The sequence below is a fragment of the Pedobacter antarcticus genome (assembly GCF_900112985.1).
GTDB classification, from domain to species: domain Bacteria; phylum Bacteroidota; class Bacteroidia; order Sphingobacteriales; family Sphingobacteriaceae; genus Pedobacter; species Pedobacter antarcticus.
Window position 1 is genome coordinate 115,343 of the sequence record NZ_FONS01000003.1, and the last position, 57,671, is coordinate 173,013.

Genomic DNA, 57,671 nt, shown 5'->3' on the forward strand with positions numbered 1-57,671 from the left:
CCGGGCAAAATAGTCATCTGTACCATCTTTAAATACAATAGTAATGACAGAAAGTCCAAACGTACTTTTACTTCTCATGACATGCAGCCCGGGCATGCCGTTTAATGTTCTTTCCAGGGGAATTGTGATTTGCTGTTCGATTTCTTCAGCTGCAAGTCCGGGTACCTGGGTCACAACTTGTGAAGTTACATCTGCAATATCCGGATAGGCTTCAATAGCCAGCCTTGTCCAGGAATAATAACCGAATATGCCCAGCATTAAAAACAAAGCGAGCATGAGCCAGCGTTTCTGCAGGGCCGTTAGTATAATATTTTTCATCTTCTGCTTATTTTTACGTTTCTATTTCGCTTCCTGAAGGTAAAATCCACCTGCCGTGATAATCGTTTCTCCGGGCTCAAGACCAGTACGTACTACGATCTTCCCCTTAACCTCAGACCCAGTTTCTATAGTTCTTCTGATGAACTTAAAAGGAGTGATCTGTACAAACACAAACTGTCTTTGCCCGTCCTGCAAGACAGCTTTCAGCGGAATGACAGTAACCGGACGGGGACTTTCTTTAAAAGTTGCCGTAGCATACATGCCGGGTTTTAAAGCCCGGTCTGTATTTTCACAGCTCATTAACACGTTAATGCTTTGAGTCTGGTCGTCGACCAGCTCATCGATATGATAAACTTTGCCTGATATTTTCCTTCCCGGATAGGATGCTACCGATATTAATATTTCATCACCTGTATGCACCTGACTGATATCTTTTTCTTTAACTGAAGCCGATACCCATACCCGGCTGAGGTCTGCAATAACAGCACGTGGAGGTTCATCACTTTTCAGGAAATGACCGCTGATTACCTCATTTGAAATGACATCTCCTGTAATGGGCGAATAGATGACCAGTGACTGTCCCAGCACCATTTTTTCCGGATCTACCTGATAGATCTTTAAAGCAGCACTTTGATTCTGATATTCCTTCTGATTGATTTCGAATAAACTTCGTGCTTCTTCCAGGTCTTTAGAAGATCCAACCCCGTTATTCTTTAAATCCGTCTGCCTTTTGAGATTAAGTTCTGCTGCGATAGAAGCAGACCTTGCCGCATAGAAATTTTTCTGTTGATCAATAAAATCCGGGGAAGCTATTTCGAATAATGGGGTGCCAGCCTTTACCTGCATACCCAGTTTTAGAAACACCCGGGTTATTCTTCCGGAAAAGGGCGGCGCGACAGCAGCATATAAATTTGGAATAGCTTTAATAGTCGCTGCTGCTTGCAGGCTGGACTGAAAATTATCCCTTGCAACAGTATCTGTTTGTAATACTTTTCTGATTCCGGAAGCTTCGGGAATATTAATCGTATCACCTAGTAAAGTATAATTTTCTAATTTCTCTTCAGCTCTTTTTTGGGCACAAGAGGCCATGAGCAGTATGAATACACTGCTTATTAAAATTAATTTCATATTGTAATTAGTTGTTCCTTCTCAGGAATAACTAATTGTTATGCCCAAAAAGGAGAGTGAATTTTAGACCAGGTATAACACGGAGGCTTATCCATATATCTTTTTTATTGTGGCACAAAAGTAGCAACGGCCCCTTAGAGGGGCCGTTAGAAAGCTATTAGAATGTAATTAGAAACCCGTTATAATTGGCTTAAAAGTGGAGATTTCCTAACACTGGCAGGTGTGGCAGCTCAATAAGGAAGGTTGTTCCTTCGCCGGTTCTGGAGAAAACGGATATTTCTCCATTATGAATAGTAATAATCTTCTGGGTCAGTGCAAGTCCAATTCCATTGCCGTCTGCGAAGGTCTCATTTGAACCCCGGAAAAAAGGCTGGAAAATATTAGGCAAGTCTGCTTCAGGAATGCCAATTCCGGTATCAGAAAAGCGCAGCACACTTTTATGCAGGTCATAGGATATAGATATGACCGATTCCTGGTTCGCAGAAAATTTACACCCATTTTCAATCAGATTTATAAAAGCTGTCTTTAACAAGTATTCATTTCCTAAAACGGTAATAAGATCATCATCTTCTGCATCGTGATCAAAAATCAAACTGACTTTATAACCGGGTTGTTTGCCCGTAAGTTCCTGCCGCGCATCCAGTAGCAGTTCGTCGAGCCTTAACTCTTTAAAACTAATTTGAGTGGGGTCATAATTGGCATTAGCCAGATCCAGCAAGCTGGTCGAAAGTCGTGTAAGTCTGCGTGCATCATTTAAAGCTTGTACAATGGATTCGCGGTACTGATCTGCAGTTCTTTCTTTATTCAGCGCAATTTCAAGTTCGGCAATTACTGTCGCCAATGGCGTCCTGAGTTCATGAGAAAGATGGGAGACAAACTCTTTTTGTGAGGAAAATGAGTGTTCCAACCGATCCAGCATCTGATTAAAAGTAATAGCTAGTTCAGCGATCTCATCTTTACCATTATTAGGTATGGTTAACCGGAGATCGAGATTACTGGCACTAAGTTCTTCCACATCATCAATCATATCGGCCACCGGTTTAAGTGCCTGTTTAGCGAAAAAATATCCTGCAAAAACGGTTAACGTAATACTCCCCAGAGTAGCCAGGATAAGAATAAATCTTAAATTAGCCATTTTGGCCAGCCCATACTCATCTTTGGCTGCCGCAGTGATTACGTACTGATCTCCTTTATACATATAAAGAAATCCGACGGCCTGCAGTTGCCCCTGTTTGAACTCAATTTCACCATTTGTGACTATAGTGTTAATCATCGCCCTGGTTTCTTTGATCTTATCGATATCTACGGCATCATGATATAACAAATTAAAAAATGTATCATAAATAGCAACCTCTTCCTGAAATAGATTATTGGGCGTATTTTTATAGATCAGCTGCAGCACACCAGGTGCGACCTTCGCATCCAACAACAAGTTGGTTTTGGTAACGGCCAGCTGACGCAGTCGTTTATAATATTCATCTTCCCGGTTAGCAGCGGAAGAATAATAGGTAAAAAATGCGAAGCCAATAAAGATTACCGCAAAAAGAAGTGTAAAAACCATTGTAAGCCTGGAGCGGATCTTCATAACTTAAGGTTTTTAATGCTCTTTAAAAATGAATCCCATACCCAATTTCGTATGAATTAGCTTTGGCTCAAAATCTTTGTCAATTTTCTTACGCAGGTAATTAATGTAAACATCAATAAAATTAGTCCCCGTATCAAAGTTTGTATCCCAGACATTTTCCGAAATCTCCACGCGCGTAATGACACGTTCCCTGTTACGAATCATATATTCCAGTAACCTGAATTCTTTAGGGGTGAGTCCGATCTCCTTATTCTGCCTGGTTACGGTTTTAGTCTTCAGATCCATCTCCAGGTCTGCATAACTGAGGTTTGACGAATCTTCTTTAGGTTCATTTCCAAACCTTTGTAAAAGTGCTTTGATTCGTACATGAAGTTCTCTGAAGTCAAAGGGCTTGACGAGGTAATCATTTGCACCTGCGTTAAACCCGTCAACTTTGTCATCAGTTGTACCTAAAGCGGTGAGCATGATAATTGGAATTTCAGGCCATACTTTCCTGATCTCCTGACAGAGTGTTATCCCGTTAATATGTGGCAAAACCAGATCTGTAATAATCAGGTCGTAAGGGTTTGCCAGCATCATCTTCTTACCCATTAAACCGTCAAAAGCTACTTCTACCTGAAAACCTTGTTCTTCCAGCCCTCTTTTGACCAGTTCGGATACGCGAAGATCATCTTCTACCAGTAATAATTTCATGCTGCGATTCGTTATTGCCTGCAAATATGAATAATAATTTCTGACTAAATTCCCTTCAGGACACTGATAAGTCTGTCGATTTCTGCCTCTGTATTATAATAATGCGGGGATACGCGGGCAACCCAGTCAATCCCTTTTTCCCGGAAATCTATTATTGCTGCGGCCCTTGGTGTAGTAGAGATATTGATTCCATTTCCATATAAATATTTTTTCAGCTCTACTTCATTAGTATTTTCAATGCTAAAGGTAACTATACTGCACTGTCTGGACCCGCGGTCCTGCAGCTGAATACCAGGCAACTTAATCAGTTCTTTTTTCAGGTAACTGATCAGTTCCTGATTTCTTGCTTCAATATTTGCAATACCTACTTCAAGCGCATACCGGATAGCTTCGGTTGCGCCCATCATCAAGGCATAAGCCGTTTCCCAGTCTTCAAATCTTTTGGCATCCGGACGTGCAACATAAGCGTAATCATCGATCCATTCGGCTCCACGCATATCGATAAATAAGGGTTCCAAACCAGACTCAAGGGCTTTATCTGACACATATAATATGCCCGCCCCCCTTGGGCCCCTTAAAAACTTCCTGAAGGTTCCGCTCACAAAATGTGCATGACTTTTTACCGCATCTAATTCAATTTGCCCCATTGACTGACAAGCATCCAATAAAAAGATCGTCTCCTGGTTTTTGATTAGTTCTGCTATCTCGGCCAGCGGCTGTATCAGCCCGGAACTTGTAGGAATATGGCTTACCGAAAGCAGTCTGGGCTGATATTGTTTTAGTTTGGCTTCCAGGTCTTCCAGATCAATTTCCCCTCCAGGGCTATTTTTGACTTGGATAAGTTCAATGTCAAAGCGTTTCTTCAAAGAAATAAATGCAAGGAAATTAGATGGATAGTCATTTTCGGTCAATAATACCACATCCCCTTTCTGAAACGGTATCGCAGACAAAGCACGGTTATAGCTATCAGTGGCACTATTAGTAAAAGCAATATTGCGGCTGTTGCAATGTAGCAGTCGTGCAGCATACTCATAAAAATCATCTATTTTTTCCCTGTTGGCATTTGCAGCTTCGTAACCGCCCATATGTTCTTCAATAGTGATATATCCACGAATCGCATTGGCGACAGATACCGGCATCAACGCTGCTCCCGCATTATTTAAATGAATGATATCTTCGCATCCTGCTGTGTCTTTTCTGATCTGAACGTTATCCATTGTTTATAAGTTAAAGGTTTAGGATCTAATTTTCCCGAATTTATAAATACAATTCGTAATGATTGTTTTGATCCGGTAAATAGGTTAAATAACGTTAAAAAAAATGCTGCTCTTAGCCTGATAACTATATTAGTAAAAAAACAATAATGCGAGTTTCTAAATATCCGATGATCATCTCGTTCTCTTTGTTTTTTCTAAACACCAGTGCTCAGAATTCAGATCTGCTTTCAGGGAAAATTGTAGACGAAGAAAATAAAAGTATGCCTTATGTGAATCTGAAAATCGGTAGCAGCATTGCGTCTATGACAAATGCTGATGGAGATTTCAGTTTAAGGATTCCGGCCGGGACGACAGGTCAGTTAATAATCTCCTATATTGGTTATCAAACACTATATACACCTATACAACAACTCACTAACCCAATTACGATTAAAATGAAAAGTGTGGTTAGTCAGTTGCAGGAAGTGAAAATCTCTGCACTTAATGGCGAAGCGATAATCCGTAAAGCTATGCGTAATATCACACAAAACTATCCGGTTACAGCCTTTGAATCCACCGGATTCTACCGGGAAATTGCCAGAATAGATGATAACTATCTTTCATTTGCGGAAGCGAGCCTGCAGATCCTGAATCCCGGTTACCAGCGCGTGAAAGAAAAAAATCGAATTATCATCAATAAAGAGCGAAACCTTAAAAAAGTTGGTGACCGAATTGTTGAAAACTCATTTCATGCAGCGGTTGAAGGTGTACCGTATATCGTGCTGGCAAATGACCTGCTTAAAAACCCCGGATCTATTTTCGGAGAGCGATATATATCGAGGTATAATTATACAATTGCGGGATATACTGCAGTGGACGGCGAAGAAGCATATATTATCAAATTTGATCAGAAAACAGGGGTCAAAGAGGCATTGTATCAGGGGTCTGTTATTGTTATCAAAAAAAGCTTCGCTGTTGCTTCGATTGAAATCTCCTACAGTGATAAAGGCAGGCGTTTTGCAAAATCTGACATTTCATTCGTGCAAAGACCACTGCTTATGCTCCTTGGTTACCATTTTCAGAAAACTAATGAATTGCTTTCTCTCAGGTACACTATGAACGGAGATAAATGGTATCCTTATTTCTATAAGATCGCTACTACGCATCAGGTCGAAGCTAAAAAACAGAAAATAGCAGGTGAACTTCTGGTGAGTGCAGAATTATTCGTCCGGCCGGAATCAGCCGTTAAATCCAACTTCTCTAAAAAAAATATAATGCCCGAAAATTATTCTTTCCAGCACGGAGTAGAGCGCTATGCAGACCAGTACTGGAAGGATTTTGATTATATTAAACCAGACCATAACTTTAAGGGTCTGATCGACAAACAAGCACCAGGAAAAGATAAATAACAGATGAACCCCGAGATAACCATAGCTTTAAAAACTGAAGCATCCGACAGTCTAACCGGAGAAAAATTCGACTTTAATGTCTTTCTTGAACAACAACAAATAACAACCTTCCTGAATGACATGATATTGGAATATCATAAGAATCACGCGGGCTCACCAAGAGTTTATGAAATAGACGTTATACACCCGCGGACCACTTTCCAGACAGACCGCTTAACCGGCACTTTTACGACCAGTTATCGCATTGAGTTTTATTTCCCCTGCGATGCGATGTCTGAGCACATACAAGCTGAATTATCCTGGACAGTATCCCTGAACAAAATGAAAAACACCTTAAAAATACAAGGCCCCATTATCTGGGACATAGACAATTAGCACCGTCATACCCGGCAAACTGTTCATCTTAAAACTGAATCAATTTAGAATTAATAAAAATAAAGCATGTCAATTAAATCTATATATTTGTTAGTTTTCAGAAGCAGAACCGGAAACAGTATTCTTATTAAAATCAATTTCCCGTTCAAACATTTAACACTAAAAACACATGCCTTTTCTTGATTATGTATTACAAAGACCTGCCTACGGCTGGCAGGATGAGAGTGGAAATCTGATTAAACCAGGGCCAGGCGCAATTTTTAAAGAATTCTTTTCCAGACTGAATATTTTTAAAGACCGTAAAAACTGGTTGCCGTTTTTCAGCTGGTTGAAAGTTTTGTGCCTGATACCATTCTTTTTTATTTTCGTTATTTACTTTTTGAGCTGGTGGACCTTATTAGCTGCTTTTGTATACAGCATGATAGTAATGGGAACACATGGTACAATCTGGCACCATCGTTATTGTACACACGGGGCTTATACATTCAGAAATCCGGTTTGGCGTTTTATTACGCAGAATTTGACTATCAACGTAATTCCTGAAGAAATATATGTGATCTCACACCACGTCCATCATGCAAAATCTGATCAACCGGGTGACCCTTATAATGCTTACGGAGGTTTCCTTTACTGCTTTCTTGCCGATGTAAATCACCAGCCCATTGCTAAAGATCTGAATGAATCAGATTTTAAACGAGTTGTAGCCCTAATGAAACACACGGGTGTAACAGCAAATACTTACCAGCAGTACCTGCGTTGGGGATCTTATGTAAATCCTGTAGCTGCCACAACGTCCTGGTTACTGAACTGGGCATTTTGGTATGGTGTATTCTTTCTGATTGGTGGGCATGCACTCGCCTGCAGTCTATTCGGCGCAGCGGGTTTTTGGGCTGTCGGCGTAAGAACTTTTAATTACGAAGGTCATGCTAAAGGTGAAAGCAAGCAAAAAGCAGGTACTGATTTTTCCGAAAATGACAATTCTATCAATCAGTTATGGCCAGGTATTGTAGCTGGCGAATGGCACAACAATCATCATCTGTTCCCTAAAAGTGCAAGAAGTGGTTTTAAACCACATCAGATAGACCTGGCCTGGTATTATATTAAATTCCTTCATAAAATCGGGGCAGTCAGTTCTTACAAAGATTTCAAGAAGCAGTTTTATCTGCAATACTATACGCCCTATCAGCAATCTAAGGTATCTTTAAAACCTGAGTTGATTTCCAAATAATATTAACCTGTTTCCCGCTATAGTATTTCCATACTATAACGGGAAACAGGTATATAATATCTACACATTTTCTTTTCACAGTTTGCCGTCAATGGCAATGACCTGGCGTATAAATTCAACGCAGATTAAATCTAATTTTCTGTTTTTCGACAAAAACCATACATTTGTCGAGTGGAAAACGAAAAAGAAGATATCAGAAGAGATATTGTTGAAGCGTCTAAAAGCATTTTCAAAAAGGATGGTTACAATAAAGTAACTATGGATGATATCGCCAAAGCCGCATTGAAAGGGAGGAGTTCTCTATATCACTATTTCAAGAATAAACAAGAAATCTTCGAGGCTATGGCGATTGACGAATTTTTAATCATTCATCATCAAGCCAAGTCAAAAATTTCTGCGCAGCTTAGTTTTGAAGAAAACCTCAAGAAATATAGTGAAACGAAAATTGACGGCTTAAAATTATTAACTAAAAAATACACTTCTATTCTCCGGGATTTAAAGGGAAATCATATCTTGTTATATAAACTTCAAAGCCAGATGGCTTCCCTTGAAATTAACGTATTTAAACATTTGTTGAGATCGGGTGTAAGAAATGGGGAAATTAAGAAAATGGATGACAACGACATCGACTATTTGGCTTTGGCTATAGTTACTGCTATAGGAAGTCTGGAGAAAGAACTTATTCTTTTCGAAAAGATAGAAGATGCAACAAACCGTTCTTTCTGGCTGATTAATATTTTAGTGAAAGGTCTGCAATAATATTTTTTTATCTAATCATCGACATAAAGGTCAATTTTGTCAACAATTAAATTTCAATGTGCATGAAAACAAGCCAACGAAAACACAAAGTCAGTTTACTGCTCCTGCTTGCAGTCTTTTTTTATGCTTGTCAAGGCGACAAAAAAGAAAAACCGCTAAATGAGATCCCGGTGAAAGTAAAAGTTATTAACCTGGGTGAGGGATCGGACAGCACAAAAGCTATTGGCTACAGTGGCTCAGTCACAGCTAATAAAACTATTAACCTGAGTTTTCAGGTATCGGGCACCATCACAAAAATACCGGTAGAGGTTGGCCAGTATGTCCGTAAAGGTCAGCTTATTGCTCAGATTGACGAAACGATTTACAGAAATCAATATCAGGGCCAGCAGGCACAAGCCACATTAGCAAAAGAAAATTATGAAAGGATAAATCAGGTATTCCAGAAAGGCAGTATTGCTGAAATCAAAATGCTGGAAGCACGCTCGCAGTATGAGCAGGCCCAGGCGGCTGTAAGGGCCGCCAGAGAAAGTCTTTCTTACACCAGCATTTATGCTCCGGAAAGCGGATACATTGGCGCAAAATTAATGGAGGCTGGTAATACTACAGGTCCAGGCGCACCGGTAGTTCAGCTACTGGATATTTCTACAGTTAAAGTAAACGTACCTGTGCCCGATGTAGAAATTGATCGCATCAAAAAAGGTGACAGGGTTAACATAACTGTACCCTCACTTGGATCAGAAAATTACGCCGGCACAATAGATGAAATCGGTATCAGTTCTGCACAGGGTTCACCCGCCTATTCGGCCAAAGTTGCTTTAAAAAACTCCCAGAACCGGTTGAAGCCTGGAATGGTCGCCAATATCGCCTTTAATAAAAAATCGGAACCTGGAAAAGGAGCAGATAGCTCTGCCAGAATTTTGACCGCCGTCCCGCTGCAATCTTTACAAGTTGACGAGCACGGGCAACACTTTGTTTTTGTGATATCTGCCGATGGAAAAAGAGCCCTTAGAAAAATAGTAGAAACCGGACCTTTGTACGATAATGGAATTGGTATCAAAAGCGGCCTGAAGCCTCAGGAAAAGCTTATTGTCAGCGGCTATCATAAATTGCTGGACAGCATGCTTATTGAAATTGTGAAATAATAATAGATGAACCCAGCTTACCGCCGGGCTTTATGCTCAAAATTTAACAGAACAGAATGAAGCAAAAGAAGAATTTAATAGAATGGGCAATGGATCACAAAGCTGTGCCTCTATCTATTGCCTTTGTATTGGTAGTTTTTGGTTTCTACGCTCTTTTCAATATGCCGAGAAATGAGTTTCCTGAATTTACAGTTCGTCAGGGACTGGTGATAGGCGTTTATCCAGGGGCATCCTCTAAACAGGTAGAAGAACAACTCACGACAAAAGTCGAAGAATATCTCTTCGGCTTTAATGAGGTAGATAAAACTAAAACTTATTCCTACTCAAAAGATGGAATGATGTACATTTTCGTGGAAATTAGCTCCCGGGTTAAAGACAGTGATACTAAATCATTTTGGAATAAACTCAAAAATGGTGTACTGATTCTCCAGGCAACCTCCTTGCCAAAGGAAGTAAAGGGTATTCTGGTGAATAGTGATTTCGGCAGTACTTCTGCTATCCTGCTCTCCGTGGAATCTGCGACCAGACCCTACAAGGATCTTCAGAAGCATGTAGAAGAAATCGAAGACGACCTGAGAAGGATTGAAAACGTGGCCAAAATAAACCATAGCGGAAACCTGTCTGAACAAATAGGCGTTTATGTAGACAACAACAAGCTGGCACATTACGGATTGTCTTCAGGAAGTATCATGCAGGTATTACAGAACACAGGCGCTATCAGCCCGGCCGGCACCCTGGACGGGCAGATTACAGACCGCCCGATTCATCTCTCGACTTTCTTTAATTCCGAAAGCGACCTGGCAAGACAGATTATCAAAAATGATAATCAGGGAAACGTAGTGAGACTGCGTGATGTGGCAACTATTAAAAAAGAATATGACGACCCGGATTCTTACGTAACTACCAATGGTACTAAAAGTATTATTATTTCGCTGGAAATGGCCAGTGGCAAAAACATAGTACATTTTGGACATGATGTCGATGAACGTCTCGATAAAATAATCAGCGCCCTGCCTTCAGATATTAAAGTTACTAAACTGGCCAATCAGCCTGATGTGGTCAACGAATCCATCAGTCATTTTATGAAGGAATTTGGATTCGCTCTCATCGGCGTAATTGTAATCACTATCCTGTTATTACCTTTCCGGATAGCTTCGGTTGCAGCTGCAACTATCCCCATTACCATCGCATCTACATTGGCTATTATGTACCTGGCTGGTATAGAACTAAATACAGTAACCCTCGCAGCACTGGTTATCGTGCTTGGAATTGTAGTGGACGATCCCATTGTCGTAATTGATAATCACGTCGAAAAACTGGATCATGGGCTGAGCGTCTGGGATGCTGCCCGGAATAGTGCTAAAGAGCTCTTCCCTTCTGTTTTTACAGCCACACTGGCGATATCGGCAACCTTTGCTCCGCTGATCTTCTTTATGAATGGTATTGCCGCAGATTTCGTCGGTGATTTTCCGATTACCATTATCATTGCGCTGACAATTTCATTATTGATATCTATGTTGTTGGTTCCTTACTTCAATACCATCTTCATCAAGAAGGGTTTACATGAACTGGAAAACAAAAGTGAATCTAAGGGTCCTTCCATGCTGGACCGTTTACAGAAATTCTTTAATAATCACATCGGAAATGCAATTACCAACTGGAAACTTACTGTTCTTTTTGGCGTACTGGCTGTTGGCGCCGGTATCTTCCTGATGGCCCTGCTTCCGCAGCAACTTTTCCCTAAGGTGGAACGTAATCAGTTCGCAATGGAAATTTACCTGCCACAAGGGTATCGTTTAGAACAGACCGACAGTGTAGTAAGAGCCATGGAGAAAATCATGGCAAAGGACAAAAGGGTAGTCAACTATACCAGCTTTATTGGTTCTGGTTCTCCGAGATTCCATAGTTTGTATGCACCTAATCTGCCAGAAAAAAATTACGCGCAGATTCTGATTAATACGACTACAGAAAAGACTACCGAGGAAATACTTAAAGAGTACCAGCAGAAATACAGTGATTTGTTTCCTTCTGCCTATGTACGGATGAAACAGCTGGTCATGACCGACTCCCAAGCTCCTATCGAAGTCAGGATTTCAGGAAATAATATCGCACAGCTGAAAGAAGTTGGCAACCAGGTTGCCGGAATTGCCCGCAAAACAGATGAAGTTATCTGGACAAGGACCGATTATCAGCAGCCATTGGAGGGAATTCATGTAGAGATTAAACAAGATGAAGCGGCGCGCCTGGGTCTGAGCAAATCAGATATTGCCAATACTATTGCTATGAATATGGAAGGTCTGCAGGCGACCCAGGTCTGGGAAGGTAAATATGGTCTTAACGTTAAAATTAAAGAACAAAACAGCCATAAACTTTCCTATGCAGATCTAAGAGATCTATCGGTAATTTCACGTGTAACCGGCGCCGCTATTCCGCTCAGACAAGTGGCAGACATTACACCTGAATGGAATGAAGGACAGCTGGTTAGAAGGAATGGAGTACGTACCCTCACTGTCAAGGTCGATATTGATAAGGATGCTGTTGCTGCAAATGTACTGGCAAAAATTAGTCCTTCGGTAGATAAGTTACCTCTTCCTGAGGGCCTGTATATTGAGTATGGCGGAGATAAACAAATGACCGACGAAAATATGGGTCCGATGGGATTATCATTACTCCTGAGTATAATCCTGCTTACCTTAATTCTGATCTGGCATTTTAAAAGTATCAAACATGCTTTATTGAGTATCATCACCATGCCACTCAGTATTTTCGGCGCTGCATTAGGATTGCATCTGCTGCAGTATCCTTTTGGTTTTACTTCTTTCATCGGCCTGCTTGCTTTATGCGGCATCGTGGTGAGAAATGGTATTATCCTGATAGACTTTGCTGACGAACTCAGGCAGCAAGAAAAAATATCAGTACGTCAGGCAGCAATTACTGCTGCAGAAAGGAGAATGCGTCCTATTTTCCTAACTTCTTCCGCAGCAGCAGTCGGCGTTATCCCTATGATTGTAAGCCGGTCTTCTTTATGGGGCCCGCTTGGAACTGTAATTTGCTTTGGACTAATGGTTTCCATGCTCCTTACGCTATTTGTACTTCCCGTTCTTTATTGGCTCATGTTCAAAAAGGAAGACGAATATCCAGAAGGAAGCGAACCTACAACAGCACAGCAAAGAATTGACGGAGTAGAATTGTAAAAATTAAATAAATATCATGGAAATACGTTTCATATATATTGGCTTCTTTTTCTTATTATCTGCACATGCAATGGCACAGCAAAACCATAGCATCAGCCTGGACGAAAGTAAAAAAGCCGCATTGGAATATAGCCGGGTTATCCAAAACAGTGAACTCGGAATCCAGTCCGCAGAAGCTGGTAAAAAAGGAGCTGCTGCAAATTACCTCCCTTCTGTAAGCGCTACCGGAATTGGTTTGTATAACTTTAAGGATTTTATAAGTGCTATGCCTCCATTATTAACTGAAGGCGTAAATAATGCCTATTTTGCTGGCGTCACTGCTACCGAGGTTCTATATGCAGGAGGAAAAATACGTACAGCTAATGAGCTGGCTGCAATGCAGATTGAGGTTAATAAAATCCGGGCGAAACAGTCGCGGGATTCTGTGCTGTTACAGACAGAGAACAAATACTGGACCTTGAATAAATTACAGGAGCAGCATAAGACGCTGACTGCCAATGAAACTTATCTGAATGGAATACTGAAACAGCAGGAAGACTTACTGGCATCGGGTTTAATCGCCAGAAATGATCTGTTAAAGGTGAAAGTGCAACGTAGTAAATTACTGCTGGAGAAAAGCAAACTGAATAATGGCCGAAAAGTCGCTATCCTTGATTTCTGCTTCTTTATAGGTATTCCATTTGATTCTTTATTAGTCATGCGGGACGGCCTGGACACAGCCAGAATACCATCAATTGACGCGCAGGCCCCTGATCTGGACCTCAGTGCAAATAACGACTACCAGTTATTGCAAAAATCATTGGAAAGTGAGCAGCTGCAAACAAAAATGACCCGGGCTAACTATCTTCCAAGTGTTTCTCTGGGCTTCAGTGCCGGCCGTGTGGGAAGTATCAGTAATTCTTTGGGGAGTACCTTTATGCCGATAGCTTTTGGTGTAGTAAACGTCCCGATATCTGACTGGTGGGGTACGGGTAAACAAAAACTGAGACAAAGAACGATCTCAGAAAAAATTGCCGGCAACAGGTTCAAAGATGGAGAAGATCAGTTGAAAGTGGGCATACTGAAGTCTTGGTATGATCTGGAAGATGCGCAAAAACAAATTCGTTTTGCTAAAGAAAACTACGTCCAGGCTGCAGAGAACCTTGTTGTCACCAGAGATAATTACTCCAGCGGCCTAAGCAGTATTTCCGACTTACTGGATGCACAGGCACAGTTACAACAGGCCGAGAGTGAGCAGATCACCGCATATGGAGATTTTTTCAATAAAATGGCCAGCTACCGCTCCATTACCGGCAAACTTCTGCATTAAATTTGTGATTAATTATACCTTTAGAAATGGAAGAAAAACCAGCCGGCCTTTTTGCTAATAAACGATTCCGTAATAAACTGATTATTATAATTGTTGGAATATTATTATTCTATCTGGCTATTTTTATCAGCTCAAAAAATGGTTGGATAGACTCGATGATTGAAAAGAAGGTCGAAATCGGGAAAAACTAAAAAAACAACCGTTTAAACAACTTTATTTACCGTTTAAATGGTTGTTTTTCTGATGAAATCGAATTATAAAGAGAGTAAATCATTAAATGATTCGGCGTAAGATTTTTTATTCAGTTTAAAATAATAAGCTCCTTTTTTAGAATTGGATTTATCTTTTTCTTCAAGCCTGATCAATAGTCCTGTGGAAGTTACCTTTCTGCTAAAATTACCGGTATCCATTTTTGTATCATTCACCTGCTCAAACAGCGTCTGTAGCTGAGGAATCGTAAATTTCTTCGGCAGCATCTCAAAAAGTATAGGATGAAGAGATGCTTTGAATTTCAATTTCTTTCTCGCCTCAGCAACCATCCTGTTATGATCAAATATAAGCTTAGGTATTTCGTTTATCGGAAACCATTCTGCATGGTAATTATCGATCAGCTGGGTTTCGTACTTATGAATATCTATCAATGCAAAGTAGCCGACCGACAAAGTTCTTTCGATCGGGTCCCTGTCCGGCTCTCCATAAATATTTAAGAGCTCCAGATAAACGCCTTCCAAACCTGTCAATTTCTTCAGTACACGGTTCGCTGCTTCATCGGGCGTCTCTTCAGCACCTACGAACCCACCCATCAGACTCCACTTGTTAATTTCGGGTTCCAGACCTCTTTTTACCAATAAGATCTTAAGCTGCCCGTCGTCAAATCCAAAAACAATACAATCTACTGCTACTAAATAATGGGGCTGGTTAACGTATTCTTTCATATAGTCACAAATGGTAGGGAATACAAATATCGGCAAAATAATAATTTATTAATTGTCACTATTACAATTAATAAATTATTGCTAATTTTCCTGCCTTCAAAAGGGAAACATTTTGACCCCGATTTCTAACCATTTAATAACCCATAGTCATGAACCAAAATTTTGATCTTAACTCAAACCCGCATACCCGTCTGAATATTCTTACCGGGGAGCATATCCTGGTGTCTCCTCACCGAACCAAAAGACCATGGCAAGGTAAAATAGAAGATATAAGCCCCGATAACCGCCCGGAGTATGACCCCAAGTGTTATCTGTGCCCGGGAAATGTCAGGGCTGACGGAGAAATAAACCCCGATTACAAAGCGAGTTTTGTTTTCAAAAATGATTTTGCTGCATTGATTGAAGATACAGAGATTGACAATCTTAATGAAGATGACCTGCTGGTCGCAAAAGGTGAAAGGGGATTATGTAAAGTTATAAGCTTTAGTCCTAAACATGATCTTACCCTGCCGGAATTGACACGAGATGAAATTATTTCGGTTGTGGAAGTCTGAACATTTTAAAATAAAGAAAGCATAACATGACATTATCCAACGCCATCCAGACAACAATAAAAGTAGATGTTGAGGACCTGAAAAAATCATTCCAGGCACTATATCACGCTACTCCTCTTCTGGTTAAATCGCCGGGACGAATAAATATTATCGGAGAACATACCGATTATAACAACGGATTTGTCATGCCTGCCGCAATTGATAAGGCCATTTACATTGGTGTGTCCAAAAGAGAAGACGAAGAAGTTCATCTCTTTGCAAAAGATTACGGACAATCACATCAAGTAAATTTACACGAACTGAAAGTTACAGAAAAAGGCTGGCCAAACTATATTCTTGGAGTGACGGATCAGCTCCTGAAAAGAGGTTACCAAATCAGTGGATTCAACTTGTACATAGATGGTGACGTTCCTTTGGGCGCGGGACTGTCCTCTTCTGCAGCGGTCGAATGTGCCACAGCGTATGCACTCGACCAACTTTTTTCTTTATCCATCAGCAAACTGGACACAGCACTGATTGCACAAAAAGCAGAACATGTTTTTGCCGGCGTAAGTTGTGGAATTATGGATCAGTTTGCTTCAGTTTTCGGAAAAAAAGATCATGCTATATTACTGGACTGCAGGTCGCTGGAGTATCATTATGTTCCATTGAAATTAGACGGATACAAGCTCGTCTTACTGAACACGAATGTAAAGCACTCATTGGCCGACAGCGCTTATAATGAAAGAAGGGCACAGTGCGAGCAGGGTGTGGCATGGATTAAGGAGCAGCATCCGCAAGTAAATAGTTTAAGAGATGCCGATCTGGAAATGCTGGATCAATGTATAAGAGAAAAGGACGCAGATGTATATGAGAAGTGCAAATTTGTTGTCAGTGAAAATATTCGTTTGATTCAGGCAGCTGAATATCTTAAAGACGGAAACCTGGCCGCATTGGGAAAATTGATGTTTGAGACGCATGATGGCTTAAGCAATAAGTATAAAGTGAGCTGTAAGGAACTGGATTTTCTGGTAGAAAAAGTAAAACAGACGGATACGGTACTTGGTGCCAGAATGATGGGCGGAGGTTTTGGAGGCTGCACAATTAACATTGTAAAAAATGAAGCTGTGGATGATCTGATTACCAGTATAACAGCGAGTTATTCAAAGGAATTTGAGCTAAACCTGGATGCTTATATCGTTACTACAGCATCGGGAACTAGTCAGGTTGTCTGATAGAAAACCAAAATAAACCTGTAAACAAATGAAAATACCGTTATGCCGCAGTTCCTCCATCAGCGGTATAACGGTATCGGATCCGGGGTACTCAAATATGGCGTCAATGTTGTATCTTAAGGAACGAAAATCGTCAGATGTGATTTTTAACTACCTGGTTAATCCATTTTTTTTATTATTCCAATGAAATCAAATTACCATAAGTACATCAGAATTGCAGCAATTACCGCTATCGTCTTTACTGCCGGCAATGTAAATGCAAAAGTCACATTACCGTCGGTTTTCAGTGATAATATGGTTATTCAGCAAAAGACAAATGCAGCCTTCTGGGGTCAAGCAAGTCCGGGAAAAACTGTTAATATTCATGTCGCCTGGAACCCGAAAAACTTTACTGTAAAAGCGGATGAAAATGGAAATTGGAAAATAAAGATACCTACTCCGAAATATGGCGGACCTTATAATATTACAATATCGGATGGCACTGCAGTTAAGCTGTCCAATATTATGTTAGGTGATGTTTGGGTGTGTTCCGGTCAATCCAATATGGAAATGCCGCTTGCCGGTTGGGGAAAAATCGCAAATTATAAAGAAGAAATCAGTAAAGCTGATTTTAAAAACATCCGCCTGCTGCAGGCTGATCATATTGCAAGCAACACCCCTTTAACCGACGCTAAAGTAGCAAATGGAGGCTGGACAGTATGTACTCCTGAAAATATCGGGGAGTTCTCTTCAGTAGCCTATTTTTTTGCAAGAGAAGTTTATCAGAAGACAGGTATCCCGATCGGACTGATCCATACATCCTGGGGTGGAACAATTGCCGAAGCATGGATGAGTTCTTCGACGCTTAAAACACGTCCGGATTTTGCAGCCGCCGTAGAAAAGATAGCTAAAACAGGAAGTCAGGCCGAATTCGAGCAGGAGTTAAACAGCTGGAACAAAATCGTTATAGAAAATGACAATGGTTATCAGCAGGGAAAACTGCGATGGGTTAATGCTGATACAGATGATTCGGACTGGAAAAGCATGAACCTGCCGGTTTTATGGGATCAATCTATACTGCCTGATCTTGACGGTATAGTCTACTTCCGTAAAAAAATTACTATTCCGGAATCCTGGAAGGGTAAAACCATCACTTTGAATCTAGGAACGATAGATGACAATGATGTCACCTTTTTTAACGGGACGAAAATAGGTGAAACCAAAGGATATGACCAGAAAAGGGTATATACAATTCCCGCAGATCTGGTGAAACCTGGTGAAAACACTATTGCTGTCCGGGTTTTTGACAGTGCAGGCGGCGGCGGTATTTATGGTGACCGCAATATCATCTCTGTTGTATCTGCAAACGGAGAAAAGATATCCCTGGACGGCGACTGGTTATATAATATAGGCCTGGACTTAAAAAAAATTCTGCCTATGCCCTCACCTATCGACGGTCCAAACCGACCTACAGTACTGTTTAATGCGATGATAAATCCATTTTTGAATTTCACCATTAAGGGAGCGCTCTGGTATCAGGGAGAAAGTAATGCGGACCGTGCGAACCAATATCGCACACTCTTTCCGCAGTTAATACAGGACTGGAGAAAAGCCTGGGATATCGGTGATTTCCCATTTTACTTTGTCCAGCTTGCCGGCTACATGCAACATGAAGATTTGCCTAAAGCATCGGCATGGGCTGAACTGCGGGATGCTCAGCTAGGTGCGTTAAAAATTAGTAACACTGGTATGGCAGTCGCGATTGACATCGGCGATGCAGCTGATATACACCCTAAAAACAAACAGGAAGTTGGCCGCAGACTTGCCTTAATTGCATTAGCTAAAACTTATGGCAGGCAGATCGCATACGCTGGTCCTGTTTTCAAATCTTATAAGATTGAGGAAGATAAAGTTACCCTGGATTTTGATCATATTGAAGGCGGTTTAAAAGCAAATGATGGTAAACCATTAAATGGCTTCGCAGTGGCAGGCGCCGATAAGGTGTTCCACTGGGCACAGGCAACCATTACCGGCAATCAGATTGTTGTGAGCAGTACTGAAGTACCTAAACCGCTCGCAGTTCGGTATGGCTGGGCAAATAATCCTGAGTGCAACTTGTATAATCAGGCAAACTTGCCTGCATCACCTTTTAAAACTGATACCTGGGAAGACAGCACGAAAAATATCCATTAAGAATAAAAACTACGAATCCGGGAGATTATCGCCCTGACTACGTTTATGGTGGAGATAAATCTCCTGCTTTGGAACCGATATTTCAATACTGTTCATTTTAAAAGCTGCGATAATTTTGATGATCATGTCGCTTTTTGTGGCAGAATTATCGCCGATATGCTTAGTCCAGAAAAAGATCTTCATATCAATTGAACTGTTATTAAATTGTTCATATTGCACCACTGATCCTGGATTTTTGGTGATGCGGGGCTCATTATCCAGAATCTCAGTTAATATCTTCCGGCATTTTTCTAAGTCTGAATCATATGCAATTCCTATAAGGATAGATACCCTTTTACGATTTCCACCCAGTGACCAATTAACCAGATGTGCATTAAGCAAATCGCCATTGGGCATAATAACATCAGCACCATCCCAGGTAGAAATTACACTGCTTCGAAATCCAATAGATTTCATTTGCCCTCCCTGACCATCAACATCGACAATATCTCCTACGTTAACTGGTTTTTCAAATGCAATAATAAGCCCGCTGACTAAATTATTAACCAGCGTTTGTAATCCAAATCCGATACCGACTCCCAGAGCCCCCAGCACGATAGTAATTCTATCCACAGGGATACCTGAGGCCGCTACCGCTAAAAAAAGACCAGTACTCAGAATAGAAATACGAACTAGTAACAGCCAGCTGCCAATGCCAGGTTTTTCATACTTACCATCTTTACCTGTCCTGATATGTTTATCTGTGGCAAAAAAAGAAACTACTCTGGATATGATAACGGCGGTACCCATTATCACAATAAACAAAAGCATATTGTTAATGGTAAATGTATAGCTGCCAAGAGTTCTTTCGTCGGTAAAGAAGAGCAGAAGAGGTTTAGACAAATAGTCAAACACGGGGAAATTACGTCCAAATAATACTATCCAACCTACAATAAGCAAGATATAGAATGGTGCTGGTGCCTTCTTCCCTACTTTTTCAAAATTGAGATAAAAGAGCTTCCGGTCAGTACCTGAATACACATTAAAAGCCAAAAATAATCCCTCATTAATCAGACGAACCGTCCATAGGAAAAGAATAGCAATCACAACATTCAGAAAACCACTTATAACAAGCATCTTACCAAAATTATACCGGCCAAATATATTTGCTATTGTAGAAGCTAATTCAAGAAATACCATGAACACGATTGACCAGATAATCCATTTTTCCCTCAATTCGTCCCGATGCCCCTTCAGTAAGATCAATACACCGCCGATTACACCTGAAATTGAAAGCACAAGCATTAGCCATCTTTCCATTCTGGATGCCTGTAAGACCAGATTACCCAGACAAGCCAATACAAAAAAGGTTACCATAAGTAACCACACACGCATCCAGTATTGACTTACATAGCCCGCAAAAATAACGCTCAAACAAACTACAGATACCGACCAGAGAATTACGTTTAAAATAAAGGGTGGCGATAGAAAAACGAATTGAAATAAGCTGAAGACCAGCAATATTGCAGATAATAATGGATACCGGATCACCAACTGTCCTTCAAAATCACTTTTCAGAAGTTTACCCTCCACATAAATGCTCTTAAGTGAGCGCAAATAGACAAATGAGGTTATCGTCAGTAAAACAAGTACCACGAGTCTGCCAGCATTATTTTCTGCATAAAAACTGAGGGTTAGTAATCCTTTAGTAATAGAGAAATCCAGTATCTCCCCAAAAGGGCGGTAGAAAATTTCCGGGTCCCATATATTAGTAAATTCTCTCTTGAAAGTATTTTCAGCCATATCTTTCTGATACAGCTCAATTTCTTCCAGACTACTTTGTAACTTAAAAGCAGCCAGGTTAACTTTATTGAGTAGAGTCTGAATATTATTTCCAGCCTGCCTCAGGGCGCTATCGACCGGACTAGTTTCATAAGCAATAACCTGTATTTTTTGCAGGTATTTCATTAAAGTAGTGGAATCGGTGGGAAACTTAAATAATGCCGGAACACTTAACAATGAATCAAGCTGATAGCGGAAATTATTTATTTCCTGCTGTCTGAGCTCCAAACCGGCCTTCCTAGTATTTGCTTTTGCCAACAATTGAGATAGTATTTTCGATGTCGCAGTTAGATTTCGAAAAGTCTGCGCTGTACCTTTGTTCGTAAAAACACCATCGCCGGCAACAATTAAATACTTATCAATCTCATTAAGAACGGTTTTAGTTCCGGTTGTATCGAGCTTACTTTTAAGGTAAATATTAGCCTTCTGCATGGTGCGGCTTAATTCGTCGAAAGTTTTGATCTGCAAAACAGACGCTTTATCGGCCTCAAAATCATCGGAACTTTTCTTGGAAGACTGTTTGGCAAAGGCCTGCATCTTTTCAACAAAATTCATCCGCAGGCTATCTTTCGCCTCCACTTTTTTTAATCCATCATTATTCTGTGCATAACCCGGAATACAGTACAGGAAGTATATAAAAAATAACAAAGGGGAATTCATTTTTATCATGCTCATATCAGCGGCATTTATCGGGTTTTAGTGAGGTAAATTTATAACAAATGGTTATATTAGATTACCTAATAAATCTACTATGAAAACAATATACTTGTTCATTTTCACAACATTATTATCCTTCAGCGTTTTCGCACAAAATCGACTGGCATCTAATCAGGATGTTATTCAAAAAACCAGCGGTGAAGAATTAAAAGGAAAGGTTACCAAAATAACCGATTCCGATGTTACCTTTATTTATTCCGGCGAAACGCTTGAGTATACTATCAAGAAATCCGACATCTTAAAGATAACGCATTCAAGCGGAAGAATTGAAGTGTTCGGCCAGGCAAATCCACCTGCAGAGAGCCGCAAATCAGACCAGGTAGCCATGTCTGCAACCCCGGCAGATCACCATAATAAAATTGCCATTTTGCCATTCACCTATTTAATAGATAATCAGCCAGGTGCAGATCAGGTCGGTTACAAAGCGCAGGAAGATACTTTTGCTTTTTTGGCAAAACATTCTGCGGGTTATACTATATTGGATCCAAGGACCACCAATGCGAAGTTAACTCAGGCAGGAGTAACTAAAGACAAATTAATGGGTTTTACCATGAAAGAGATCTGTGATATCCTCGGCGTAGAATATATAATTGATGGTGCAGTCTTACAAACAAAAGGTGCCCAGACGAGTTATTCGAGCGGTAGTTCTGACGCCAAAGTAAAAAGAGATGGTGATAGTAAAGTGAAGGGAGTATCAGGTTCAAATTCCAGTTACTCGAGTGCAGAACAGCGATACGAAGTAAGTGTAAGTCTGCATATCTATATGGATAATAATGCCAGTATTTACAATCAAAGTCACAAAGCTTTCTTTACAAACACAGATGGTTCTTACAGCAGTCCGCTTGAATACTTAATCAAAAGGTCTCCATTATACCGGAAGTAACAGGTTTATTGTCAAGCGAAAAGCCGTTTCTTCTCAATCGTTTTGATACCTATGGAATTGTATCTTGTCAGATATGAATAAACTGTTCAATCTCAGCCCTATATTATCCGCTTACAGATTAAGCTTTACTGTTATCCTTGTTGCTTGTCTGATCATATCGTGCTCAACACAGAAATCATTGGTTTATGATCAGGAACTAAAGCGAATGAAGACCACCTCGGAGAACAGGCTTTCAGCACAAGTGGATGAATTCAACACTTATCCCAATCGCCCGGAATCTGACGGACCTTTCAATAAAACTAATAATAAGAGCTTTCTCTTGTCAAACATTCCTTTGTTCAGCAGTTCTGACAGCACAATAAACAAAGTGTATAATTACCGCTGGTGGATGATTAGTAAGCACCTGAAAACATATCACGACCCACAGGACAACAAAGACTATTGGGTGGTTACAGAGTTTTTTGGCGTAAAACCATGGGCCTCTTTAAGCGGAGCAATAACCTGTCCGGCCGGGCATCAGTTTTATGATGTAAGATGGTTACGGGATGAGAAGTTTTTAAAATCATATGCAGATTACTTCATGCGTGGATCGGCTTCCCATTTAGATCAAAGGGAAAACGGCAATTTTCTAACCTATATGAGCAGACCGGAGAGTCATCATTTTTCGAGCTGGATGGTTGATGGGATAGATGCCTTTTTAAAAATCCACCCCGATAAGAAATGGCTTCATGAGATGCTGCCTTACCTAGAAAAACATCAACAGGTATGGGACAGCCTGTTTACGGTTAAAACATCTGATTCAAAAACAGCCGGTATGTACAAAATATTAGACCTTTACGATGGGATGGAATTCAGCCTCTCGGCTGTGCTCGGGCTGATCAACAGTGACGGTCCGTATAGCTTGTACACTAAGGACAACTGGCGCAATTATTATTTGGGCTGGGAAACTACAGGTAATGCCGAAAAATCAATTCAGGCCAAAAATTACCCAAAGGCTTTTCGCAAAGGGTATCCTGATTTCTATCTGGTACGGCCATCGGTCAATAGTTATGCTTACGGGAATTTACGGGCACTGTCCGATTTATATCGGTTAAATGATTCATCCGGCATCAATAAAAATGGGCAGAGTAAAGCAGATTATTATGCTTCCAGGGCAACCAAAGTTCAACAGCAAGTAATAAATGTACTTTGGAATAAGGACGACCAGTTTTTTAACACCTACAGCGCAGGAGATAATATATTTGGTGCCCGTGACTTTGAGGCCAGAGTCCGGGAATCAGTAGGTTATACTCCCTGGTATTTTAATATGATACCGGTTAATGATTATAAGAATTATAGTAAGGCATGGGAAATGCTCGCTTCACGCAAAGGATTTTTTAATACTTCGGGCATGACAACTGCAGAGCAGCAACATCCTTATTATAATGAACAGGCATATGCATGGAATGGTCGCGGATGGCCTTTCGAGAATTCCATAGTTTATAAGGGATATGCAAATTATCTTCGCAACTATAAAAAATCTAGTACGCTACCTGAGAAAGAACTATTGTATGAATACGTCTATAAACTGGCTAAGATGCACGGTGATAAGCCAAATATAGGTGAATGGTATATTCCTAGCACCGGAAAAGAATTTGGCGGTGAAGCGGATTATTTCCATTCTACATTCCCGGATATTATTATTGAAGATCTTTTAGGCTTCAAAGGGGTACACGAAAATAGTTTCTCTGTAAAACCGCTACTGCCTAAAAATAAATGGGATTATTTTTATCTAGGTAACCTGCGTTATCACAATCATGATATTGATATCATCTGGAAAAAGGACTGGGATGCCAATAAACCCGGTGAACAAGGTAAACTCTGTGTCTGGGTAGATAATAAACTCGTAGCAACGAGTTCTTCTTTAAATGAACAGCTTAATGTAGATCTGAATCCGTAAAAAAAAATAGTTGTAAATTATACTTCTGCAATTCGTGGAGAAACCAGAAAAAAAACAAAGATGATGCAGAGTAGCAAAGCAATGAAAAACCAATAGTAAGTTGCACCATGCAGAGAAGCAAAAAAGCCACCTTGTGCAATGCTGCGGTTAACCAATGCAGTAAATACATTGCCTGCTGCAACCGTCAGCAACCAAACTGCCCCCATTGTACTTTTCATCGAGGCCGGGGCTTGTGTGTAGGCATATTCCAGACAGGTAATGGAAACCATTACTTCCGCAGCTGCTAAAATAAAATAAGCAAATACCTGCCACCAGATCGAAGGTCTGCCACCGCCGTCAATTGTGGTTTGGATTAAAGCTATGACCGTGAAACACAATGCCATTAACACCAAACCGCAGCCAATCCGACGTAAGGGTGTAGTCTTAATCCCTCTTTTTTCGAAAAATGGATAGACCAGATAATTAAAAACAGGAATAAGCAACAACAGAAAAAAGGGGTTAACGGTTTGAATTTGTTGTGGTAACAACTCGTAACCGAAAAAGTACCGATCCATTTTTGCAGCCTGTAAGACCCATTCTGAAAGGTTCTGATCCCACATGGCCCAAAAAATTGGGATAAAGCTAAAAACACCAATCACGCGCCAGGCACCTTTAATATCCTCTACTTTCTCCGGTTGAAACTTTTCTTTGGCTACATCGAGCAGCGACTGTTTTGGTTGCTTCTTATAAAAATTGAACAGTGCATAAATTGATATGAACAAGAAATTATCCCTCTTCATCCCAGTAGGGGGTATTCGTACGTAAGTATGGCGGCCTAAGTAGAATATGGTGGTGGAAATGGCCATTAGTATCCCAGGAATTCCAAAGGCCCAATTGGGGCCCCAATTGGTATAAACCAAGGGAATCATCAAGGTAGATAAGGCAGAACCGGAATTAATACTGAAATAAAACCAGCCATAAACTTTTGACAGCAGGTGTTGGTTTTTTGCGGTAAACTGATCTCCTAAATTTGCCGATACACAAGACTTGATACCTCCTGCACCGATTGCAATTAAAAGTAGCCCAAACCTAAACCAATCCAGATCGGTTTCGAATATAGACAAGATCAGGTGTCCTATACAACACAGGATGGATACCCATAAAATGACCTTATGTTTTCCAAAAAACCAATCAGCAGCGAGGGCCCCGATAAATGGCACTGCATAAGCCAGGGACACAAAAAAATGGGTCGCTTCATTTGCTTTCGCTTCGGCAACTGGCTGCAGAGCAGCCTGAAGTGTTGGGTTAAAAAACTGAATAACCAAAAACGTGGCTAAAATTGAACGCATCCCGTAAAAGCTAAACCGTTCGGCAGCTTCATTGGCAATTATGTACGGTAAACTTTTTGGATAGGACTGCAAAATAATCAGCTTATTTGATAACTACGTTTTCAAGATTTCTTTTAGGAGGCTCCGTTTTCAGCAAAGTCTTCACGAAGAAATCGCGTTTTTTTCGCCTTCCGTAAATTCCACCGTCACTATGTCCCATTCCAGGTACACATAAAAATTCAAAGTCTTTATTGGCCTTAATTAAGGCATCGGCTAAGCGGAAGGTAGACTCTGGTGGCACATTCTCATCGGCCTCCCCAACGATTAACAATAGATCTCCCTGCAGCTTTGCGGCATTCGTGATATTGGACTGTTCTCCATAATGCGGCCCCACTGGATATCCCATCCACTGCTCATTCCACCATTGTTTGTCGATCCGGTTATCGTGACAACCACAAGCAGAAACAGCAGCTTTATAAAATTCGGGATGAAACAATAGTGCACCGGTAGAATTTTGTCCGCCTGCGGAGGTTCCATAAATACCAACTCTGCTGATATCTGCCTGAGGATACTTTTTAGCAAGTTCTTTCATCCACAAAATCCGGTCTGGAAAACCAGCATCAGCAAGATTTTGCCAGCATATATCGTGAAAAGCCTTCGAACGGTTTGCCGTGCCCATACCGTCTATTTGTACGACAATAAACCCCAGCTCAGCCATACTTTGCATTTCGCTGTAAGGCAGGAAGTTTTTAGGCACAAAACTGTCGTGCGGGCCTGCATAAATATATTCGATAACTGGGTATATTTTATTAGGATCCATTTTGGAGGGCTGCCATACTACACCCCAGATATCGGTTTGTCCATCTCTGGCCTTGGACACAAATACTTCAGGCAATTTGACTCCGGTTTTAAGGAAATCTGCAGTGGTACCTTCTTCTAATGTTAACACCGGTTTACTGTTGGCTACCTCTTTCAATACAGACACAGGGCCAACGTTAACCTGTGAATATGTATCAAGGTAATATTTGCGGTCGGGAGAAAAAGTTACCTGATGATTTCCTTTTTCGGGTGTTAAATCCACTCGTCTCTTTCCGTCAAAAGCAATACGGTAGTGGTGAATGAAGTAAGGATCTTCACCACTGGTGATGCCACTTGCCCTAAACCACACCTCACGTTTAACAATATCTACACTGTCGACCGCACGCACAACCCAATTGCCTTTGGTAACGGGCTGCTGTTTCCCGGTGATGGTATTTATCAGATAGAGATGATTATAGCCGTCTTTTTCGCTACTCCAGATCATCTCATTAGTTTCCGGCAGATATCGGGTATAAATACGATTTTCATAAATGAACGTTTTTGTTTGATCGTCAAGAATATTCCGGGTTTTACCAGTCTGCACATCAACCTCTATTATACGGAAACGCTGATGTCCACGGTCTACTTTTTCATACGTGTAAAAACGGTTATCTCCCTTCCGCCAATGTAATTCAGGAGGGCCAAAAAAGTCAATAGGCTCTGCATTAACCTTAACCTGCTTGTTATAAATAACGTCAAATACAGTGGGTGTATAACTAGTAAAATCATCGCCGGGTTGTGCGTATTCACGTGATTTCAATTCTCCACGTGTGGTGCCTTCTACAGAACTGAGTACATAATGTACTTCCTTTATTTTTTTAGGGTCAATTCGGTAACCTACCAGCGTCTTACTATCCGGCGACCAGGTAAATTCTCCATAGGGCTTTTCTTTATTCCCATCGAAGGATAATTGCACTTCTTTACCAGTCTCCAGGTCTTTTACATAAACATTGCCGCCCTTTAACAGCAATTGTTTCTTTCCATCTGGTGATTTCGACACTTCTGGAATAGCCTCCCAACGAGAACGATTACGTTGTAATGGTTTACCGGCATTGTAAATCTCGGTTAAAGTATCTGTGGTAGATGTATATTGATAATCTGCTAAATTTACTTTTAACCACTGATTATCCGTTTTCAAAATTACCTGGTCCGCTTTTTCATTGAAGAAAAGCTTCGTGATTTTGAGCCGGCCTGGATCTACCAATTTCGCTGTCGCTTTTTGCAGCACCAGTGCCATACGTTCGGAGTCAAAAGCTTTTTTGCGACTACCGGTACCAGCGTTTACATAAATATATTCCCAGTTTTTATCGGATAGATTTCTCTTATACCAAAATGACCGTTTGTCTGCCTGCCAGACCGGCAATATTTGGTTATTGAGTTCTACTTTTCGTAATAATGTGTCCAGCTGATCTGCTTCCTGGTAATTTAATGCCATTTGGATCGCATCAGGTTTATAGATGTTAAGGCTCTGCTGTGCATGTAGGGAGAGGCCGGATAAAGTGCAGCCGATTACGATAGTCGCTAAAAAAGACAAGTGCTTCATAAATTTTTTCTTTTGAACTTTTCGATAAGGTAATAAACTGGAATGCCCAATAGAGTAATGATGAGACCAGGCCAGGTATAATTGGGCTTATAAATCATGAGTAAGATACAAAAGGACATGCCCATCAGAATATAAATCAGTGGAAGGAACGGATATCCAAAAGCTTTATAGGGGCGATCTGCCTCAGGCCGTTTCTTGCGAAGAATGAAGATGCCAGCAATAGTTAACATATAGAACATGACTACCACAAAAGATATCATATCCAGAAGGTCGCCATAACGTCCGCTTAAACACCATAAACTGGCAAATAAACATTGAATCCAAAGACCAAAAGCCGGTACAGCATTTTTATTCAATGTACCGACCTTTTTAAAGAATAAACCATCTTTAGCCATAGAATAATAAACGCGCGCGCCAGCCATAATAAGCCCATTGTTACAGCCGAAAGTGGAAACCATAATCATTAGGGCAATGATAACTGTGCCCCAGCTTCCGAAGATTACCTTAGACGCGGTAACTGCGACCCGGTCTTTGTCTGCATAAGCCATGTCATGCAGCGATAAAACCCCGGTATACATCATATTAGTTAATAAATATAAGATAGTGACGATGACGGTACCCAAAGCCAAACTAAGTCCGATGTTTCGCTTAGGATTCTGTATCTCTCCGGCAATAAAAGTGACATTATGCCAGGAATCGCTACTGAAAATCGAGCCAACCATAGCCGCAGCAATTGCCCCAAAGGCTGCCATGGTGGTATAAGTACCCAAATCGCCATCAACCGAAAGTGGTTGAAGTACCCATGCATTTTTCCAGTTAGTCGCCCAAATATCTTTGTCGAGAAAGATTAGACCAAACACAATTAATCCAAAAAGGCTCAACAGTTTAGTCAGTGTAAATGTGGTCTGTATAATTTTACCACTGTTCACTCCCCTGCTATTGATATAAGTGAGTAAAACAATTACGCCAATGGCAAGCAATTGAGCGGGTGATACCTGTAGAAAACCGAAGTCGATAGCTATCAGATCTTCATTAAACACCGGGAGAAGATAAGCTGTAAATTTCGCAAAGGCGACACCTACCGCAGCAATCGTTGCGGTTTGGATGACGGTAAAAAAGCTCCATCCGTATAAAAAACTAATTACTGGATTATAGGCTTCTTTTAAATAAATGTATTGACCACCAGCTTTGGGAAACATCGCGCTGAGTTCTCCATAACTCAAAGCGGCAGTAAGGGTCATAAAACCAGTAAGCAGCCAGACGATCATCAGCCAACCTGAACTCCCCACATTCCTGGTGATGTCGGCGCTAACAATAAAGATCCCAGAACCGATCATACTGCCAGCAACCAGCATAGTTGCGTCCATTAATTTTAAAGTAGGTTTAAATCGCGTGGTTTCGGACTCCATTTCTATTTAGGATTAGACAGGTTATAAAACTTCCATTGCGTAGTAAAATCTCTGGTAAGTACTTGGTTAGTGAGCGTAGCACGAATGAGTTCTACCGGAATCAGGTTCTCTTTCATCACAGCTTCATGGAATGCTGGGAAAGTCATTTTACCACTATCTACCAGTTCATGCCGCAAGGCTGTAATTTGTAAACCGCCTAACATATAGGCTACCTGATATAAGGGACTGTAATCGCCCTGAAAGGAACGTCGTACCTCTCCCTCAGCATTTGCGCGTTCATGGCCAACCCGATCGACCAGAAAATCTACACACTGTTTTGGGGTCCATTTATCCAGGTGGTAATTAAGGGAAAACAAGATGCGTGCACAACGGTGCATGCGCCAGAACAGCATTCCAATTCTTTCTTCAGGCGTTTTGGCAAAGCCTTTTTCATAGAGCAAAAGTTCCCAGTATAGTGGCCAGCCTTCGACACTGAAAGGTGTAGTAAACATACTACGATAATTTTTAAACCGACTATTCATATAGTATTGGAGGTGATGACCTGGCAATAGCTCATGCTGTACAGTACCCCTGGAAAAGTAAGGATTATTGCCACGCATGCTCATTAGTTTATCTTCTTGAGTCATGGTATTGGTCGGGTAAGAAATACTGATCTCTTTACCACCGGTAAAAAAAGGATTGACCAGCTGGCGCTCTGGTGACATCATCACCATCCCCCAGGTTTCATTTGCCAGCGCTGGAATTTCCATTAGATTATTAGCCTTTATAAAACTTAAAGCTTCTTCTTGAAGTTTAACAATCAGGGCTGGTTGTTCGCCTAGTGGTACATAAGAATTTTTCACCTTCTCCTGTGCCTGTTTCCAGTCTGCTCCAAAACCCATCTCTTTGGAAGCTTTCAACAACTCTGCATCACAGAAAGCAAACTCCTTTTCAGCAATTTTAATAAGGTCTTCTGGGCTATAAGGAATAAATTCTGTCTGAAGCTGTCGTTCCAATTCAGCTTTTCCTACAGGAAGCCCCTTAATCCCATAATTGTTAGCTTCAGTGATCGACTGAAGCTCATCTTCTTTACCCGACAAAAGTCTTTCATAGTCTGTTAAAGCCTTATCTAATGACTCGTATGGTTTAGGTACCCACCAGGTGAAATTGGGATCAAAGCCATTGTAAAAAACATAGAAACTGTTTAATCGGGTTTTCAATCCCGAAAGCACTTTTTGAAGGTCTCTCTTATCGCCTTCGGTAATTCCCTGTAGTTTAAAATTCTTAATGGCTAGATAAACATCAGCAGTTAACCGGTTCATTTGCCCCGCAACTTCGATACCTTGTAACCGATCGCCCCTTCGTCGTTGTTTTTCTAACAAATAGATCTCCTGCGCAAATGGAAGAAATTTACTAATGACCTTCTCTTTCGATGATTCTATCGTTAAGAGATGAACGTTAGCACTAATCTCCTTTTTAAGCAGCAAATAATCGATTTTACCGTAAATGCTGAAAACATCAAAATTGAGTGTTTTAAGTTGTTCTGAATAATTCCGGTTAACTTCCAGTAAACGTTTTCTTTGTTCTGGTGACTTATAAACATGGGCAATGCGTTGGTAGAGACTGCCAGGATAGGTTATAAAAGGGGAGTAAAAATCTTCAATAGCAGCGATGTCGCTTTGGTAGGTGGCCATCGTGGTACCCATTTCACTAGTCTGTTCGTATAAGCTAGCCGGTATTTGTTGTTGAGCAAACACAAAAAAAGGCAATACAAGGAGATATGAAAAGCAAAGCAAGCCCCTGAAGAACCTGCTGCCTTTCAGCACATTTTTTATATACATTTTACAAGAATTTAGACAGTAGCACTGTCTCATTAAAAATGAAGATTGTTAAGCAGACAAGCGATTAACCTTACTTACATTATTGTAGGCATCCACGTATGCTCTCGGCGATTGACCAATGATGTTTTTGAATACCCTGTTAAAATTGGTAATGCTATTGAAACCTGATTTATAGGCAACTCCAGAAATGCAATCTGTTTTACTGCTGGCGATCAGACTTTTGCAGGCGTCATTAATTCGAACCTCATTGAGAAAGGACACAAAGGTATGGCCGGTGTGTTTTTTAAAATACCTGCAGAAAGCCTGAGGTGTCATATAAGCAGCATTCGCGATATCTTCCAGCGCAATTTGATTGTTGTAATTACGCATGATATAGTTAAGGATGTTACTGAGCCTGACACCTTCCGTTTCCGAAATATCAGATGAATACAATTGTGAACACAACGGTACCACCTGCTCTTTAATACTATGCAGGCTATTTAACAAATCGACGAGGTTAAACAGGACATCTGTACCTGAAGCTTCATGCACCTGGGATACCTTTGTCGTGATCTGGGCAGCATAATCTGAAGGGATAATGAACCCGTGTTTATTATTTCTCAGAAAAGTACTGATTATATTCATCTCCGGCAGGTTAAACAATCCACCCAAAACGCCCGAAGGGTTAAAGTACAGGGAACAGGCCTCTATATTTTTATCTTCATCAGTAAAGTATTCCGGGTTAGATTTAAATAGATGTGGAAGATTAGCTCCAATTAAAAACAGATCGCCCGAACGAAAAGAGTGCATATTATTGCCTGCAATAAGGGTCCCCTCCCCTTTTTTCACCCAGGTAAGCTGCCATTCGTCATGGCGATGAAGATACTGATAAAAAAAAGGCAGGTTGATGTGTTCGGATATCACGCTCTTATCATCCGGTACAAGCATTGTAAATGGAAGTACTTTCATGGTTGGTTGGTTTGGTTTGGTTGATTTAGGTTGTTAAACGTTAATATACAAATATTAACATTCAACAACCTAAGACTGCATTAAACCGGTTAATATCCGGTTATACTTAGCTAAAATACGTCATTTTAACGTTTAATAAAAACATAATTATAATATCAAATAATTCCTGATTAATATCCCGGATTCTGCTTTAAATTAGGGTTTTTAGAAATTTCATCTTGCGGGATTGGGAACAAACTACGGCTTGGCGCCTGCGGTGAGTGATTGAACCATTTCTTGGTAGAAAACACACCAAAACGAATCAGATCCTGTCTGCGGTGTGCTTCGGCGGCAAACTCCCAACCTAACTCATCAAGAAAACGACCGAACTGTATGTCTGCACCACCGTTTACCGCATCAACTGTACCATCAGGTCTTTGTAATCCATATTGATAAACACTACCCTTTAACAAGTCAGCACCGGTAACGCTTGCTTTTGAAACATTTCCCTTAAATGCACGTTGTCTCACTTGAGTTACCAACGCAGCTGCTCCATTAGCATCTCCTGTTCTCAATAGGGCTTCTGCCTTCATCATAAGCACATCTCCATAACGTAAAAATGGAAAGTCATTATCCATATTGCCGGTTGCATTGGGTTTAATAACGAACTTCCCGATACGGTAACCTTGATTTCCAGCTGCTACAATTCCATCCAGACCACCCATTCCTGGAACAAAATTAACATACGTAATGAGCACCTGCCCTGTTAAAGGGCTAACTTGAGGCCCCTGAATCCAAGTGTCTTTTAAACGGCTATCTTCTTTGTCATAGGTATTGATAAACTGGGGTACAGCACAGTTTCCACCCCAAGGTTGGGCAGTCATCTGAAATACTGCCTGGCTCAACGGATCCAGCGTTTTCAAATGGATTTGGTTGCCTTTACCATAAATTTCATCATAAGGTATTGCAAATATGATCTCTGAAGAATTCTGGTTGGTATAATTAAACGTGTCTGAATAATTATTATCTAAACGATACTTCGCACTAGCGATAATATCGTCTGCTTCCCGGATACATTTAGCATATTCGGGGGTACCCACATAAACACCTGAATTAAGGTAGATTTTGGCCAATAAGGCCTTTGCCCCCCATTTATTCATCCTACCGTAAGTAGTAGCGGCATCTTCACTGAGCATGGGTAAAACTTCGTTAAGTTCTTTAACGACAAAGTCGTATACTTCTTTCCTGGTATTTTGCTTTGGCAGAGAAATATCTTTAAAATCGACTACGATCGGCACATTTCCATGATTGTCCATCAGCATATAGTAGCCTAAAGCCCTGACTGCCCGAAGTTCAGCTGTGGCTGCACCTTTAATTTCTCCAAGATTCAACGTGCCTTCGTCCAATTGCGACAGCACTGTATTTACCTTCGTAATCGCGGAGAAAGCGTTTTGCCAGGTATTATACGGTTGCCATTCCTGGGTTGTCCAGGTATGCTGATGCATGCGTCGATAAGTACCGGCGTCGTCCCATCCATTGGGGCGGACAGGGGTAATGATTCCATCAGCTGCTTCTTCCTGCAAATCGAAGTATCCCTGCCACCCACACATAACCGTTCTTAACGATGCGTATGCTGGTGCCAGAATTGCCGGCAAATCCTTTTCTGTAGGTTGAAATTGAGAAGGGAGTACCTCTGAATAAACCTCTTCATCGAGTTTTTTACAGGAACTGATCGTAACTCCACAACCCAAAACTCCAATAAATATATATTTAACAATATTCGTTTTCATGATTCTATAATTAAAACTAAAATGAAACATTAAGACCAGCGGTGAATGTACGTGTGGTTGGATAAGCATCCCTGTTCTCGATACCTGGAGCGAAGGTAAAATCACCTGTGTAACTTACAGCTTCGGGGTCAAGACCTTTGTATTTTGTAATGGTGATAAGGTTCAAGCCAGAAACGTAGAATCGTAGATTTTTAACGCCTTTAACGAGCTTGTCACCAAAAGTGTAACCCAGAGTAACGTTATCGATCTTGATATAGTCGCCTTTTTCGATATAATCGCTTACGTAAACCAGGTCATTATTTAGTTGCTTGCCATATTTAGGGTCGTACGCCGTAGCTAAAGCATTGTAAGCCTTATTCACAGGGTTTTCGTAATACATTCTTTGCATATTAAGTACATCGTGACCGAAAGCACCACGGACGTTAACAGATAAATCGAAATTTTTGAAGTTAAAGGAGTTGTTCCAACCCAACAGATACTTAGGAATACCATTTCCGTAATACTGACGGTCATCGGGAGAAGAATCAGAAATGGAAATCACCTTACCATCTTTACTTTCTACCAACCATTTACCATTTTCATCTACACCAACGCTTTTCAATACGAAGAACTGACCGATTGGCCCACCTACTTTCACACGATGTGTCGACGTCTGGATCGGCTCGCCAGTATAGCCTGCATCAAAGAAATCGGCAGTCACATCAAATTTATCATTTGACAGGTTCACCAGTTTATTTTTATTGGAAGAATAGGTTACGTTAGAATTCCATTTGAAAGCTCCGGCGTCAACCACCTTAAAGTTTAGCAGCGCCTCAAAACCTGAGTTCTTCATAGTTCCGGCATTAATCAGCATACTTTCAATTAAATATGGTGGCACCGGTACCCGGAAGTTATAAATCAAATCTTCTACTGTTCTGGTATAATAATCGAATGATCCCGTAATTCTATTGCCTAACAGGCCAAAATCCACACCTACGTTATACTCTTTTTTCTTTTCCCAACGCAAGTCCGGATTAAAGTTTCTTGCCGGCACAAAACCCTGTACCCATTTCCCATTAATGAAAGCACCTTGGTCATAGGTGAAATTATAACTGGTTTGAGACATATATGGATCATTAGCTATCGTACCTGTTACCCCATAACCAGCTCTGATTTTCAAGTCAGTTACGAGTGACACATTCTGCATAAAGTCTTCTTTACTCACTCGCCATCCCACGGATGCCGCAGGAAAAGATCCCCAGTGGTAGTTCTCGCCAAATTTAGAAGAACCTTCTCTCCTGATACTGGCCATAAACAGGTATTTCTCGTCCCAGTTATAAGTTAAACGACTGAAAAAACCAGCTAGCTGCCATTTACTTTTATAACTGCCCATAGTAGCCAAACCTCGTTGTAATGCCGATCCGGCTTCCAATTTGTTCCAACTATAAGCATCAGTTGGAAAATCGAAGTTATAAGCATTAAAAGTTTCATAAACAGCATCCTGCCAACTATAGCCACCTAACACACTGAAGTTATGCTTTCCAATAGTTTTGCTGTAGTTTCCAGTGAACTCCACCAGGTTCTCTACATTTGCGTAAGTGGAACGTGAAGCTGTCCCGTTAAGTTGTGCCTTGGTTGTATTGACGTGATCGAAAGTAGTGCTATTTCCATATAAATTGGTGTTTTGTACATTAGAGACCATTAATTTTAAGTTCAAGTCTTTGACAGGACTATAAGCCAGACTACCATTGATACGCATCTCCTTAAAAGTATTATCGCTTGTAGTTTCATAGATTCTTCCTAATGGATTGTCATAATTGTAAATGTCTCTTTCCTGCCATTTACCTTTTTCATTATAAATATGATCGGTGGGATTTCTGATAATTGCCTGACGGTACGCATAACCATCTGCACCACCTTGTTCAGACTTGGTTACCCGGTTGATAATCTGTAAATTGGTTTTCAATTTATCATTGAACATCGCATGATTTAAGGATGCCCTTACATTGACACGCTTCTGACCAGAACGGAGAAATATCCCCTCCCAGTCACGATAATTGACTGATCCTGTAAAATTGGTGGTATTGTTACCTCCAAAAATTGTCACATTATGATTTTGACTCACAGGGTTTTGAAGGATTTCATCCAACCAATTCGTGTCACCACCATAGTCTATATAGGGCTTGCCCTCACTAATTAACCGACGATAATCGGTTGCCGATAACATTTCTGGTTTTTTGGCTATCTGCTGCACACTAGCATAGTTAGCATATTCAATGGTTGATTTAGAGCCTGATTTATTTTGCCTGGTGGTTATTAAAATAACCCCTCCCGTAGCACGTGTACCGTAAATAGCGGCAGCAGAACCATCTTTTAATACATCGATTGACTCAATATCTTCCGGAGAAACGGTATTCAGACTTCCCGGAACCCCATCGATTAAGATCAAAGGTTCAGAAGCTCCACTTATAGAATTTAATCCACGAAGGTTTATTTGTGTACTCGCGGTAGGATCGCCAGATGGAGTGGTTATCCTTAAACCAGCTACTTTTCCTTGTACGAGTTGCGCAGCATCACGCACCGCCCCCTTCACAAAATCTTCGGACTTCACCGTTGCAATAGCACTCGTTACTTCACCCTTTTTCTGGGTTCCATATCCAACCACCACCACCTCATTGAGCCCGCGACTTTCTGCATTCAGTTTCATATCTAAATTGCTCCTTCCCTCTAGAGCAACTTCCTGTGCTACATAACCAATGTAGGTAAATACTATTTGTGCATTTGTCTTGGAAACTTTTAGGCTGTAATTACCATTTTGGTCTGTACTCGTCGCATTTGAAGTACCTTTTTCCTTCACAGAAACGCCGATAAGGGTGGTCGCATCTGTGGCATCCCTCACATTTCCTTTAATAATGTTTACATCCTGTGCAAAGAGCTGACAGGGTAAAAATAACAACAAAAGAATCCAGATTCTTTTGTATGCCTGATGATAAGGTTCATTTTTCACTTTCATGTTCATCTTGTTTGGTTCAACTAATCAAACGACTAGTAGTCTACAAGTTATGTTCAAAAAAATGAATCTAGTTTTCGTATATTATCAGGTAATACCCGGTTTTTACCCTCTTATCTGGATGGTGAAAATGGATGTATATCTATATCTGTTTTTTGTTCTGAAATAATTTGGCTAACCAAGTACCCCGTGGCGGGACCAAGACTCATACCCATCATTCCATGCCCGGTAGCGACCACCAAATTATCTCTTTTTATGTGTCTTCCTATATAAGGCAAGCCATCAGCAGATGAAGGTCGGAAGCCGAACCAAATGTTTTCTTTAACTGGTAAAGAAGGAGTTAGGTCAGGAAAATATTTAGTCACTGATTCTACTATCCCCTTCACCCGATCCATATTGATGCGGGTATTTATTTTATCCAGTTCCATCGTGCCGCTATACCTGATACTTCCATTCATTGGGGTTATGGCCACTCTTGCTTCGCAAAGTAATGCCGGAATAGTCATGCGCTGCAAGGGCTCAGGCTCCATAAAAGAATACCCTTTACCCGGCATTAAACAAACTTTTATCTTCATCATCTTTGCTATCGCCGGTGACCACGATCCTGTAGCTAAGACATATTGGTCGGCTTCCCACACTGTTGTGCCTGTATAAACCTTGGTAATCTTTGATCCCTGGGTTTCAATATTAGTCACTTCATGGTTGCGGACAATCTTGATGCCTGCCTTTTCAAGAAAACGTAATAGTGCATTCATTACTTTTGGCGGACTCATATGTGCATCATCACGAAAATGAACTGCCCCCAAAATATCCAGGTTTAATTCCGGCTGCAACTGCCTGCATTCGTCCGCAGTAAGTATGGACATATTAACGCCCAATTCGGTAGCAGCCCGTGCTAAATGTGCCTCTTCCTCAGCAGCGCGCTCTGTTTTGTACATGGAAAGGATACCATTACTTTGAAGTTCGAAATCAAAATCAGGTTCTTCAGCCAATTCAATATAGAACTTCTTGCTCAGTAAATTAAGCTCTTTTAAAGGGACTGCCGATTCGGATACATGGCGGGAATTGGCATGTTTTAAAAACTTTATTCCCCAGTTAATTAGCTCCGGGTTCAAAGATGGACGAACGTAAAAAGGGCTTTTCCGGTTAAACATCCAACGGATACCTTGCTGCACCATTCCTGGTGCAGCAAGTGGCACAAAATGGCTTGGAACAATCATACCGGCATTTCCGAAAGAACAATTGTCGGTCAAATCCCCCTTATCTAAGATGGTTACAGTATGACCCTTTTTATGGAGGTAATAAGCCGAACTCAGGCCCACAATACCCCCACCGATAATTAATATATTTGACATGTATGTATTGATTAAATATAAAGAAGATTAAATCACCTGGAATCCAAAGGCATAAGGGTCATCATCATCAATTTTGATTGTGTTATAACCAAATACTTTAGCCCAGCCTTCCACACTCGGAATAATCGCGTCCATTCCGTTCAATTGGATCACTTCTTCTACTTTTCCTGTAAATTTGCTACCAATAATACTCTCATGTATAAAAACATCACCTTTTTGCAACTTGCCTTTGGCGTGCCACTGCGCCATACGGGCTGAAGTACCCGTTCCACATGGTGAACGGTCAATTGCCTTATCACCATAAAAAACAGCATTTCTTGCTGTGGATGTTGGATCCAGCGGTGCGCCTGCCCAAAGAATATGGCTGCAGCCGTTGATCGTTGGATCAAGCGGATGAACAAAAGAATGGTTTTGATTAATCCGTTTTCGAATTACCTGGCTCCAGCTTATTAACTGCGAACCCGTAAAATCCTCGATCCCCTTAAAATTCTTCTGAGGGTCAATGATAGCATAAAAATTACCTCCATAAGCGACATCAAAAGTCAAAGTTCCCAGATCTGGACACTCGACTTCTAAATTTGATGCAGCCAGGTAGGCTGGCACATTCTGCAGCTTTACCGAAGTGACTTTGTTTCCGGTTTGCTGATATTCAATTTTCACCAAACCGGCCGGTGCTTCCATACGGATAATACCAGGCGTAATAGGTTTTACCAGCCCTTCTTCTATAGCAATGGTGATGGTACCGATAGTTCCATGTCCACACATTGGCAAACATCCGCTAGTTTCAATAAATAAAACAGCTACGTCATTTTCCGGATTATGGGGTGGGTACAAGATACTTCCCGACATCATGTCGTGACCACGCGGTTCAAACATCAGTCCTGTACGGATCCAATCGTATTCTCTTAAAAAATGCTGTCTTTTCTCACTCATATTAGCCCCATTAAGTACAGGACCTCCACCAGCCACCAGTCTTACTGGATTTCCGCAAGTATGTGCATCTACGCAAAAAAAAGATTTGGTCATTGTTTAGTCCAGTTTAGATCCATCAATCTATATATGCCTAATGGGTTTTGTGCTTTAAGCGCATCTGGAAGTAAATGATCTTCCCAGTCCTGCCAGGCCATGGGCCTCACAAAGCGGTAAACAGCTGTCGATCCAACAGAAGTAAAACGACTATCGTTGGTTGACGGATATGGCCCTCCATGTTGCATGGCTGCACACACTTCTACGCCTGTCGGCACTCCATTTAACAGCATACGGCCGGTTTTATCTGATAGTTTATTGATCAGTTCAGAATAGTCTTCCAGTTCATTTTTTTCCGACATAATGGTTGCTGTCAACTGGCCTTCCAGGGACTCGACAACAGCGGTTAGTTCCGCAGCGTCTTCTGCCACGACTATTAAAGAATAAGGGCCGAAAATTTCCTGTTGTAATCCTTTATTCATCAGAAAAGTTGCTGCACTTACCGTTGCAATCCGCGCGACAGACTGACTCTGCAATTCTTGATTAACTACTGTTGATTCGGCGATTAAAGTAATCCCATTTGTATGAAGGACAGCTTTTGACAAGTTGTTATAATTTTCGCAAATACCAGGGGTAAGCATAGTAGCAGAAGGCGTTTCTACTATGGCTGCCGCAAGATCTGCTTTAAATAAATCCAGAGACGGCGATTTTATGGCCAACAGCAAGCCAGGATTCGTACAAAACTGTCCAGCACCCAGAATAATAGAAGATGCACATTGCGCCGCTAAGGTCTGATGTCTCTTTTGAAGGGCCTCAGGCAATAATACGATCGGATTGATACTACCCATTTCAGCAAATACGGGAATAGGAACCTCCCGTTGATGTGATAATTGGATAAGTGCGTTTCCACCTTTAAAAGAACCCGTAAATGCAACTGCTTTGGTTTTTGGATGTTTAACCAGATGTGTACCGATCTCATAGCTGTCATCATACAAAAGGGAAAATACACCTTTAGGCACACCAGTAGTTTCTATAGCTTTCAAAATAGCACTTCCGACCAGGGCACTGGTACCTAAATGTGCAGGATGAGCTTTAACCACTACAGGACAACCTGCCGCCAATGCCGAGGCTGTGTCACCACCAGCAACCGAAAAAGCAAGTGGAAAATTGCTTGCTCCAAATACAACAACCGGCCCTAAAGGCACAAGCATCCGGCGAATATCTGCTCTGGGCAGTGGCTTCCGGTCTGGCAAGGCGACATCAATAATTGCGTTTACCCATGATCCTTCTTCTACCAGGGTCGCAAACATGCGCAGCTGTCCGATGGTTCTACCCATTTCGCCTTGTAAACGGCCTACAGGAAGACCACTCTCCTGAGCCGCCCGGGAAAGCAAATCTTCTCCCAACTGAGATATTTCATCAGCTATTGCCCTTAAAAAAGCGGCCTTTATATCTTTATTAAGGTTTTTGTATTCCTGAAAAGCAAGTTCTGCGCCTTTCAAAGCATCATCTGCATCTTGCAGGCTTGCGGTATTAAAACTTCCCGTTAAGGTCTCTCCAGTTGCTGGATTAATGGCATGAAAGCCAGGTTCAGAAGACTTCCGGTAGGTAGAACAAACTATATTGCTGTATGTCATATGATCGTTGTTTATATTCCCCAGCTGCCTTCAGGTAATTGTGGGCGGACCGCAAGGGCATCATTTATAATTTTCAATACACTTTCTCGCTCTGCTCCTTTTATCGCCAAACGAGGCGCGCGAACTGCCTCTGTTCCAATACCGGTAGCTACTTCAGCCAGTTTAATATATTGTACCAGTTTAGGCTTGATGTCCAATTCCAGAACCGGTAAAAACCAACGATAAATGGTTAAAGCTTCGGCAATTCTATTCTGTTTGACCAGCCTGAAAATAGCCACGGTCTCTTTCGGAAAAGCATCAACCAATCCTGCCACCCAACCGTCGGCACCCATTACCAGGCACTCCATCGCAATAGGATCCACACCAGTAAAAATTTTAAAACGATCACCAAAACGATTAATCATACGGGTAATATTGGAGATGTCTCTGGTTGACTCTTTGACCGCTTGAATATTACTGTACCTTGCCAGATATTCAAACATATCCAGTGTAACTTCGATTTTATAATCTACGGGATTATTGTAAATCATAATCGGCAGGTCAGTGCTTTCTGCAACGGCAGAGAAAAATGCTAATGTTTCTTCAACATCCGAATAATAGCGTAAGGGTGGTAATAACATTAAGCCATCAGCACCTAATTGTTTCGCTTTAATTGCCACATCTACGGCTTTCTTAGTCGTCGATTCGCCAATGTTTAATAATACCGGAACCCTGCCGTTTACTTCTTTCAAAGTGTGGGATAATAAGTCTAGTTTTTCCTCTTCAGTTAACACACTGGCTTCTCCAAGAGAACCACATAATATGATCCCATCAACGCCAGCTTCCAGCTGTGCTTCCAGGTTTATATTAAATGCATTAAAATCAAGTTCATCATTTGCAGTAAACTTAGTTGTTACCGCAGGAAATACGCCAGTCCAATTGATACTCATGTTTTTTAGTTTTGTCTGATTAAATATATTTGCTTTAAATTCTTCAATTACTCTTCTTCAAAGTTAAAGCTGCAGCCTCCCAAACTATTACCTGATATTAACCAATACAACCTGTAATTACACCTATCTCGTTTTAACCGCTTTGATATAATACATTTTCTCAAATCCTTCAACCGTTACCAGTGCCTGCTGTCCTTGATCTAATTTTACCTGTTGCCAGGTTGCCGTCGGAATAATACGCATAGTAGCTGTACCAGCTTTTTTAAGCACCAATGGAAGGTTAAATCCTTCGACTGCACCAGTCCAGCGATGATATAAATTACCTTTGTCTACATAAAACTCCAGAGTGGGGATATTTGTCGTTCTTAAATATTGATCAAAGACCTTTGAATAATCGTATTTCCCTTGTTTCGCGATATAATCTTCTACCTGTGCTGAGGTAATGGTCTGATGATAAAACACTTTATTCAATCCCCGGAGTATTGACCTGAAAAGATCATCGTTATTCATACTGTGGCGAATAGTATGCAGAAGATTTCCTCCTTTAGGATACATATCACCACTTCCCATCTCATTAACGCCATAAGCAGCGATAATTGGTTTGTCATTGCGAATGCCACTACGAATACCATAATTATACATATTACCTGCCTGTTCTCCGAAATGGTAATCCGTAAAAAGTGTCTCACTGTAATTGGTAAATCCTTCATGTACCCACATGTCTGCTAAGTCTCTGGTCGTAATATTGTTTCCAAACCACTCATGACCGCTTTCGTGGATGACTATAAAATCCCATTTCAGCCCCCAGTTTGTACCCGATGCATCTCTGCCCAGGTATCCAAATTTGTACTTATTTCCATAGGAAACTGCCGACTGGTGTTCCATTCCGGTATGTGAGGCATCAATCAGTTGGTAGCCATCCTCATAAAAAGGATAAGGACCAAACCAATGTTCAAATGCCTTAAACATTTTATGAACCTGATCTGGCAGGTAGTCTCCGGCCTTTTCTCTATTGTAATCCAATACCCAATAATTCACATCCAAGGGGCCTTTTTCACCTGCATATTTTTCTTTAAAATTCACATACTTACCGATGTAAGGGATGATACAGTAATTACTGATCGGATTTACTACATTATATTTATAGGTAGTCGTTCCATCATAGTTATCTTTTTTAAACAATAAACGACCATTACCTACCGCAACCAGACTATCCGGCACCGTCATTGTAAGCGACGCACCTTTATCTGGTTCATCGCTTTGGTGATCTTTGTTTGGGTACCACACCGAAGCTCCTAATCCCTGGCAGGCAACAGTCATCCAGGGACGTCCCAAAGAGTCCCTGGTAAAAATAAACCCGCCGTCCCAAGGCGGACGAACAGCTTCATGCACTTTTCCATGATAATAGATATGCACACTATTTTGTTGTTTTAATTCTTGTTTAGGAACCTGGACATACCAAACATTACCTTCTTGTTCAAACTTCAACCGGCTGCCATCTTTATACAATACGCTATCTATAACCAAAGGAACCATCAGGTCAATCTGCATCCTGGTCCGACCGTCGTGGCCTTTCACTACATTGTAAACAATCTTATTCGAACCCTGGATAGTTTTGCTGTTATAATCTGGTTTCAAACCAATTTCATAACGCTGGACATCCCACCAGGTACGTTCGGGTAACAAACTGCCACGTAAAGTATCGGCACGACTGAAAGATTTTCCAGGTTTCAACGTTTCCTGTGCAAAAACGTTGGATTGGCTTAATGGAAAAAGGGACATGCAAAGCAGTCCCCGTAATAATATTCTCTTCATTTCTATAAAATATTAAAAGGCTTCGGCTCTTATGGCCTCAATCTCGTCCGTCGTCATAGCAAGGTGTTTACCCAGCATCTCATGACCGTTAGGGGTAATTAAAAAGTCGTCTTCAATCCGAATTCCCGAGAAATCCCGGAATGCCTCTAGCTTATCGTAATTGATATAGTCACCAAACTGTTTTGAAGCGCCCCATTGATCTATCAATTCTGGGATAAAATAAAGGCCCGGTTCCACGGTAACTACGTAACCAGATTCAAGTTTTTTACCCAGCCGTAATGACTTCAGCCCAAACTGTGTCGTATTTTTATTCAGCTTATCTGTGTAACCCACATAAATTTCTCCCAGATCCTCCATATCGTGAACATCCAGTCCCATCATGTGTCCTGTACCACATTGAAAAAACAGGGCATGGGCACCCAGAGCAACAGCATCATCAATATTGCCTTTCATTAAACCCATATCTTTTAACCCATATGCCAGGGTTTTACAAGCCTTAAGATGAACATCGAGATAAAGCACTCCATTACTCAAGAGCTTAACGGCTTGGTTGTAGGCTTCCAACACGATATCGTATACCTCTTTTTGGTTAGTGGTAAATTTCTTACTGACTGGAAATGTACGGGTCAGGTCACCTGCATAACCCAAAGCAGTCTCCACACCAGAATCATTGAGTACCAATTGGCCTTCCTTTAAAGTATTTCCATAATAATGGTTATGTAAAATCTGCCCCCTGGTGGTAACAATAGCAGGATAAGCCAGCTGGCCACCACTAGCCACAGCGGCCTGTTGTATGGATGCTACAAGGTCTCTTTCTGTCTGCCCGGGTTTAGCAGTCTGCATGATCAAATGGTGGATATCAGCGGAGATAGACGCTGCCTGATTAATCTCATGTATTTCTTCGGCAGATTTTATGGACCGCTGTGCGATAACAGCTTTAGTAAATGTTATGCTGGCGGATCCGGGTAGTTCGTCTATCGCTAAGCCGAGCGCCTGAGATAAACGTATTTTGTTCTCGCTTCGGTAAGGTGGCAAAAAATGTATCTGCCTGCCTTTCGCCCGAGCTCGTCCAAGATAATTTTCTAACTCGGATGAGGCCTGCAGGAAATCCAGTCCAACGGATGCACATTTCTCCTTCAGGGTTTCCTGTCTTCCCATCCATACGATATCATCCAGACTCATTTCATCGCCAAAAACAATTGCTTTTTGCTCATCCAGATCAATCAGCGCCGCTAAATGAGGTTCATTGAGTGCAAAATAGTAGAGAAAAGTACTGTCTTGCCTGAAATGATAGGTATTGTCTTTAAAATTGATAGGGCTTTCTTCATTCCCCATGAAAAGTAAAATGCCGGAACGTAAGGTCAATGCCAACTCATTGCGCCTGTTATTATAAACTTCTTTAGCAAACATATTCTACAGTTTATTTCTTTGAAAAACTACTTCAGTTGCCGCTTCCTGTTGTAATGGAATATGGTAACTTCCTTGCGGTGTTTTTTCTATTTTACTTATTTCATAGGCACCTTTTTCGATCTCGCCGGGCGTTTGTTCATATCTCAGCGACGCAGAAACAGTGAATGCATTACCAGGTGCTAATTTGATATGGACGTCGCCCGATAAAAGGTCATAGGATATTTCAGTGATGCTGCCTGCCTCAAGGTTGATCCATAGGCCTGCAGGGGCAATAAATACTGCGTTTTTAGCTGCAGTAACAGGTTTAACCCTGATCACGTTTTTATCTTTCTCCAGGTTTCCACCAAAACTTAACCAACCAAATTCTTTATGCTCAATTATATAAGTACCTGTGTTAACTGCATAACCGAAGAAACCAGATCCATAATCGCCAGAAATACCATCATTGCGTAAAGTCGAGGGAAAAGCATGAAACGCGGCGGGTGCAAAACCTTCCTCGGTGATATTAGCGATTGAACCCATTAACCCTGCATATCCTGCGCGTAATAAATAAAAGTCATTTGGGTGATTTCGGTAATCGGTTAGAACCGGAATAGAATTCAATGCCGAGCCATAATGATGAATCATTCTTTCTATCCGTTGCAATTTACCGCCATAAAGGAAATCCCAGTAGCGCCTCGCATTTCCGTTATAGGCCCAGTGAGGGATCAGGGGTACATAGGCCAGGATAGCGTTCAGCGTCACCTCTGCTTTATCCTGGAAACCAAAATATGAAGACCACATATATACTTCTTCCTGACCAGTAGAATCCCATGGCATTTCACTCCCAAAAGGATAAGAAAGGGAACGCCAATGCAATGCACGCTTTTTCATCTCTGTTTCCAGATTAGTGGCTAGTTCTGTCATTCCTTCGGCCTGCAGGTCTTTTAAAATTAGTAAAAAAACCGTGCCTTCCATTTGTCCATATTGTGCATAATGTGGCGCAAGCCGGGTCATGGCTAGAGAAGTCTCTGCAGCATGCGTTAAATAGGTCTTCCAACTATCGAAATCGACCAGCCCTTTATAATTTCTGGCCAGGCGGTACATCACCCAATGCGCAGCGGCTACATGGGGATAGTTATAAGAACGACCAACAGAATTAGCTTCTTTAGTCGGCCATGCAGACCATGTTTTGAAATTTATATGCTGATCGTAAGTACCTTTGGGTAAAGAATCGGGCGCATAATAAAATAAGCTCTTTTTCACCCCATATTTTTCCGGTCCATTGGCATATTGGATATGCCCGAACATTGTGCTGTCGGCAAACCGTTTTAATAATGCTATTTCAGCAGCTTTAGGCGATACCAATTGCTTCATCATGGCACCAAGCCAGCTTCCGGCGCCTCCCTCATCACTCAATCCTGCAATCCAGGCACGGTTATCCTGCACCACCTGCTCCTTTTTATCATCATCATAAGTGATTACCGAGGGACTTCTTTTAAAGATAGGGTCAGGCTGGTCGAACCACTGCTTGGTTGTTAAAAAGTTGCCATAATCAGCAATAACCTGGCTTTCCGGTTTAATAACTTTATAATGCATAGTCTGCACTAAACCGTCTTCATAGGTAACAGTTACCCTTGCCCTGCCCCATTTTTTGCCGTTAACAAGGTAGGTTTTCCAATTGTTTTTGGTGTTTTCAGCAGCTTTCAATGTTAAAGCTTCCTGCGGATAGACCGCAATCGATTTTACTGCTTTAGGATAATTGAGGAATAGCTTCGCATTCACATCCTGTGGTAATACATAACCCGGAACCGAAACTGCTACCGGGCGGTGCTGCTGCTGCAATTTGTTTTCTAGGTTTTTCACTTGACCAGCGACAACTAATTTTAAACCTACCTGACGTAGCTCTCCTGGTTTTAACACGATAGAACGTGGCGTATTCCATTGTTCTACCCCCTGCCATTCCTGTTCGGCATAAGCTTTACTGTACACCATCCACTCATAAAAGCCTTCAAACACAATACTGCGTGGTGTTGGATCGTCAAGTAGCGGATTATAAGCTTCGAAGGGGGTGTCACCGTCTGGAAGAACCAATAAAGATGGTGCCAGGCCGCTCAACCGGGTTACTTGCAGGTAACCAGCATCCATACCAATATATGGATCATAAAAAACGTTCTGTGCATGTGCTTCATCCAGCGATTTACCTTCTAAAATATTATTAAAGATCAGCGGAATTCCTAACCCTCCAATCTCCACATTCTTATTACTGATATTTTTAAGTTCAAAGCGCAAAACTAGTTGTCCGTCCTTCATTTCCCAATAACGTCTTACGCGCAAAGGGATATCTGCAGCGAGAGTTGGTGCCAAATCCGAGGCAGCCAACACTTTGCCCCCGCTTTTTAAAACTTTGACAGCGGCACGTTTGGTTGCTGAAGAGTACTTGTGCCAATTCTTCCCTGGAGTCCTTAACATCAGGTTAATATCACCCAAATGATAGAGCCCGTCACTATGCCGAACCTTTAAACGTTCGGAAGGTGTAAAATCAAAATCTTTGACCGCTTTAGAAGACAGCGCAGCAGCGGTTTGCGAAGATTTAACCAGCCTCAACTGCAGATCGCCGGCATCAAAACCAAGCGTACCTTGCGCTAACCCTAAGGTGGCTGGACGGGCCGAAAGTTTTTCCCAGTATTTTTGAGCTATTGCTTGTCGAGGTGTCCCTAAAGTAAATAAGGCCAGTAGAGATAAGCCAGATATAAATCGCAATTTGTTGTGCATCTTTATTTTCATTTAATCAAAACTATAAATTTTGCGATATGCAGAGGTCCTAAAAACCAAAGCGGACAAAATCCGGCAAGCATTGGTTTATTTAAGGCCACTAACTAATACATATCACTAATCTTTAATCGGACACCTGTTAATATCATGTGGTTATTAGGTAAAATAGAATTAAACAAACCCAGGGATTCCGCATAGTTTTATAAAAAATTATCAATCAAAGGAGACACGAAGTCAATGTACGGGGGTGGATAATAAGATTTGGTAATTAAGAGATATAAAGTTTGCCGATTAAAATGATTTAATATGAAAATGCACAAAAAATTCCTAACCGCAATCCTACTTTTCACTGCTTTAATTCCTATAAATACCGCCCAAGCGCAAAATGGAGACCAGATATTAGATGGGATTGGTGAAACGGGGATGATTGCGCGTTATTTGTTTGATGGAAATGTCAAAGACTGGTCCCGGAATAATTTGCATGCCAAATATCAGGGTAACGAAGCGGTTTTTATTAATGATGCTCGGTTCGGAAAAGTATTGCTGCTCTCTGGCGCTAACAACGCTTTTATTACCATTCCCGGAGAAGCATTGGCGGATACTGAATCTATCAGTATATCTGGATGGATAAATTTACGTTCAGAACAACCTGGTCAGCGTTTTTTCGACTTTGGAAAGGATGCCAACAATCATTTTTTTGCAGCACCAGTTGGGACAACTGCTCAAGAAGGTTATCAGGTATTGTTAACAACAGAGAAAAACAATAAAAAAGGGGCTGTCTCCCCCACTATTACCAGGAATAAATGGATTCATCTTGCCGTAGTAATAGATGTTCCTTCAAAATCTATTACTACCTATGTCGATGGCAAGCCTGCAGGTGAAGCAAAGGATATTCTCCCGGATCTAAAAGAAGTGTTTGGCCAGCAGTCAGGAGAAAAAAAACTGCTTTATATCGGAAAATCACTAGTACCTGGAGACCCTAATCTAAATGCCCTGATACATGATTTTCGTATTTATCGTGTTCCCCTGAGCAGAAAACAGATTACGGGGATTTATAATAACTCCCAGAAGGGTATAAATGAAAGTTCGGTAAATGTAGGCAAGTCTGAAGAAGATCTTCCGCATTTTTCTAAAACTACACCACAACTTTATAATACTTATTTGATTCATGTTTCCGATGTGGAGGTGGAAACAGAAGTGGGAAATTTGCCGCGATTACCTAGTTATCTAACGGGAACCTACAAGAATGAAATGAAAGGACCAAAAGTACGCGTTCTTTGGCCTTCTCCTATCGATAATAGTGCAGTCCTTAAGCCCGGACGCTATGCCGTTACCGGACGTATCGCAGGAACGGATTTCCAGCCAAAGGCATATATCACAGTAAAAGGATCCGGCAAATCAAATACGCCAAATTCAACGCTGGAGGAATTTAACCTCAACCAGGTATCTTTAGCAAGCGATGATCATGGCCATGAAACCAAGTTCATCGAAAATCGTGATAAATTTATTACAACACTAGCTAAAACCGACCCAAATTCCTTCTTATATATGTTCCGCCATGCTTTTGGTCAGAAACAACCTGAGGGATCAAAACCTTTGGGCGTGTGGGACAGTGAGGATACCAAGTTACGAGGACATGCTACCGGGCACTATCTTACCGCAATAGCACAAGCGTATGCCGGCACAGGATACGACAAAAAACTTCAGGATAATTTTTCCAAAAAAATGGAATATATGGTGAATACCTTATATGAATTATCAAATTTATCTGGAAAGATGAAAAAAGCAGGTGGTAGTTTTGTGTCCGACCCCTCCGCAGTACCTCATGGGCCGGGAAAATCTGGTTATGATTCTGACCTTAGTCAAGCTGGTATTCGTTCCGATTATTGGAACTGGGGAGAAGGGTTCATTAGCGCTTATCCTCCAGATCAGTTTATCATGTTAGAAAATGGTGCTCTTTACGGGGGCAAAAATAACCAGGTTTGGGCACCCTATTATACCTTGCATAAAATTCTGGCCGGCCTGTTAGATGTATATGAAGTAAGTGGCAATAAAAAAGCCCTTGAAACTGCCGCCGGCATGAGTGATTGGGTATATGCCCGCTTGAGTAAATTGCCGACGGCGACCCTTATAAAAATGTGGAATACATACATTGCAGGCGAATTTGGAGGCATGAATGAGTCAATGGCCCGCCTGTACCGGATTACCGGTGATCAGAAGTATATGAAAACAGCCCAATTATTTGATAATATAAAAGTGTTCTTTGGCGACACAGCACATTCGCATGGACTGGCCAGAAATGTAGATACCTTCCGTGGGCTGCATGCTAATCAACACATACCTCAAATTGTGGGAAGTATCGAGATGTACCGTGTCTCCCACAAGCCGGAATATTATAAAGTGGCCGATAATTTCTGGTATAAGACCGTTAATGATTATATGTACAGTATTGGAGGGGTTGCAGGTGCAAGGAATCCGGCAAACGCAGAATGTTTTATTAGTCAACCTGCAACATTATATGAAAATGGATTCTCTGCAGGAGGGCAAAATGAAACATGCGCGACCTACAATATGCTAAAATTAACAAGTAGCTTGTTTCTCTTCGACCAGCGGGCAGAGTTAATGGACTATTACGAGCGTGGATTGTACAATCATATTCTGGCTTCTGTAGCAAAAGATAGCCCCGCAAACACTTATCATGTCCCGCTCGGCCCTAGTTCTATCAAACAATTTAGCAATCCAGATATGACAGGCTTTACGTGTTGCAACGGTACAGCAATAGAGAGTAGCACCAAGTTGCAAAATTCAATTTACTTTAAGAGTAAAGATGACCAGGCACTTTACGTGAATCTATATATACCCTCAACACTAAATTGGACACAACGTAATATTACCATAGAACAAACAACAAATTTCCCAAAGGAAGACCATACCCGATTGACTATCAAGGGTAATGGAAAATTCGATATTAATATGCGTGTGCCGGGCTGGGCTACCAAAGGATTCTTCGTGAAGATCAACGGTAAAGAACAAAAGCTTCACGCTGAACCGGGCAGCTACGTGAAAATAAACCGTAAATGGAAAGATGGCGATATTATAGAGTTAAAAATGCCGTTCGAATTTCATCTGGATCCAGTTATGGACCAGCAGAATATAGCTAGTTTGTTTTACGGACCCATACTGCTGGCAGCACAAGAGCCCGAAGCTAGAAAAGAATGGCGTAAAGTAACCTTGGATGCTAAAGATATAAGCAAGTCAATTAAAGGCGATCCGCAGCAGTTAACATTTACGATTGGTGATGTAGTTTTTAAACCGTTTTACGAGACATACGGGCGTAATTCTGTTTACTTAGATTTCACTTTAAAATAAGGCATGGTGATCTCCTTATTAGTACATCTGCGCCATCCTTCTATTTTTCCTAAAAAAAAGCTTACAGCCCAGCTTGCCCCTACCGAAATAACAAATGTAATAGTAAACTTAAGTATTACAGGCAGATCTATATAGGTTAGAACAAATTGGCACCAGACGACAAAAATATAATGGATCAGGTAAATACCGTAGGCATTATCAGAGAGCTTTTGCCACCAGGGGCTTATAGAATTAAATACTTTTCGGAACAGCACCAGAAATGCTAAACTGCTAAATACGCAAGACAATATCCATATTGACCGGTAAATTAAGAAAGCTTGTACCTCACTTAACTTTTGCTGTTTATATATAAGGGTTAATGGTGCTTCAATAGATTTCAGCAATAAATAAGTTAAAATGCATCCGGCTACCCATAAAAACCATTTCTTAACGAAGAAGCTATTCTCCCCAAAGATCCCCTGATCAATCCCGGAAGTACCAAGAATAATCCCGATGATGAAAAAACTGAAATACAGAAGAACCCTGGATACCTGAAAATCGAAAGGTCCAACTCCGGTCCAGGTTCCGGCCCCGGACAACATTACCATTGGAACATAGCTTAACCACGCGACCAGATAGAAACCCAGGATAATTTTTAATGGTCTGTGTGCATGATTACCAATGCTGCGCCCAATCCTTTTCATAAGTGATTTGACCAACGGAAATAAAATTGCAAATACCAGGTTAAATAAAAACAGAAGCCAGATAAACCACATTGGGCCTGCCGGCCAGGATTCGACAGTAAAAAAATCGATAATATAGCTGCGCAAGTTAAAATTTCCATATGCGAGATAATAAGATGGAAGGTAAGCAATGAGCATAGGCACTGTCGAGCCAAATAGAAATGGAATAAACAACCTATAAAATCTATCAGAAATAAACGATGATTGCCCTTTTTTTTGAATACTGCTCATTAAAAAGATCCCTCCTATTAGAAACATAAGAGCCATAAAGAAAATGTCATTGAAATCCTCAAAATAATCCATTCCCAGCCAACGTGTAATATCGACAACAGGATTAGTTGAACTGACGTACATTTCTTTGTTAAAAGTAGCAAAAGTAGTGTAGGCCAGGGAAGAGTGGTGTGCGACAACCAATAAGGTTAGAAAGCCTCGTAAATAATCCAGCCAAGGATAGCGTAGTGTATTTGAGGTGCGATTAATTGGAGAATTCATATGTCAAACTTAATCAAAGCTCATCATTGCGATCGAAACTTGTTACCAGTAACTAAAGTTTGTGATGAATAGCAACCATCTAAAAATCAGTCCATTCCTAGTTCTTTATATAATCGATCAAAAATCCCCAGATTGTTTCTGGAAACCGGAACTGTTTCTTCCGTTCCCTGAAAAGATAGCAGATATCCTTGTGAATTACCCGCCACATGATTTACCTGCCCGATATTGATCAGGTAAGTCCGATGACATCTGATCAGATTACCAATACCAGAAATTTGTAACTCAAACTGTTTTAACGAAATCCTTTTGAGCTCCTTTTTTAACCCGTCACTATTTCGCGTAGTTATTTCAATATAATTTCCTTCAGCACGAGCGAACAAAAACGCCGAAGGGTTGAAGTTGAAATCATCCATTCTAACATGCGCTTTGATAAAAACTACATCGGGCTGCACCTGTATATCATTTTCTTCGATCCCCTGAAGATTATACTCTTGCTTCCGGTTTTCCTGCGACCTGAAATAATAATTTGCAAAAAGGAAATACGAACTGAACAGACCACCGGCCAGATAGGTATTTCTAATTTCTTCCCATAAATACCGCAAAGACCAGTTATCTGGATTATTATAAATCAAATCTCTTAACAAGAAGCTCACCACTCCGATAATCAAGAAAATACTGGCCAGAGAAAAAAACAGATGGAAAGTTATCTGTCCATTGTCTAGTAATTCTTCATTTTTAACATACCCAACTATCTTAAAATAACCTATAAATATAAGAGCCGGGGATACAGCATGCACTAAACAGGTAAACAGATATGAATATTTAAGTTCCGCTTCATTAACAACAAAAGGTTTAAAAAGGAAAAGGAACAGCAAGGTTACTGAAAATAATAAACCAGCCATTTTCGCAGTTTTATTCAGCTGGTAAATATCATACAGATACATCTGTTTACCCAACCCTGTTATATACTGCATTTTAGTATTCCGCCCCTCGTTATATTTAGTCATATATATAGGTCAAATAACTAACTACAAACCTAATCGTCGGCTATTACTTTCTGAAAAGCATCTCTGGGAGTTCCATCGCTTACATATATAATTCCGCAGTAAGCAAAGCCACTGTTCTTCAGGAAATTTTGCATTGGAATATTATCGTGATTGGTATCAACTCTGACATTATTGATGCGGCTAAAAGCAAATTCGAATGCTTTTCTTGCAATCCCTTTTACCGTGCCTGATGAGGCCAACCTATGTATAACACCATATGGCGCATTATTGAGCCAGTCGCCTCCTTCAATTACTTTATAGTTTGGATCGGGATCACTTCCCATTATAAAACAAAAGTAACCTGCAATTTCTGCATCTTCTACACACACAAAAGCGTGTTGATTAAGAATATCTGCTTCTATAATTTCCCTTGACGGGTAGCCATTGATCCATTGCGTTTGATTACCATTCTCTCGCATGATACTTTTCGCCTGGTCAATAATGAACATAATCTGACTAATATCTTCTAATCGGGCGGCAATAATCTCCATCGTAAATTTTAAATAAGTTCATAATTAACTTCCAGGGTGAAATTACCACTTTAGCCCGGAATTATACAAATTATAAGTAACTCAATATCGTTTACGTATGGGCTATACTGGCAAGAAAATCATTAAAATGTTAGAAGTTAAATGTCGACTTGATCATCATGACCCTTCCTGGAATACGATAGCTGGATAAGGTCAACGCATTCGGAGAAAAATCAATGGTTTCAAACTTTTTAATATTAGCCAGATTAGTGACACTAAATTCCAGATTTGTCTTAAATTTCACAAAAACGTACCGTAAATTAAAATCTGTAAATAGATAGCTTAAATCTAACTGACCAGCTTGCCGGGTAAACCGGTGTTCGCCAGATAAAGAGATAAATAAGCTTTTAAATGCAGTAGCCGTTAAGGTCGATTTTTGATTGAACTGTTTAGGGTTTATTCTTATCTGGGCATTATTTCCACCAACATTATTGATGGCGGAATAGTTTCCCTTGTAAGACCAATTTATAAAACTCATTAACCTGGATTCAATACCTAAGCTATAAGATATAGCTGAAGTATTAAAAGGTTCAAATACACCATTTTGCATCTGTTTAAAATTATTTAGACTGTAATTTACCGACCCGTTTACCGTACTTCTGATATCGAACAAATACTTGCTTCCGTTTAACTCAAAAGACCATGCATTACTTTGGTTCTTTACCGGCAATACTATTTTCTTTTGCAGATTATCAGCTAAAATATAGGAAGAAATGGTATTAAATATCGTGTGCTCATAGCTGGCAGAAATGCCAAACATGAACATTTGTAAAGGTTTTTTAAATTTAAATGCTGCACCCGCGTGATGTTTTTTTTGTTCGGACACAGGTGCGTCATTAGCAAAAATTGACCTGTAGTTTTTTAAGATACCGCCCTTGTAAACGTCATCTATTCCGCCGAATTTATTGTTAAAACTATAATCAGCAGAGACATAATTTTCCAATCCAAGCTTATAGTCCAGGTTTAGTGAAGGATTTACAAATACCCTGTTTAAAGATCTATCCAACCCTTTATCCGAGTCATTAAAACGAATACTATTATATCCAACAGGTAGATTAAGCGCCGCTTTTAACTTCTGCCCGCTATATTCGTAACTAGCTTCAGTATATATTTTCAATTTAAGCCAGTGTAAGTCATTGTTCATGTTTTTCACCGGCTCGTCTGCTCCGTCATTCTGAATACTGTATAAATCTGAAGTAAACTGTTGATTTTGAACGTTGAATCCCGTTTTATAATACTGGGTGAACCTTCCCCTAACTACACCATAGGATAAATGATTATCAGTAAAAAGTGTCGGTATTCTCAACTGTTGATTTAATCCGGCATAGGGCAGTCCACTATTTAAAATCGAGTCATTTACCCCAGGTCTTATTTTAAGAGATTCTGGCTGCATAGTACTATTCAGATAAGAGTAAAAGTTGAGCGTGTTTGACGATTTAAGCTTTTTTCTATAGTTCAGTTCATTTGAAATATCCAACATCTTCTGTCTAAGTACCTGATCTGCGTAAACATTATTAATATTTATACCTGAATTTATTTTTTTAGGTTCATAACTCAGAATCATACTATTACTTAAGAAATAATTATCAGTATTACCTGTAATGTTTAGATCTGCATATAATTTCTGCTGAATAACTTTGCTTTGCTGAACTTCTCCATAGCTGACAGTCTGCCCGTTATTCAAATAAGTATCTGATGAAGTACGTACATTCTGGTGTTCCTGATGATATAGGTAAGAGAAATTGACTTTAGCATCAAGATCCTTATTGATCTTATAAAAATTGTTCAGGTTTATCAATTCCGATTTATTGAATAAGTACCTGCTTTGCGGCAGCGGAGGATTACCCCCGGTCCCTGTTGAGAGAAAATTTGAGTGTTTATTATTCTCATTTCCATGGTTATTCCTATTATGCGCGGTAATCTCAATACCGGGGTCCGCTCCTATATTATTTCCAGTAAGATTATAAATGAATTTCAGTTTTTCGCCAAACGACATAGCCGTAAAGTTTCCATCAACCTTTTTTGGAGTACCAATACCTAAGCCAGCCTCTTTTATAATATCCAGCTTTGCTTCGTCCTTAATGACTAAATTAATGGCCACATCCCGGCTTATGTTATTTTTACGGAGCAGTTTAACGGGTTGATCCTTTTCTATCACCTGAACTTTAGCCACAGCTCCATGCGGAATTTTTGTCCCGACATTATATCTGTCGTTTAACATATTATCGCCATCTATATATAAATTAGAAATGCCTTTTCCATTAAATTTTATCTTACCGTCGTCCTCGATCTGCATACCTGGTAACTTCTTTAGCACATCTGCAATTGTTCGGTCTTGTGCACTGCTAAAATCTGCCGTTATATAGTTGAGGGTATCTCCATTAATTACTAATACAGGCCTGTTTTTAATTTCTACTGTTTCGAGGTTAATTTCACGCTCTAGCAAAACGAACTCATAATCTTTATCCGGGCCTTTAGCTATTGTAATGGTCTTTTTCTCATAGCCGATTGCACTTGCAGTTAGAAATACATTGTCGTCGAGCTCAGGCATTGTTAAACTGAATAGTCCCTTTTCTGTTGAAAAACCAAAACTTAAAATGCTATCATCTTTCAATTTTAAAGTGACTGTTACCGCAGCAATGGGCTCACCTTTAATATCGATAATTTTTCCTTTTATCTGCTTCTGCCCAAAAACAGATAAAAGGGGTCCCAGTAGTAATAATACAGTTAACAAACATTGCTTATTCATTTATTCTCAGGTCTCTCAATTGGATTGTTTTCCTGAGTTCCAATAGTGAAACCGCTGTTCAGAGATACCGTTGACATAGCTATTCTGCCAGAAATGAGAGGTGCGGCATCCATTTGAGACTTAAAAAAACCTTCTGGATCTCTCTCCATTGCTTTTTTAAGTTTATTTATTCCTGACACGTCCGTTCTTATGATGTTTTCTGGAAGTCTGATCTCACCTCCCTGATAAGAATTCATATCGTTAATACAATTCTGAATTTCCAGCTGCATTCCGGCAGTTTCTGAGTTAATTTTATCTATTCCGGCAAATTTGAATTGCACCTCTCTACTGTCATCATAGGCTTCTAGAATTAATCCTGGAAGTCCATTAAGCTTCCAGGGACCGCTTTGAAAAGGTATTTCCTCTGCATACCAGGCAGTCCAATTTCTCCCCTTAAAGTACGCTGTTGCTTTCCGGCAAACTATACCAGAAAAGCTAATTGTGTCATTGGAAGTTTTCCAATTAATCTCCGGCGCGTCTTCTTCTACAAGATATGACCTACCCAATTGCTCTTTTGTATAGAATTTATGCGTTTTTGAAAAGAAATAATAATCAGTTAAGGTAGGCATAGCAATACTTTCGAAACTACCGCCAGCAGTTGCAGATACGGTAGACCGTACAGTTGAACTAACAGACATAAAGGT

General features: G+C 40.7%; 40 protein-coding genes (2 of these 40 running past the window's edge). 14 read left to right on the top strand and 26 right to left on the bottom strand.

The features are described 5' to 3' along the window. The 5 genes from BM192_RS08010 to BM192_RS08030 form a co-directional block, all read right to left on the bottom strand. Positions 1–318: the start of an efflux RND transporter permease subunit gene (locus BM192_RS08010; protein WP_037443639.1), read on the bottom strand. Its footprint begins 2,811 nt before the window's first position; the window shows 318 of its 3,129 coding nt (coding positions 1–318); its start codon is at positions 316–318; the stop codon falls past the left edge of the window. Positions 319–339: 21 nt separating this feature from the next. Beyond that, complete coding sequence (locus tag BM192_RS08015) at positions 340–1,446, bottom strand: efflux RND transporter periplasmic adaptor subunit (RefSeq protein WP_037443641.1); 1,107 nt, start codon at positions 1,444–1,446, stop codon at positions 340–342. Between the two features lie 190 nt (positions 1,447–1,636). Then, the gene (locus BM192_RS08020; RefSeq protein ID WP_037443645.1) at positions 1,637–3,031 is read right to left on the bottom strand and encodes a HAMP domain-containing sensor histidine kinase; all 1,395 of its coding nucleotides are present in this window, start codon (positions 3,029–3,031) and stop codon (positions 1,637–1,639) included. 12 nt (positions 3,032–3,043) lie between these two features. Then, complete coding sequence (locus BM192_RS08025; protein WP_037443648.1) at positions 3,044–3,724, bottom strand: response regulator transcription factor; 681 nt, start codon at positions 3,722–3,724, stop codon at positions 3,044–3,046. Positions 3,725–3,768: 44 nt separating this feature from the next. Then, positions 3,769–4,941, bottom strand: coding sequence for an aminotransferase class V-fold PLP-dependent enzyme (locus tag BM192_RS08030; RefSeq protein WP_037443649.1), 1,173 nt, complete (start codon positions 4,939–4,941; stop codon positions 3,769–3,771). 146 nt (positions 4,942–5,087) lie between these two features. Here BM192_RS08030 and BM192_RS08035 point away from each other — a divergent pair, with 146 nt between their 5' ends. From BM192_RS08035 to BM192_RS20920, 8 genes are all read left to right on the top strand, one after another. After that, the gene (locus tag BM192_RS08035; RefSeq protein ID WP_074963946.1) at positions 5,088–6,329 is read left to right on the top strand and encodes a carboxypeptidase-like regulatory domain-containing protein; all 1,242 of its coding nucleotides are present in this window, start codon (positions 5,088–5,090) and stop codon (positions 6,327–6,329) included. 3 nt (positions 6,330–6,332) lie between these two features. Then, on the top strand, positions 6,333–6,704 hold the full coding sequence (locus BM192_RS08040) for a hypothetical protein (protein WP_037443653.1): 372 nt from the start codon (positions 6,333–6,335) through the stop codon (positions 6,702–6,704). 169 nt (positions 6,705–6,873) lie between these two features. Then, on the top strand, positions 6,874–7,932 hold the full coding sequence (locus BM192_RS08045; RefSeq protein WP_037443655.1) for a fatty acid desaturase: 1,059 nt from the start codon (positions 6,874–6,876) through the stop codon (positions 7,930–7,932). Positions 7,933–8,103: 171 nt separating this feature from the next. Further along, complete coding sequence (locus BM192_RS08050) at positions 8,104–8,691, top strand: TetR/AcrR family transcriptional regulator (protein WP_037443659.1); 588 nt, start codon at positions 8,104–8,106, stop codon at positions 8,689–8,691. Positions 8,692–8,753: 62 nt separating this feature from the next. Beyond that, positions 8,754–9,833 carry an efflux RND transporter periplasmic adaptor subunit gene (locus BM192_RS08055; RefSeq protein WP_037443661.1) on the top strand — a complete coding sequence of 360 codons (1,080 nt, stop codon included), beginning with the start codon at positions 8,754–8,756 and terminating at the stop codon, positions 9,831–9,833. A 56-nt stretch (positions 9,834–9,889) separates the two neighbouring features. Beyond that, on the top strand, positions 9,890–13,027 hold the full coding sequence (locus tag BM192_RS08060) for an efflux RND transporter permease subunit (RefSeq protein WP_037443664.1): 3,138 nt from the start codon (positions 9,890–9,892) through the stop codon (positions 13,025–13,027). Positions 13,028–13,043: 16 nt separating this feature from the next. Continuing rightward, on the top strand, positions 13,044–14,336 hold the full coding sequence (locus BM192_RS08065) for a TolC family protein (protein WP_212611582.1): 1,293 nt from the start codon (positions 13,044–13,046) through the stop codon (positions 14,334–14,336). Between the two features lie 26 nt (positions 14,337–14,362). Next, positions 14,363–14,527: a hypothetical protein gene (locus BM192_RS20920; protein WP_157282921.1), complete on the top strand. Its 165-nt coding sequence runs from the start codon at positions 14,363–14,365 to the stop codon at positions 14,525–14,527. Positions 14,528–14,590: 63 nt separating this feature from the next. On the opposite strand, the gene BM192_RS08070 is transcribed toward BM192_RS20920, so the two are convergent. After that, the gene (locus BM192_RS08070; protein ID WP_037443666.1) at positions 14,591–15,271 is read right to left on the bottom strand and encodes an NUDIX hydrolase; all 681 of its coding nucleotides are present in this window, start codon (positions 15,269–15,271) and stop codon (positions 14,591–14,593) included. A gap of 149 nt (positions 15,272–15,420) precedes the next feature. Here BM192_RS08070 and galT point away from each other — a divergent pair, with 149 nt between their 5' ends. The 3 genes from galT (at position 15,421) to BM192_RS08085 (ending at position 19,211) form a co-directional block, all read left to right on the top strand. Then, positions 15,421–15,825 carry a galactose-1-phosphate uridylyltransferase gene (gene galT, locus BM192_RS08075; RefSeq protein ID WP_037443836.1) on the top strand — a complete coding sequence of 135 codons (405 nt, stop codon included), beginning with the start codon at positions 15,421–15,423 and terminating at the stop codon, positions 15,823–15,825. Positions 15,826–15,851: 26 nt separating this feature from the next. Continuing rightward, a complete protein-coding gene (locus BM192_RS08080; protein ID WP_051760179.1) occupies positions 15,852–17,039 on the top strand; it encodes a galactokinase in 1,188 nt (395 codons plus the stop codon). 183 nt (positions 17,040–17,222) lie between these two features. After that, complete coding sequence (locus BM192_RS08085; protein ID WP_037443841.1) at positions 17,223–19,211, top strand: sialate O-acetylesterase; 1,989 nt, start codon at positions 17,223–17,225, stop codon at positions 19,209–19,211. A gap of 9 nt (positions 19,212–19,220) precedes the next feature. Here the strand turns inward: BM192_RS08085 and BM192_RS08090 are convergent, their stop codons facing one another. Continuing rightward, positions 19,221–21,707: a mechanosensitive ion channel domain-containing protein gene (locus tag BM192_RS08090; protein ID WP_234797529.1), complete on the bottom strand. Its 2,487-nt coding sequence runs from the start codon at positions 21,705–21,707 to the stop codon at positions 19,221–19,223. 76 nt (positions 21,708–21,783) lie between these two features. On the opposite strand from BM192_RS08090, the gene BM192_RS08095 reads away from it, so the two are divergent. Together BM192_RS08095 and BM192_RS08100 are read left to right on the top strand one after the other, a co-directional pair. Next, positions 21,784–22,632 (top strand): hypothetical protein, encoded by an 849-nt coding sequence (locus BM192_RS08095; RefSeq protein ID WP_037443668.1) that lies wholly within the window; start codon positions 21,784–21,786, stop codon positions 22,630–22,632. Positions 22,633–22,705: 73 nt separating this feature from the next. Continuing rightward, the gene (locus BM192_RS08100) at positions 22,706–24,571 is read left to right on the top strand and encodes an MGH1-like glycoside hydrolase domain-containing protein (RefSeq protein WP_051760180.1); all 1,866 of its coding nucleotides are present in this window, start codon (positions 22,706–22,708) and stop codon (positions 24,569–24,571) included. Between the two features lie 17 nt (positions 24,572–24,588). On the opposite strand, the gene BM192_RS08105 is transcribed toward BM192_RS08100, so the two are convergent. From BM192_RS08105 to BM192_RS08170, 14 genes are all read right to left on the bottom strand, one after another. Then, on the bottom strand, positions 24,589–25,899 hold the full coding sequence (locus BM192_RS08105) for a POT-type proton-dependent oligopeptide transporter (RefSeq protein ID WP_081857555.1): 1,311 nt from the start codon (positions 25,897–25,899) through the stop codon (positions 24,589–24,591). Between the two features lie 82 nt (positions 25,900–25,981). Further along, positions 25,982–28,279 carry a S9 family peptidase gene (locus tag BM192_RS08110; protein ID WP_037443672.1) on the bottom strand — a complete coding sequence of 766 codons (2,298 nt, stop codon included), beginning with the start codon at positions 28,277–28,279 and terminating at the stop codon, positions 25,982–25,984. Continuing rightward, a complete protein-coding gene (locus tag BM192_RS08115) occupies positions 28,276–29,688 on the bottom strand; it encodes an APC family permease (RefSeq protein WP_037443675.1) in 1,413 nt (470 codons plus the stop codon). Before BM192_RS08115 ends, BM192_RS08110 begins: the two co-directional genes overlap by 4 nt. 2 nt (positions 29,689–29,690) lie before the next feature. Continuing rightward, positions 29,691–31,508: a DUF885 family protein gene (locus tag BM192_RS08120; RefSeq protein ID WP_037443677.1), complete on the bottom strand. Its 1,818-nt coding sequence runs from the start codon at positions 31,506–31,508 to the stop codon at positions 29,691–29,693. A gap of 48 nt (positions 31,509–31,556) precedes the next feature. Continuing rightward, positions 31,557–32,456 carry an AraC family transcriptional regulator gene (locus tag BM192_RS08125; protein WP_037443679.1) on the bottom strand — a complete coding sequence of 300 codons (900 nt, stop codon included), beginning with the start codon at positions 32,454–32,456 and terminating at the stop codon, positions 31,557–31,559. A 170-nt stretch (positions 32,457–32,626) separates the two neighbouring features. After that, a complete protein-coding gene (locus BM192_RS08130) occupies positions 32,627–34,225 on the bottom strand; it encodes a RagB/SusD family nutrient uptake outer membrane protein (protein WP_037443681.1) in 1,599 nt (532 codons plus the stop codon). Positions 34,226–34,241: 16 nt separating this feature from the next. Next, a complete protein-coding gene (locus BM192_RS08135; protein ID WP_037443683.1) occupies positions 34,242–37,217 on the bottom strand; it encodes a SusC/RagA family TonB-linked outer membrane protein in 2,976 nt (991 codons plus the stop codon). A 110-nt stretch (positions 37,218–37,327) separates the two neighbouring features. Next, the gene (locus tag BM192_RS08140; protein WP_037443685.1) at positions 37,328–38,569 is read right to left on the bottom strand and encodes an NAD(P)/FAD-dependent oxidoreductase; all 1,242 of its coding nucleotides are present in this window, start codon (positions 38,567–38,569) and stop codon (positions 37,328–37,330) included. A gap of 27 nt (positions 38,570–38,596) precedes the next feature. Beyond that, positions 38,597–39,595, bottom strand: a complete 999-nt coding sequence (locus BM192_RS08145) for a 4-hydroxyproline epimerase (RefSeq protein ID WP_037443687.1) — start codon at positions 39,593–39,595, stop codon at positions 38,597–38,599. After that, positions 39,592–41,172: an aldehyde dehydrogenase (NADP(+)) gene (locus tag BM192_RS08150; RefSeq protein ID WP_037443689.1), complete on the bottom strand. Its 1,581-nt coding sequence runs from the start codon at positions 41,170–41,172 to the stop codon at positions 39,592–39,594. Before BM192_RS08150 ends, BM192_RS08145 begins: the two co-directional genes overlap by 4 nt. Positions 41,173–41,183: 11 nt before the next feature. Continuing rightward, positions 41,184–42,101, bottom strand: a complete 918-nt coding sequence (locus tag BM192_RS08155) for a dihydrodipicolinate synthase family protein (protein ID WP_037443691.1) — start codon at positions 42,099–42,101, stop codon at positions 41,184–41,186. A gap of 123 nt (positions 42,102–42,224) precedes the next feature. Beyond that, complete coding sequence (locus BM192_RS08160; protein WP_037443693.1) at positions 42,225–43,916, bottom strand: M1 family metallopeptidase; 1,692 nt, start codon at positions 43,914–43,916, stop codon at positions 42,225–42,227. A 12-nt stretch (positions 43,917–43,928) separates the two neighbouring features. Beyond that, the gene (locus BM192_RS08165; protein WP_037443696.1) at positions 43,929–45,326 is read right to left on the bottom strand and encodes an aminopeptidase P family protein; all 1,398 of its coding nucleotides are present in this window, start codon (positions 45,324–45,326) and stop codon (positions 43,929–43,931) included. A gap of 3 nt (positions 45,327–45,329) precedes the next feature. Next, the gene (locus BM192_RS08170) at positions 45,330–48,080 is read right to left on the bottom strand and encodes a DUF5695 domain-containing protein (protein WP_234797530.1); all 2,751 of its coding nucleotides are present in this window, start codon (positions 48,078–48,080) and stop codon (positions 45,330–45,332) included. Positions 48,081–48,386: 306 nt separating this feature from the next. Here BM192_RS08170 and BM192_RS08175 point away from each other — a divergent pair, with 306 nt between their 5' ends. Continuing rightward, on the top strand, positions 48,387–51,449 hold the full coding sequence (locus BM192_RS08175) for a beta-L-arabinofuranosidase domain-containing protein (protein ID WP_037443698.1): 3,063 nt from the start codon (positions 48,387–48,389) through the stop codon (positions 51,447–51,449). On the opposite strand, the gene BM192_RS08180 is transcribed toward BM192_RS08175, so the two are convergent. The 5 genes from BM192_RS08180 to BM192_RS08200 form a co-directional block, all read right to left on the bottom strand. Continuing rightward, positions 51,425–52,663, bottom strand: a complete 1,239-nt coding sequence (locus tag BM192_RS08180) for an acyltransferase family protein (protein WP_074963948.1) — start codon at positions 52,661–52,663, stop codon at positions 51,425–51,427. The two genes, BM192_RS08175 and BM192_RS08180, sit on opposite strands and share 25 nt — an antisense overlap. A gap of 86 nt (positions 52,664–52,749) precedes the next feature. Then, complete coding sequence (locus BM192_RS08185; RefSeq protein ID WP_037443701.1) at positions 52,750–53,670, bottom strand: LytTR family DNA-binding domain-containing protein; 921 nt, start codon at positions 53,668–53,670, stop codon at positions 52,750–52,752. Positions 53,671–53,699: 29 nt separating this feature from the next. Further along, positions 53,700–54,200 carry a GNAT family N-acetyltransferase gene (locus BM192_RS08190; protein ID WP_037443705.1) on the bottom strand — a complete coding sequence of 167 codons (501 nt, stop codon included), beginning with the start codon at positions 54,198–54,200 and terminating at the stop codon, positions 53,700–53,702. Between the two features lie 130 nt (positions 54,201–54,330). Next, entirely contained in the window at positions 54,331–56,988 is a 2,658-nt protein-coding gene (locus BM192_RS08195) for a peptidase associated/transthyretin-like domain-containing protein (protein WP_037443707.1), read from the bottom strand. After that, a protein-coding gene (locus BM192_RS08200; protein WP_074963950.1) for a GLPGLI family protein crosses the window boundary here: on the bottom strand, positions 56,985–57,671 show its 3' portion. It continues 252 nt past the right edge of the window; 687 of the gene's 939 nt are visible here — the last part of the coding sequence; its start codon lies beyond the right edge, outside the window; the stop codon is at positions 56,985–56,987. Before BM192_RS08200 ends, BM192_RS08195 begins: the two co-directional genes overlap by 4 nt.

Coding starts and splice junctions, on each gene's coding strand:
- BM192_RS08150 (WP_037443689.1), bottom strand. CDS start 41,172: ATGACATACAGCAATATAGTTTGTTCTACCTACCGGAAGTCTTCTGAA.
- BM192_RS08055 (WP_037443661.1), top strand. CDS start 8,754: ATGAAAACAAGCCAACGAAAACACAAAGTCAGTTTACTGCTCCTGCTT.
- BM192_RS08040 (WP_037443653.1), top strand. CDS start 6,333: ATGAACCCCGAGATAACCATAGCTTTAAAAACTGAAGCATCCGACAGT.
- BM192_RS20920 (WP_157282921.1), top strand. CDS start 14,363: ATGGAAGAAAAACCAGCCGGCCTTTTTGCTAATAAACGATTCCGTAAT.
- BM192_RS08130 (WP_037443681.1), bottom strand. CDS start 34,225: ATGAAAACGAATATTGTTAAATATATATTTATTGGAGTTTTGGGTTGT.
- BM192_RS08140 (WP_037443685.1), bottom strand. CDS start 38,569: ATGTCAAATATATTAATTATCGGTGGGGGTATTGTGGGCCTGAGTTCG.
- BM192_RS08125 (WP_037443679.1), bottom strand. CDS start 32,456: ATGAAAGTACTTCCATTTACAATGCTTGTACCGGATGATAAGAGCGTG.
- BM192_RS08160 (WP_037443693.1), bottom strand. CDS start 43,916: ATGAAGAGAATATTATTACGGGGACTGCTTTGCATGTCCCTTTTTCCA.
- BM192_RS08060 (WP_037443664.1), top strand. CDS start 9,890: ATGAAGCAAAAGAAGAATTTAATAGAATGGGCAATGGATCACAAAGCT.
- galT (WP_037443836.1), top strand. CDS start 15,421: ATGAACCAAAATTTTGATCTTAACTCAAACCCGCATACCCGTCTGAAT.
- BM192_RS08080 (WP_051760179.1), top strand. CDS start 15,852: ATGACATTATCCAACGCCATCCAGACAACAATAAAAGTAGATGTTGAG.
- BM192_RS08145 (WP_037443687.1), bottom strand. CDS start 39,595: ATGACCAAATCTTTTTTTTGCGTAGATGCACATACTTGCGGAAATCCA.
- BM192_RS08195 (WP_037443707.1), bottom strand. CDS start 56,988: ATGAATAAGCAATGTTTGTTAACTGTATTATTACTACTGGGACCCCTT.
- BM192_RS08105 (WP_081857555.1), bottom strand. CDS start 25,899: ATGCGTTCAATTTTAGCCACGTTTTTGGTTATTCAGTTTTTTAACCCA.
- BM192_RS08175 (WP_037443698.1), top strand. CDS start 48,387: ATGAAAATGCACAAAAAATTCCTAACCGCAATCCTACTTTTCACTGCT.
- BM192_RS08020 (WP_037443645.1), bottom strand. CDS start 3,031: ATGAAGATCCGCTCCAGGCTTACAATGGTTTTTACACTTCTTTTTGCG.
- BM192_RS08135 (WP_037443683.1), bottom strand. CDS start 37,217: ATGAAAGTGAAAAATGAACCTTATCATCAGGCATACAAAAGAATCTGG.
- BM192_RS08190 (WP_037443705.1), bottom strand. CDS start 54,200: ATGGAGATTATTGCCGCCCGATTAGAAGATATTAGTCAGATTATGTTC.
- BM192_RS08065 (WP_212611582.1), top strand. CDS start 13,044: ATGGAAATACGTTTCATATATATTGGCTTCTTTTTCTTATTATCTGCA.
- BM192_RS08180 (WP_074963948.1), bottom strand. CDS start 52,663: ATGAATTCTCCAATTAATCGCACCTCAAATACACTACGCTATCCTTGG.
- BM192_RS08155 (WP_037443691.1), bottom strand. CDS start 42,101: ATGAGTATCAATTGGACTGGCGTATTTCCTGCGGTAACAACTAAGTTT.
- BM192_RS08185 (WP_037443701.1), bottom strand. CDS start 53,670: ATGACTAAATATAACGAGGGGCGGAATACTAAAATGCAGTATATAACA.
- BM192_RS08115 (WP_037443675.1), bottom strand. CDS start 29,688: ATGGAGTCCGAAACCACGCGATTTAAACCTACTTTAAAATTAATGGAC.
- BM192_RS08070 (WP_037443666.1), bottom strand. CDS start 15,271: ATGAAAGAATACGTTAACCAGCCCCATTATTTAGTAGCAGTAGATTGT.
- BM192_RS08170 (WP_234797530.1), bottom strand. CDS start 48,080: ATGCACAACAAATTGCGATTTATATCTGGCTTATCTCTACTGGCCTTA.
- BM192_RS08100 (WP_051760180.1), top strand. CDS start 22,706: ATGAATAAACTGTTCAATCTCAGCCCTATATTATCCGCTTACAGATTA.
- BM192_RS08165 (WP_037443696.1), bottom strand. CDS start 45,326: ATGTTTGCTAAAGAAGTTTATAATAACAGGCGCAATGAGTTGGCATTG.
- BM192_RS08030 (WP_037443649.1), bottom strand. CDS start 4,941: ATGGATAACGTTCAGATCAGAAAAGACACAGCAGGATGCGAAGATATC.
- BM192_RS08015 (WP_037443641.1), bottom strand. CDS start 1,446: ATGAAATTAATTTTAATAAGCAGTGTATTCATACTGCTCATGGCCTCT.
- BM192_RS08110 (WP_037443672.1), bottom strand. CDS start 28,279: ATGAAGCACTTGTCTTTTTTAGCGACTATCGTAATCGGCTGCACTTTA.
- BM192_RS08025 (WP_037443648.1), bottom strand. CDS start 3,724: ATGAAATTATTACTGGTAGAAGATGATCTTCGCGTATCCGAACTGGTC.
- BM192_RS08085 (WP_037443841.1), top strand. CDS start 17,223: ATGAAATCAAATTACCATAAGTACATCAGAATTGCAGCAATTACCGCT.
- BM192_RS08045 (WP_037443655.1), top strand. CDS start 6,874: ATGCCTTTTCTTGATTATGTATTACAAAGACCTGCCTACGGCTGGCAG.
- BM192_RS08095 (WP_037443668.1), top strand. CDS start 21,784: ATGAAAACAATATACTTGTTCATTTTCACAACATTATTATCCTTCAGC.
- BM192_RS08090 (WP_234797529.1), bottom strand. CDS start 21,707: ATGAGCATGATAAAAATGAATTCCCCTTTGTTATTTTTTATATACTTC.
- BM192_RS08120 (WP_037443677.1), bottom strand. CDS start 31,508: ATGTATATAAAAAATGTGCTGAAAGGCAGCAGGTTCTTCAGGGGCTTG.
- BM192_RS08035 (WP_074963946.1), top strand. CDS start 5,088: ATGCGAGTTTCTAAATATCCGATGATCATCTCGTTCTCTTTGTTTTTT.